The 57,671-nt window shown below is 62.3% G+C and carries 45 protein-coding genes and 2 pseudogenes (2 of these 47 cut by a window edge); 21 read left to right on the top strand and 26 right to left on the bottom strand.

Annotation, left to right across the window (positions count from 1 at the left end):
- From tssH to tssA, 8 genes are all read right to left on the bottom strand, one after another.
- On the bottom strand, nucleotides 1-109 hold the beginning of the coding sequence (gene tssH / locus LQ249_RS15385) for a type VI secretion system ATPase TssH (protein WP_232565579.1). Its footprint begins 2,624 nt before the window's first position; 109 of the gene's 2,733 nt are visible here — the first part of the coding sequence; the start codon lies at nucleotides 107-109; its stop codon lies beyond the left edge, outside the window.
- Entirely contained in the window at nucleotides 110-1,117 is a 1,008-nt protein-coding gene (gene tssG / locus LQ249_RS15380; protein WP_046383443.1) for a type VI secretion system baseplate subunit TssG, read from the bottom strand.
- Nucleotides 1,081-2,796 (bottom strand): type VI secretion system baseplate subunit TssF, encoded by a 1,716-nt coding sequence (gene tssF / locus LQ249_RS15375; protein ID WP_104903192.1) that lies wholly within the window; start codon nucleotides 2,794-2,796, stop codon nucleotides 1,081-1,083. Before tssF ends, tssG begins: the two co-directional genes overlap by 37 nt.
- Nucleotides 2,797-2,799: 3 nt before the next feature.
- Nucleotides 2,800-3,219: a type VI secretion system baseplate subunit TssE gene (gene tssE, locus LQ249_RS15370; protein ID WP_226926231.1), complete on the bottom strand. Its 420-nt coding sequence runs from the start codon at nucleotides 3,217-3,219 to the stop codon at nucleotides 2,800-2,802.
- A 70-nt stretch (nucleotides 3,220-3,289) separates the two neighbouring features.
- The gene (locus LQ249_RS15365; protein ID WP_017849099.1) at nucleotides 3,290-3,778 is read right to left on the bottom strand and encodes an Hcp family type VI secretion system effector; all 489 of its coding nucleotides are present in this window, start codon (nucleotides 3,776-3,778) and stop codon (nucleotides 3,290-3,292) included.
- 159 nt (nucleotides 3,779-3,937) lie between these two features.
- Complete coding sequence (gene tssC / locus LQ249_RS15360; RefSeq protein ID WP_017849098.1) at nucleotides 3,938-5,422, bottom strand: type VI secretion system contractile sheath large subunit; 1,485 nt, start codon at nucleotides 5,420-5,422, stop codon at nucleotides 3,938-3,940.
- Between the two features lie 3 nt (nucleotides 5,423-5,425).
- Nucleotides 5,426-5,923 (bottom strand): type VI secretion system contractile sheath small subunit, encoded by a 498-nt coding sequence (gene tssB / locus LQ249_RS15355; protein ID WP_017849097.1) that lies wholly within the window; start codon nucleotides 5,921-5,923, stop codon nucleotides 5,426-5,428.
- Nucleotides 5,924-6,021: 98 nt separating this feature from the next.
- Entirely contained in the window at nucleotides 6,022-7,572 is a 1,551-nt protein-coding gene (gene tssA, locus LQ249_RS15350; RefSeq protein WP_126585245.1) for a type VI secretion system protein TssA, read from the bottom strand.
- Nucleotides 7,573-8,211: 639 nt separating this feature from the next.
- Here tssA and LQ249_RS15345 point away from each other — a divergent pair.
- A complete protein-coding gene (locus LQ249_RS15345; protein ID WP_079443806.1) occupies nucleotides 8,212-9,267 on the top strand; it encodes a helix-turn-helix domain-containing protein in 1,056 nt (351 codons plus the stop codon).
- On the opposite strand, the gene LQ249_RS15340 is transcribed toward LQ249_RS15345, so the two are convergent.
- The 11 genes from LQ249_RS15340 to LQ249_RS15290 form a co-directional block, all read right to left on the bottom strand.
- Entirely contained in the window at nucleotides 9,261-10,538 is a 1,278-nt protein-coding gene (locus tag LQ249_RS15340) for an MFS transporter (protein WP_046383439.1), read from the bottom strand. The genes LQ249_RS15345 and LQ249_RS15340 overlap by 7 nt on opposite strands.
- Before the next feature lie 296 nt (nucleotides 10,539-10,834).
- Nucleotides 10,835-12,061: a RhtX/FptX family siderophore transporter gene (locus LQ249_RS15335; protein ID WP_046383438.1), complete on the bottom strand. Its 1,227-nt coding sequence runs from the start codon at nucleotides 12,059-12,061 to the stop codon at nucleotides 10,835-10,837.
- Between the two features lie 13 nt (nucleotides 12,062-12,074).
- Nucleotides 12,075-13,565 carry a PepSY-associated TM helix domain-containing protein gene (locus LQ249_RS15330; RefSeq protein WP_232565578.1) on the bottom strand — a complete coding sequence of 497 codons (1,491 nt, stop codon included), beginning with the start codon at nucleotides 13,563-13,565 and terminating at the stop codon, nucleotides 12,075-12,077.
- Entirely contained in the window at nucleotides 13,562-13,843 is a 282-nt protein-coding gene (locus tag LQ249_RS15325) for a hypothetical protein (RefSeq protein ID WP_126585247.1), read from the bottom strand. Before LQ249_RS15325 ends, LQ249_RS15330 begins: the two co-directional genes overlap by 4 nt.
- Nucleotides 13,843-15,915 carry a TonB-dependent siderophore receptor gene (locus tag LQ249_RS15320; RefSeq protein ID WP_017849090.1) on the bottom strand — a complete coding sequence of 691 codons (2,073 nt, stop codon included), beginning with the start codon at nucleotides 15,913-15,915 and terminating at the stop codon, nucleotides 13,843-13,845. The genes LQ249_RS15325 and LQ249_RS15320 overlap by 1 nt, the downstream gene beginning before the upstream one ends.
- Nucleotides 15,916-16,057: 142 nt before the next feature.
- Nucleotides 16,058-17,752 (bottom strand): ABC transporter ATP-binding protein, encoded by a 1,695-nt coding sequence (locus tag LQ249_RS15315; RefSeq protein WP_232565577.1) that lies wholly within the window; start codon nucleotides 17,750-17,752, stop codon nucleotides 16,058-16,060.
- The gene (locus LQ249_RS15310) at nucleotides 17,749-19,476 is read right to left on the bottom strand and encodes an ABC transporter ATP-binding protein (protein WP_169881076.1); all 1,728 of its coding nucleotides are present in this window, start codon (nucleotides 19,474-19,476) and stop codon (nucleotides 17,749-17,751) included. The genes LQ249_RS15315 and LQ249_RS15310 overlap by 4 nt, the downstream gene beginning before the upstream one ends.
- Nucleotides 19,473-20,522 carry a Gfo/Idh/MocA family oxidoreductase gene (locus LQ249_RS15305; RefSeq protein WP_046383436.1) on the bottom strand — a complete coding sequence of 350 codons (1,050 nt, stop codon included), beginning with the start codon at nucleotides 20,520-20,522 and terminating at the stop codon, nucleotides 19,473-19,475. The genes LQ249_RS15310 and LQ249_RS15305 overlap by 4 nt, the downstream gene beginning before the upstream one ends.
- Nucleotides 20,519-25,840 (bottom strand): non-ribosomal peptide synthetase, encoded by a 5,322-nt coding sequence (locus tag LQ249_RS15300; protein WP_232565576.1) that lies wholly within the window; start codon nucleotides 25,838-25,840, stop codon nucleotides 20,519-20,521. The genes LQ249_RS15305 and LQ249_RS15300 overlap by 4 nt, the downstream gene beginning before the upstream one ends.
- Nucleotides 25,837-30,108 (bottom strand): non-ribosomal peptide synthetase, encoded by a 4,272-nt coding sequence (locus tag LQ249_RS15295; RefSeq protein WP_232565575.1) that lies wholly within the window; start codon nucleotides 30,106-30,108, stop codon nucleotides 25,837-25,839. Before LQ249_RS15295 ends, LQ249_RS15300 begins: the two co-directional genes overlap by 4 nt.
- A gap of 155 nt (nucleotides 30,109-30,263) precedes the next feature.
- Nucleotides 30,264-31,157: a helix-turn-helix domain-containing protein gene (locus LQ249_RS15290; protein WP_017849084.1), complete on the bottom strand. Its 894-nt coding sequence runs from the start codon at nucleotides 31,155-31,157 to the stop codon at nucleotides 30,264-30,266.
- Between the two features lie 222 nt (nucleotides 31,158-31,379).
- Here LQ249_RS15290 and LQ249_RS15285 point away from each other — a divergent pair, with 222 nt between their 5' ends.
- The 16 genes from LQ249_RS15285 (at nucleotide 31,380) to LQ249_RS15210 (ending at nucleotide 48,811) form a co-directional block, all read left to right on the top strand.
- Nucleotides 31,380-33,035, top strand: a complete 1,656-nt coding sequence (locus LQ249_RS15285; RefSeq protein WP_169881079.1) for a (2,3-dihydroxybenzoyl)adenylate synthase — start codon at nucleotides 31,380-31,382, stop codon at nucleotides 33,033-33,035.
- Nucleotides 33,032-33,802 (top strand): thioesterase II family protein, encoded by a 771-nt coding sequence (locus LQ249_RS15280; RefSeq protein ID WP_269783918.1) that lies wholly within the window; start codon nucleotides 33,032-33,034, stop codon nucleotides 33,800-33,802. The genes LQ249_RS15285 and LQ249_RS15280 overlap by 4 nt, the downstream gene beginning before the upstream one ends.
- Nucleotides 33,799-34,104: an isochorismate lyase gene (locus LQ249_RS15275; RefSeq protein WP_017849081.1), complete on the top strand. Its 306-nt coding sequence runs from the start codon at nucleotides 33,799-33,801 to the stop codon at nucleotides 34,102-34,104. Before LQ249_RS15280 ends, LQ249_RS15275 begins: the two co-directional genes overlap by 4 nt.
- Nucleotides 34,101-35,498 (top strand): isochorismate synthase, encoded by a 1,398-nt coding sequence (locus LQ249_RS15270; RefSeq protein ID WP_128191437.1) that lies wholly within the window; start codon nucleotides 34,101-34,103, stop codon nucleotides 35,496-35,498. Before LQ249_RS15275 ends, LQ249_RS15270 begins: the two co-directional genes overlap by 4 nt.
- Before the next feature lie 84 nt (nucleotides 35,499-35,582).
- The gene (locus LQ249_RS15265; RefSeq protein WP_017849079.1) at nucleotides 35,583-36,311 is read left to right on the top strand and encodes a helix-turn-helix domain-containing protein; all 729 of its coding nucleotides are present in this window, start codon (nucleotides 35,583-35,585) and stop codon (nucleotides 36,309-36,311) included.
- Between the two features lie 183 nt (nucleotides 36,312-36,494).
- Nucleotides 36,495-37,559, top strand: a complete 1,065-nt coding sequence (locus tag LQ249_RS15260) for an SDR family oxidoreductase (protein WP_017849078.1) — start codon at nucleotides 36,495-36,497, stop codon at nucleotides 37,557-37,559.
- Complete coding sequence (locus LQ249_RS15255; RefSeq protein ID WP_017849077.1) at nucleotides 37,556-38,815, top strand: aspartate aminotransferase family protein; 1,260 nt, start codon at nucleotides 37,556-37,558, stop codon at nucleotides 38,813-38,815. Before LQ249_RS15260 ends, LQ249_RS15255 begins: the two co-directional genes overlap by 4 nt.
- A gap of 14 nt (nucleotides 38,816-38,829) precedes the next feature.
- A complete protein-coding gene (locus tag LQ249_RS15250; RefSeq protein WP_046383430.1) occupies nucleotides 38,830-39,273 on the top strand; it encodes a type II toxin-antitoxin system RatA family toxin in 444 nt (147 codons plus the stop codon).
- Between the two features lie 3 nt (nucleotides 39,274-39,276).
- A complete protein-coding gene (locus tag LQ249_RS15245; RefSeq protein WP_108524092.1) occupies nucleotides 39,277-40,419 on the top strand; it encodes an acyl-CoA dehydrogenase family protein in 1,143 nt (380 codons plus the stop codon).
- Nucleotides 40,416-41,243, top strand: coding sequence for an SDR family NAD(P)-dependent oxidoreductase (locus tag LQ249_RS15240; RefSeq protein ID WP_017849074.1), 828 nt, complete (start codon nucleotides 40,416-40,418; stop codon nucleotides 41,241-41,243). The genes LQ249_RS15245 and LQ249_RS15240 overlap by 4 nt, the downstream gene beginning before the upstream one ends.
- 10 nt (nucleotides 41,244-41,253) lie before the next feature.
- A complete protein-coding gene (locus LQ249_RS15235; protein WP_232565574.1) occupies nucleotides 41,254-42,210 on the top strand; it encodes a fatty acid desaturase family protein in 957 nt (318 codons plus the stop codon).
- A gap of 59 nt (nucleotides 42,211-42,269) precedes the next feature.
- Nucleotides 42,270-43,070 (top strand): DUF3050 domain-containing protein, encoded by an 801-nt coding sequence (locus LQ249_RS15230; protein ID WP_017849072.1) that lies wholly within the window; start codon nucleotides 42,270-42,272, stop codon nucleotides 43,068-43,070.
- A 16-nt stretch (nucleotides 43,071-43,086) separates the two neighbouring features.
- Nucleotides 43,087-44,154, top strand: a complete 1,068-nt coding sequence (locus LQ249_RS15225; protein ID WP_017849071.1) for an HlyD family secretion protein — start codon at nucleotides 43,087-43,089, stop codon at nucleotides 44,152-44,154.
- The gene (locus LQ249_RS15220) at nucleotides 44,151-45,668 is read left to right on the top strand and encodes a DHA2 family efflux MFS transporter permease subunit (RefSeq protein ID WP_169864588.1); all 1,518 of its coding nucleotides are present in this window, start codon (nucleotides 44,151-44,153) and stop codon (nucleotides 45,666-45,668) included. Before LQ249_RS15225 ends, LQ249_RS15220 begins: the two co-directional genes overlap by 4 nt.
- 23 nt (nucleotides 45,669-45,691) lie before the next feature.
- Nucleotides 45,692-47,035: a TolC family outer membrane protein gene (locus tag LQ249_RS15215; protein WP_232565573.1), complete on the top strand. Its 1,344-nt coding sequence runs from the start codon at nucleotides 45,692-45,694 to the stop codon at nucleotides 47,033-47,035.
- A gap of 150 nt (nucleotides 47,036-47,185) precedes the next feature.
- On the top strand, nucleotides 47,186-48,811 hold the full coding sequence (locus LQ249_RS15210) for a methyl-accepting chemotaxis protein (protein WP_057004114.1): 1,626 nt from the start codon (nucleotides 47,186-47,188) through the stop codon (nucleotides 48,809-48,811).
- Between the two features lie 14 nt (nucleotides 48,812-48,825).
- Here the strand turns inward: LQ249_RS15210 and LQ249_RS15205 are convergent, their stop codons facing one another.
- Nucleotides 48,826-49,950, bottom strand: a complete 1,125-nt coding sequence (locus LQ249_RS15205) for a LysR family transcriptional regulator (RefSeq protein ID WP_231589922.1) — start codon at nucleotides 49,948-49,950, stop codon at nucleotides 48,826-48,828.
- On the opposite strand from LQ249_RS15205, the gene LQ249_RS15200 reads away from it, so the two are divergent.
- Complete coding sequence (locus LQ249_RS15200) at nucleotides 49,843-51,099, top strand: FAD-dependent monooxygenase (protein ID WP_227778897.1); 1,257 nt, start codon at nucleotides 49,843-49,845, stop codon at nucleotides 51,097-51,099. The two genes, LQ249_RS15205 and LQ249_RS15200, sit on opposite strands and share 108 nt — an antisense overlap.
- 916 nt (nucleotides 51,100-52,015) lie before the next feature.
- On the opposite strand, the gene LQ249_RS15195 is transcribed toward LQ249_RS15200, so the two are convergent.
- Both LQ249_RS15195 and LQ249_RS15190 read right to left on the bottom strand, forming a co-directional pair.
- Nucleotides 52,016-52,552 carry an AAA family ATPase gene (locus LQ249_RS15195; protein ID WP_082643811.1) on the bottom strand — a complete coding sequence of 179 codons (537 nt, stop codon included), beginning with the start codon at nucleotides 52,550-52,552 and terminating at the stop codon, nucleotides 52,016-52,018.
- Nucleotides 52,553-52,615: 63 nt separating this feature from the next.
- Nucleotides 52,616-53,020, bottom strand: coding sequence for a hypothetical protein (locus LQ249_RS15190; protein WP_057004112.1), 405 nt, complete (start codon nucleotides 53,018-53,020; stop codon nucleotides 52,616-52,618).
- Nucleotides 53,021-53,205: 185 nt separating this feature from the next.
- Between LQ249_RS15190 and LQ249_RS15185 the strand changes: the two genes are divergently transcribed.
- The gene (locus LQ249_RS15185) at nucleotides 53,206-53,637 is read left to right on the top strand and encodes a hypothetical protein (RefSeq protein WP_046383424.1); all 432 of its coding nucleotides are present in this window, start codon (nucleotides 53,206-53,208) and stop codon (nucleotides 53,635-53,637) included.
- Between the two features lie 19 nt (nucleotides 53,638-53,656).
- Here LQ249_RS15185 and LQ249_RS15180 read toward each other — a convergent pair.
- Nucleotides 53,657-53,776, bottom strand: a pseudogene (locus tag LQ249_RS15180) (transposase domain-containing protein); the annotation flags it as partial.
- A 229-nt stretch (nucleotides 53,777-54,005) separates the two neighbouring features.
- Between LQ249_RS15180 and LQ249_RS15175 the strand changes: the two are divergent.
- Complete coding sequence (locus LQ249_RS15175) at nucleotides 54,006-54,839, top strand: oxidoreductase (RefSeq protein WP_017849065.1); 834 nt, start codon at nucleotides 54,006-54,008, stop codon at nucleotides 54,837-54,839.
- Nucleotides 54,840-54,861: 22 nt separating this feature from the next.
- Nucleotides 54,862-55,800 carry an AraC family transcriptional regulator gene (locus LQ249_RS15170; protein ID WP_046383423.1) on the top strand — a complete coding sequence of 313 codons (939 nt, stop codon included), beginning with the start codon at nucleotides 54,862-54,864 and terminating at the stop codon, nucleotides 55,798-55,800.
- Nucleotides 55,801-55,875: 75 nt separating this feature from the next.
- Here the strand turns inward: LQ249_RS15170 and LQ249_RS15165 are convergent.
- From LQ249_RS15165 to LQ249_RS15155, 3 genes and pseudogenes are all read right to left on the bottom strand, one after another.
- A pseudogene (locus LQ249_RS15165) lies at nucleotides 55,876-56,088 on the bottom strand (transposase domain-containing protein); the annotation flags it as partial.
- Between the two features lie 206 nt (nucleotides 56,089-56,294).
- On the bottom strand, nucleotides 56,295-56,747 hold the full coding sequence (locus LQ249_RS15160; protein ID WP_046383422.1) for a hypothetical protein: 453 nt from the start codon (nucleotides 56,745-56,747) through the stop codon (nucleotides 56,295-56,297).
- A gap of 57 nt (nucleotides 56,748-56,804) precedes the next feature.
- Nucleotides 56,805-57,671, bottom strand: the 3' portion of a protein-coding gene (locus LQ249_RS15155; RefSeq protein WP_057004111.1) for a HAMP domain-containing sensor histidine kinase. Its footprint extends 417 nt past the window's final position; the window shows 867 of its 1,284 coding nt (coding positions 418-1,284); the start codon falls outside the window, past its right edge; its stop codon occupies nucleotides 56,805-56,807.

The raw sequence follows: 57,671 nt of genomic DNA, 5'->3' as shown, positions 1-57,671 counted from the left end.
AAATCTCGTAGTGAGCGCGCGCCAGGGTCTGGCCCGCCGCGTTCTCCAGGGCCTTGGTGCTGTACACATTGAGCCGTGCGAACAGCGGTTTGAGTTCTACCTGAATCATCTAGCGAGCCCTCTCTTCGAGCATTGGTCCGTGTTCGGCCGTCAGCATGAATACAACGTCGTCCTGTGTGTCTCCGTCACCGAGCCAGGTATCCAGGCCCAGCCGCTGCCAGCCGCCGCCCAGCGAAGCGCACTGCTGCTTATCTGCCGCAAGACGCATGACCAGACGGCTGCGTAGCGGTGTCTGCAAATACAATCCCACCAAGCGTTCGAGCTTTTGATACAGCGCCTGCCCCGGCAATAACCCGTGAAAACGCTCGGTACTCAGTGACGTCAGACGGATATCCAGGGTGCCGCTGCGGTCCATGACTTCACGACCGAGCAGGCTGTTTTCGCCCAACACCCCGCACTGCATGCCCAGGTAAGTGCGTGCCGTGCGGTCGATCCGCAGGCGCGTCTCGACACACGGCACGACTTCCACCGTCACATCGCTGAGTACCGCCTTGACCAACTGCTGCAGCCCCAGGGCCGAGCGCGGGTACTGGTTGAACAACCCGGCATACCGCAGCAAATCGGTGGATTGATCGCGCTGCTCCGGACGCGCATCCGCAATGCCGATCAGCGCCTGCAACTGACGCAGGCTCTTGACGTCGCGCCGCTCGGTAATGTCGATCCAGATCCGGTGCTTTTCCCAGGCACGGAACAGCAACGGATAGAGCGAGGCATGCAGGATGTCGAGAAAGTCACGTCCCGCCGAATGGCCCAGCAGTTGCTCGTCGATCAGGTCTTCGGTGTAAAACGTCGGCAACGGCGAAGTGACGCCATACAGCCCGAAGAAGTTGGCCTCGATCCGATAACGACCGTCGTCGTCCTGCTCGATCCCTTCGATATCCCGCAGCGGAAACCCGAGCCCCAGCCGCGGCCGGACCCGCACGTTGTCGACGAAGTGTTTTTCGCTCGGGAAACGTAGGCGCAACAGGCGCAAGGCCTGGAAAAACCCGAACTCGCCGCCGTCATCGAGCAGCGGATCGATCACAACAGGCGTTGGTGCCCGATCTTCGCTGGCCATTTCAAGGTCTCGTGGTTGACGCTGTCGAACAGCGTGAAGGCGGTAAAGCTGTTGATGGCCGTACAGCCGGCGAAAAATTCATCGAGCACACAACCGAACAGGTAGAAATTGCCGGGGCTGAGGAAATAGTCGCCCCGGCACTCGACCCGGACCACACTGCCTTCGATCGGCAGCCCGCGAATAAAACGCCGCTCGTGGCTGACGGTGACTTTTTCGATGGCATCGATGCGCCGCTGGTTGGCATCCTGGGCCCCTTCGCCGACGCTCGGCAGATACAGCGCGAGCAGCCCGCGCAGGTAGTCGCGATCGGCCAGGCGGAAGTGGTTGGCATTGAGCTGCGAGAGCATGCGCCACAGCAACTTGTCGTCGAACTTGGGCGGCTGGCACGGTGTGATGCCACGGATGCTCTTGAACTCGACCCTGGGCGGCGTGTTGTCGGTGGGCTGGTTCAAATCCCCCAGGCGCAGGCTTTCCGGCAGCTTGCCATTGGTGCAGAGCAAGCCGATGGACAAGGTCATCTCGCCCGGCACTTTGCCTTCGCTGTAGGGCAGGCTCAGATAGTGGTCATAACCTTGGGCATCGATACTCGAGGCGCGGATGCGCAGGTTATACGTGTCGCGCTGCGAGAAGGTATTGAACGGTTCCAGCAGCCGCTCCCCGCCTCCGGCGGAATAAGCACTGACCTTGAGCACCGAATGAATCCGCATGCTCATGCGCTGGCCATGGTCGGCAGGCTGGATGCGATAGTCGACTTGCTTGTGGTCGATGCGCAGCGGGTGTGCATCCTGGGCGAACAGATTGATCGCCGGCGTCACCCCCAGCAAAAAGCTGTTGGCCGACAGGTTCGGTGTCCAGTCCGGCAGGTTCTCGAACATCAGGCGCACGCTGAAGCGCCCGTCTGCGCCTCTGGCTCGCCACTGTTTGAAGCCGCGAAGCTCGATAAACAGGAATTTCTCGGGCAGCGCGAAGTATTCCTGCAGGCACCGATAGGCCGGGTGCGCGGTATCGGGAAACGGCAGCAAGGCGTTGCTCGCATCGAATCCCAGGCCACGCAAATGGCTGGCCGGCAATACCGTCATGGGCTGCTCTTGCGCAGAGATGCGAATCTCGCGCAGGTTGAGCTGCAACAGACGCAATAACTTGGAGCCATCGACCAGGCCATCCCCCAGATAGAAACGCAGGCTGTCGGCCAGCCAGCTATTCGGGTCAGCGGTGGTAAAAGCGAAGTCCAGGACCAGGCTGCGCTCTTCACCGGCGCCGCCGTCCCAGCGGCTGCCGAGCAGTTGCAACGGTTCCAGGTCGACCGCCGCGGTGCTGCTGAAGCGCACGCGCTGGCCATCGACCGGCACCGAGGCAATTTCGCAGCCGGGCTCGATACGCGTAACCTCCTGCAATGCCGTGCGCGGCTGAAATTGCAGCAGCGTCAGGCAGGGCAACGGTTGCAGGTAATGGGGATAGAGCAGCTGCGCCAACTCTTGAATGAACTCGGGAAACTCGTCGTCCAACCGTTGGCGAACCATCCCGGTGAGAAACGCCACGCCTTCGAGCAAGCGTTCGACGTCCGGGTCATTGGCCGAGTCCACCCCCAGCAGCGGCGCCAGGGCCGGGTTGCGGCGGGCAAACTCATCGGCCAGACGCCGCAGTTGGTTGAGTTCACTTTGATAATGGCTGTTGAGCATGACTTAGTGCATCGCCAGGGACACGCGACCGTCCGAAGACACACGCGTTGCCAGGTGAATAGGAATGTCCCGATCGTCGATCGACACCACGCCCTCAAGACTGAAACTCAGCGACAACACTTCCTGGGCACCTTCGGCGACCAGGATGCGCGGCGATTTCAAGCGAGGCTCGTAGCGGGCGATCATGCGCGTCATGTTCTCGATTATTTGCGTGGTCTCGCCGGTCGCAAACGAACCGGCCAGATTGGTGAAGTCGGGTACGCCAAACTCGGCGTCAATCGGCACGCTGCCGCGCCGGGTATTCAAAATGCGTTGCAGATGCTGGACGATCGACTGCGTCAACACTTCAGCCTGGGTCAGGTGCGTGCGACCGGTTTCGGCCTGCAGGCTTGTGATGCGCTCCAGCAATCGCTTTTCTCTCAACGCGGTGTACCTTCTGCAATAACAAGAACACCGCCCTGGACCAGGGCGGCATTGAACCGTCGAGCCGGGCTTACGCTTTTGGCGCCAACCACGAGTCTTCGGCTTCGATACCGTCCGGCACCCAGGTCCAGACGATTTTTTCGTAGGTGATGCCGATGTCTTCCATATGGCCCATTTGCTTGAACTCAGGGCTCAACACGTTCGGCACCCAGGTGCGGGCCGAAACGAGCACGGCATTGCTCAGGGTGATGGTGTAGTACTTTTCTTCGGTGCCTTTAGGCGAGATCCGATAGAACTCCAGGACTACCGACTTGAGTTGCTCGCCGGAGGTCAGGGCTTGCAGCAGCTTTGGAGAAGACTTATCGATTTCCTTGGTCAGGGTCATGCCCTGGTGGACACGCTTGCCGGCCGGCAGGCCGGTCTGCGGGTTCTTGGGAATATCGATCAGGTGTTCGACGGCCTGAACAAGGATCTTTCCTTCATGACCGGTAACCGTGCTGGAACCTTCGATCTTGCCTTGGTTCTGGCCTTCGATACTCAAGTAGCATGGCATTGGCATAACGTGTACTCCGGGTTTAATCAGTGAGTTTTCAGGCATCGATCAGCGCCTCTGGCCCTGTCTCGCTGCGTTGAATCCATCTTATGGAAACGCCGAGGCAATGACCCTCGGGTGAACACCTGAATGGGCAACGGCGGCGTTGCCCATTCGCGCTACCGATCAGCTCTTGTCGAGCTTGCCCACCAGCGACAGCGTGAAAGACGCGCCCATGTACTTGAAGTGCGGACGGACTTTCAAACCGACGCGGTACCAGCCTGGATCGCCTTCGACGTCGCTGACGGTAATCTCCGCCTGACGCAGTGGGCGACGGCTGCGCACACCGGCGGCGGGGTTATCCATGTCGGCCACGTACTGGCGAATCCAGGTGTTGAGTTCCGACTCCAGGTCGCCACGCTCTTTCCAGGTGCCGATGTTTTCGCGCTGGATGACCTTGATGTAATGGGCCAGGCGGCTGACCACAAAGATGTACGGCAGTTGGGTGCCCAGCTTGTAGTTCAGCTCGGCTTCCTTGCCTTCTTTGTCATTGCCGAAGAACTTGGGCTTCTGGCACGAGTTGGCGGAAAAGAACGCCGCGTTATCGGTGTTCTTGCGCATGGTCAGCGCGATAAACCCCTGCTCGGCCAGCTCGAACTCGCGGCGCTCGGAAATCAGCACTTCGGTCGGGATCTTGGTCTGGGTTTCGCCCATGGCCTCGTAGTTGTAGATCGGCAAATCACCGACGGTGCCGCCGCCCTGTGGGCCAATGACGTTGGCGCACCAGCGGTACTGGGCAAAGCTGTCGGACAGGCGACTGGCAAAGGCAAACGCAGCGTTGCCCCACAGGAAGTCCTGGTTGCCGCCACCGACGTTCTCGTTGTAGCGGAACGTCTTGGCAGGGACCGTGTCTTCGCCATAGGGCGTGCGCAGCAGGAAGTGCGGCAATGTCAGGCCAACGAAACGCGCATCGTCGCTTTCACGAAAGGCATTCCATTTGGTGAACTGCGGCCCCTCGAAGACGGCTTGCAGATCCTTGAGATTGGGCAGGTCGGCAAAGCTGTCGATGCCGAAGAACTGCGGGCCGGCCGCGGCGATGAAGGGCGTGTGGGACATCGCCGAAATCGCGGCGACCGACTGCAGCAACTTCATGTCCTGCGGGCCGGGGTTGAACTCGTAGTTACCGATGATCGAGCCGAACGGCTGGCCGCCGAACTGGCCGAACTCGGCGGTGTACACCGCCTTGTACAGACCCGAACGGGTGATCTCCGGCGCATCCTCGAAATCTTCGAGCAGCTTCTCTTTGGACACGCTGAGGATTTCCAGCTTGTTGTTCTCGCGAAAATCCGTGCGGTCGACCAGAAACTTCAGCGAGCGCCAGGACGACTCCAGCTTCTGGAACTGCTGGTGGTGAATGATCGCGTCGACCTGCCGGCACAGCTTGGCATCCAGCGTGGCGATCATGTCGTCGATCAACCCGGCGCTGACCTTCTCGGCCTGCCGGGCCGGCTCGAGCAGTTCGGTGACAAACGCTTCGAGGCCCTGACGGGTGACGGCATACGCCTCGTCGCCCGGCTTGACGCGCGTCGCTTCCACCAACTGATCCAACAGGGAAACCGACTCGACCGCCTGGCCGGTCGTGCTCGCTGCCTGACTCTTTTCTTCGCTCATGGGTTATTCCTTGTCCTTTACGCCAAGTTCCGAGAGCAAACGCTCGCGGGCCCCGTCATCGTTCATCAGGGCCTGCAGCTGCTTGCGAAACTCCGGCAAGTTACCCATCGGCCCTTTCAAGGCCTTGAGCGAATCCCGCAGGGCGATCAGTTGCTGCAACTCGGGAACCTGGGCCACGATGGCATCCGGCTCAAAATCGCGAATGGACTGGAAGGTCAGCGAGACCGGGATCTGCTCGTCCTCCGGCGCGTTTTCCGCCAGATGATTGGGAACCGCCAACTGCAGGCTCAGGTTCTGGCCCTTGAGCACATCGGTGAAGTTGTCTTTGTCGACGCGGATCGGTTTGAGGTCTTCAACCGGCGTGTCGTCTTCACGCAAGGTGAAGTCGCCGATCACCAGTTGCTTGAGCGGCAGCTCGACCTGTTCCTGCGCGCCGCCGGTGTCAGAGCTGTAAACAATATTGACGCGCTCTTTAGGCGCGACCGAACCTTCACTAGCCATTAAATCTCACTCCTGTTTACCGGACTCGCTCAACGCAGCCGTTAGAAAACTCATGGCATGGATATGCACACGCCTGCCAGGTATTGCCTGTTGCCCATTCAACTTGCCGGCGGGCTGGCCAAACGCCAGAACGCCGGCAAATCCATTGCAGCCAACTGTTGCGCCCACAGCGCTCTCGAACCGCCGTCGTCATGCGTCAGTGCCAACTCCAACAACGGCCGGACCAGCTCCGGTTCCCAACGATCGAGGCCCTGCTCCGTCGCTTCCTGGAGCAACACATCCAAGGCAACACCCAACTGCGCGCGCGGGTCGAAACGCTGTAGCAGATGGCATTGGGCAGCGCGCAGGCGAAACCGCTCGCGGCCGCTGCCGGCTTCTCGCACGGCGCTCTGCAAACGCGCCAACGCTTCGTTCAAACGGCCTTCGGCGGCATCACGCGCGACTTCATCGATCAGCGTTTGCAGCCCATCCGTGGCGCCGCTGCCGGCCGCCGGTGCCAAACCTTCGAGCCAACTGCGGGTCGCGCCGTCGGCAAACGGCTGGCCGTCGGCGAATGTCAGCTCGACCAGCGCCGGCAGGCGCGCCAGAAAATGACGGGTTTCCAGGGCCAGGCTGGCAGCACCGGCCTGCGCCGCCGAACCGAGCCTCAAGAGCGCGGCATGACTGGCCCGATTGAGGTCCAGCCAGCACGGATAACTCGGCAACCGACCTTCGCAAAAACGCACGATGTCCAGCGGCTCGCCAACGCTCTGCAAGCGGCTGAAACTTTCGAGTTCCGCGTCCGAAGGCGGCGGCACGCGTGTCGTGTAGCCTTGCGCAGGAGGGACCTGCTCCAGGGTCGTCCACGCCAATTGGCGATTGAGGCGAAACAGCAACGGCAAGGTCGCCCGAGACTCCAGGCAAAACCCCAGCAGCGGTGCAAGCGAGGCAAACACGCTATTGACCGCGTTCTCGATGGCTTCATCGCTCTCAAGACGGCCCAATGGCGGAGCCGGCACAAGGGCCGGGAGCGGCGCCGAAGGGGCGTGCGCAACCGGCGTCGGGAGCGCTGTAGGCGCATCGACTGCCGCTGGAACCTCTTCCGCCGTCACCGCTATTGGCTCGACACCCGCTTGCACAGGCAACTGCGATAGGCGACGACGCAACGCAAAAAAACTCGGGCCGTCGGCGTCCCGGTCGCGCCAATGGCGATCGATGGCGTCCCAGTCTTCGAGCAACTGCGCCAATTGTTCTCCGGGCACCGCTTCGAAGTTGGCTTCAAGTTTTACGGCGAGCCACTCGAGCATCCACTCGGCCTGGTTGCGCCGGGCACGCAATCGAGCCGGCGGCGGGGTCAGGGTCTCCCAATACAACTCGAGCATTTCGCGCACTATATGCACGCCGGTCGCCAGGCCGGAAATGCCTTGCAGAGTGGTCCAGGCACATAACAACCAGACCGCGGCATTAAAGTCCTTGCCCTCTTCTCGCAGCACTTTTACACAGGCATCGGCGACTTTCTGCCAATCCACTCCGGACTCGGCGTGGATATTGTTCAATTTATCCACTTCGATTTGCGCGAGGGAAAAAGCCAGCCCTTCCCGAGGATTAACGCCAGCAGGATGAGTCAAACTGATCGCAAACGAACCGACTTCCCGGTCGAGGCAACTCATCCGTTACTCCTTACTTCAATAGGTTGTTTGATACATCGTTGCCGCGTAAAAAAAAATCGCCGCCGATGCCGGGTTGATTTATGCAGCGGTGACGATCTTCATTGATTGATCCAAGGCCCGATATTCCGCCCACCGCGGCTGTAATCCGCCAAGCCAAAGCCCCGCGCGTTGAAGCGTCGGACAAGCATGTGTCAGCCAAGGCGCCGGGGCCATCGGGTGAACACCTGAAGTACTCGCCGGTTTAACGTACCCGTTCAGATCATCGCGCCGAAAATAACAAGACCAATACCCAGCGCACTTTGCTTGAGAAACAAGCGCACGCGTTCACAGCGTGGAAACACATAAACGCTGTCAAATTCGAATTCGCGTCAATCTATCAAGCGCCTTGCAGATGGCTTGACCCTGCGTTGCAACTTTTCAATTATTTTCAGGCGCCCTGCCCCGCTCTTGCCGCCGCCAGAAAGTGCGCAACAAGTTGGATACAAGAGGGATTGTCATTACTTTCATGGAGAAACCGGTTATAAGGAGCACAACAACCCATTCTGACTGGCTGCCGCTAGGCAGCACGGACGTACAGTGGGAAGATGCAACGCCTGTTCACGGGGCGTGAACATAGGCTTTCCGGGTTGTAGTGAATCCATGAACAAACCAGCCTCACTCATATGCGCCCCTAAACACGTCGGCTCCAGGCACGCCCATGATCACTTCGAGGTCAGCGCCGAGCCGGTTGCCAACCAACTGCTGGCCTGGCGTGATCGGGTCGGACACGTCATCGACGTCCTGCCTACATCCCACGCAACCACCACGCCCTTCAACGCGAGCATTGACCGCTACAAATTGGGTGATCGCGTTTTCACCGACTGCTCAAGCGACGCCTTGTTGCTCGACCGTTCGATTGCGCGCATCTCTACCGACAAGGTCCGGGACTATGTTTTCCAGGTCTTCACCCAAGGCGCAATGGAGTCCATTCGAGGCGGCCCCCAGGAACATGGCGCGTCCGCCAGGGCGAGCATCGTTGCCATGGACATGAACCAGCCGATCAAAATGAGCCGGGGGCGTTGCCGCGTATTGACCTTCTTTGTCTCGCGCCCGGTGGTGGAAGCGGCGCTGCCGCATGCCGAGTCGATCCACGGGCGTGTCTTCGAGAATACGACGCCTATGACCCAATTGATGATCGAGCACGTCGAGGCGTTTTCCAGAAAACTGCCGGTTATCAGCAGCGCCGAGGCCGCGTCGACATTCGATACCGCCGTTCAACTCATGCTCGCGGCCTTCTCGAAACAGGCCAAGCTGGGTGGGCACGTGCGGGCGGCGGCACGCAGTGCGATGTTCGATAAAGCCAGGCGTTATGTGCAGAACAACCTGTATCAACCCTGGCTGACGCCGGAGTACGTGCTGATGGCCATGCAGCTGCCTCGCGCCACGCTCTACCGTCTGTTCCAGCATGAAGGAGGGTTGGGTCGCTACATCCTCAACTGCCGCCTGCGTGAAGCCGCGGACGAACTGGTGCGCTATCCGGACCGCCAGGTGATTGAGATCGCCTACAGCCTGGGCTTTAACAGCGCATCGGCGTTTACCCGCGCGTTTCGTCGTCGCTATGACCTGGCGCCGCAGGACCATCGCCTGATGGCGGCACAGCGAATGGGCAACGCTATGCCGGGGCACCGTAACGTCGCTGGCCGAATCGATCAGTGAGCCGGCTGGCGCGCTGGAAATTTCACCAGTGCGAACAGGCTGACCAATAGCGCGCCCAGCAGATACCAGGAAGGCGCCATTGCGTTCTGGGTAACACCGATCAACCACGTCACAAAAAACGGGCAGAACGCCCCGAAGATCGTCACGCCGAAACTGTAGACCATCGACATCCCCGTGGCCCGGTGATGCGCCGGAAAAGCCTCCATGATCATGACGGTAGCGACGCCGTTGTTGCCCATCGCGACAGCCGAATAGATGCCGATGATCAGCAAGGAAGCCAGCTCGCCGACCCCATGGGTCAAGGCCAGGAACACCGGATAGACCAACAGGATGCTGAGGATCATCGTCACGTATTGGGTCGGCTTGCGTCGCGGCAGCCGGTCGGCGAACCGCGCAAACAATGGCGCGGCAATGAACAGCATCGCGCTGGAAAAGCACGCCGAAAGCAAGCTCATGCTCGGCGACAGGCCTAACGTGCGGACCAGATAGGTCGGCATGTAGAGCACCATCAGGTAGATGCTTGCGGTGGGGGTTGCCATCATCAAGATCCCCAGCAATAGCTGGGGGCGGTGGTTTTTCAGCAAGACACGCAGCGACGGCGACTGGATACCACGCCGTGTTGTCTCCACCATATTGCGCCGAATGAACCACCCGAACGGGGCAATCAAAAGCCCAAGCACGAAAGGAATACGCCAGCCCCAGGCCAGCAACTGTTCGGGGGTCAGCAATGCGGTCGTGGTGGCACCGACAACTGCCCCCACCAAAACCGCGGCCGCCTGGCTGGCAGAACGCCAACTGACCAGATAGCAGCGTTGATTGCGCGCCGCCAGCTCCATCAGCACCACGGACGACACGCCGATCTCCCCTCCGGTCGCGAACCCTTGCAGCAACCGCGAGAGCACCAGCAACACCGTTGCGGTGACGCCGATCGATGCATGCGTCGGCATGAACGCGATCAAGGCGGTACCGGCTGCCATCAATAGATTGGTGACATTCAAGCCGGCTTTTCGCCCTTTGCGGTCGGCGAGGTTGCCGATCACGATTGCGCCCAGCGGGCGCATCGCGAAACCGATGCCAAACGTCAACAATGCCATCAGCAACGAGGCGAACGAACTGTCCGATGGGAAAAACAGCTTGCCGATGATCACGGCAGAAAAGCTGTATACCGTGAAGTCGTAGATCACCAGGCCATTGCCAACGACTGTCGCCAGTATCACCTTCTTCGATTGCCTGAAGGTCACCGGACAATCGCCAGATTCAAGATAAGACATTTAGGCCGAGGTCCCGTCGAGTCAATCAAAGCGCGCTGGGTAGCGAACACGTGGGCCCAAAAGGCCCCTCATGGGCACGTTGGGCGCTAACAGCTCGATCGACGGGCTATTGATTTGTAGTAGCGTCCTGGCGGGAGCATCCTACGGAACAATATCAGGCTTGTATGTACCCCTTTTATAACGCCAGCAGGCGCGCACTCACTGCGGCTCCGCGCCGCACGCTTGATGTCGGAAGATCACGAGCGCTCGCACTGATTGACCCGTTGAGCGCTTTTGACGATCGCCGAACCTATCAATCAGCCCGCCGCCCTTTCCCCCACACGTTGACGTGACACATTCAACGCCACCAACGACGCCAGGATCGCCATCACCATCCCCGCAAGAAACCCACCGCTGTACCCCGCCTGCGCAGTCAACCCCACCAGCAAGGTCGAAGACAGCATTTCCCCCAGATCACGCGTGCTTTGCACGGCGGTCATGTCCGTACCGGCCTGGTCGCTTTGCGCGGCGAAGGCCATGGAGGCAGTCATGATCACCACCGAGGTGGCGCCGGTCGCAAACGAGCCCAGGCCCACGGCCAACCAGATCAGTCCGGTTTGCGTGGCAAGCATGCCGTTGGCTTGCAGCAGCCAGGTCAACGCGGCAGCGCCGGCCATGCCCACCGCCAGGATGAACGTCGGCCACAGCCCCAACACCCGGATCAACCACGCACCACCGCCGCAGCCGAGGACGATGGTGACCACGCCGCCGCTCATGCCCAGTTGGCCGATAGCCTGCAAGGACCAACCGGCGTCATTCAGGAACAGCTTTGACAAGCCAAAACCCGACACTGACGTCATGGCCGACAACAAGGCGAGTACCACCAGCGCCAGCGCCTTCGGCCGCTTGATAAACCGCCATAATGAGGCATGCGCCACATCTGGCTGTTTTTCCTTGGCCGGTGCCACGTGCAGCCAGCCGACGCACACCAGACTCAACAACGGCACCAAAGCCAGCAGACTGAACGCGCTGGTTTGCCCCAGGTAGCCGCTAAGCAGCAAGGTACCGGCGCCGCCAACGAAGAAGCCGACCATGGTGCCGCCCACTTGGATGGCGTTAATCCGCGCGAGCATGTTGCCGCTAAAGTACTCGGCCGCCATGCCGTCGGTGGCGATGTCCTGGGTGGCGCTGGCCAGCGAGGCAACAATCAGCAGGCCCACGGCGATGCCTGCCGTCTCGACGCGCAGGCCGATGCTTGCCAGGCAGGCAATGCACAGCAGCACCAGTATCTGCATGGGAATGATCCAACTGCGGCGCCGTCCCAGGCGTGGGCTCCAATGGTTATCCACCTGGGGCGCCCAGAGGAACTTGACCACCCACGGTATCCCCACCAACGGCAGGAAGGCCAAGGCGTGGAGCGCCGCGCCGTCATGACGCAGCAGGGTCGGCAAGGCGTCCATGGCGATGCCGAAGCAAATGCCTTGGGACAGGTACAACAGTGCAAAGGTCAGCACCATGCGCCAATGTTTCAACAGATCCAGCATTACAAGTCTCCCCTCAGGCAACATTGGCGGCGGCAGCCCGTGCCGCACGCGTAAAAGAAATCAGGCGCCGCAATGCCCACAGGGCACTGGCCGCGCACAGCAGCAACACAAGATCGATGGGCCACAGCGGCACGCTGCCTTGTTTCAGGCTGCCGGCCAGGTGCAGCAGCGCCGCCGCCAGGAAGCCCAGGCCCATCACGGCCAGCAGCAGGTGCAGCGGTTGACGCCTGGGGGGCATCAGGCAGGCCAGCAGCAGGCTGGCAAGCCAACCGCCCCAGAACCACCACGCCAGGTTGGCACTGCCCAGCGCCCCCGCGCAGAGCAATACCGCCGTGGCCGCCAGCAACCCGCCACCGCCGCCGATCACCAGGCGCAGTAGCACCTGCCAACCGCCGCCGGCCTTGAGGCGCCGACGCTCCAGCCACAGGTACAAGCCGCTGAGCACCAACCCCGCCGCCGCCAACGCCATGCCGAAATGCACGGCACGCAGCAGTGACCCGCCAACAGGCACCCAGCGGTAGTCGGCAAAGTGCAGCGGCTGCACCGCAATAAACGCCTGCAACCACAGACCGCGCCCGCTGGCGCTGCTGGAGCCGACGGCGAGGCCGTCAGCGGCGCGATAGGCATGCCGTTCAAAGACGGCCGTACTGGGCAGGCCTTGTTGGATACCACTCACTTCCACCCAGGCATCCGGCTCACCCCAGTGGTGCAAGGCGACGTTTTGAGCAGAGAACCCCGGATGGGCGACGGCGTCCTCGCGCAGCAACTGATCCAGATCGACCGCCGGCGCCGAAGCCGTTGTTCGGTCGACCTGCGGCGGCGCCCCCAGCAACTGCATGAACGCTTGCTGCGGCGCGCCCGGGAACGCCTGCGCGGCAAGCCCCAAGGTGCCGAGCGCCCCCAGGCCGGACAACGCGCCAGTGATACCAAACAGCAGCAACCAGGGCCCGCACCAACGGCCGATCAGGCTGTGCAAGTCATGGGCGAACACCCGTGCCCCACGGTCGCGCCGCAGGCGCTTGAGGTCTTGCAGGCGCCCACTGTGTAATGCACTGCCTGCCCAGATCATCAGCAACAACACCACGCCCAACAAGCTGATCAAAATCCGGCCGGGAAAACCGATGAACAGACTTTTGTGCAGGTTGAACAGGATATCCGCCGCGTTGCCTGACGCCAGCTCACGGCCGCTGACGGGGTCCAAGGCGACCGTGCAGTCCTTGGGCGATGCACACAACTCGACCACCGAGTGGCTACTGTCCGGCAAACGAATGCGCAATTCACCGAGCGCCAGGCCGCGCTCGCGAGCGATAGCCGGCCATTGCGCGACCGGTAGCGCTGGCCCGTGAGCCAACGCCGCCGGGCCGCGAAACCAGGCGCGCAAGTCTTCATGGGCCATGCTCCACGCCCCCGTCAGCAGGATCACGAACAGCAGTACCCCAAACACCCCGCCTGCCCCGGCGTGTACACGCTGAACCAATGCCCTCGGTGCGCCCATCAGGTTCATCGCCAGGCTCCATCCCAAAGCAGCCAGGGCGTAAACAGCAGCAGCCAGACGCTGGAGCGATACACCACGCGCTTGCGATCCGGCGCCAGCAACGACCACAGCAGCACCGTCACCAGAAACCCCAAGCCCAGGAACACGCCGGCATACAGCCGCTCCAGCCCACCGCCCCACGGATAATGCCGCGCCAGCAGGACGGCCAGTTGCAGGCTGCTGAGCACACTGCCCGCCAGCGCCAGACAAATGCGCAGCGGCCAGGAACCGAGGGCCGGCGCGGCCATCAGAACGTACCTCGCAGGGTCAGATTGAGGCTGCGCGGTTCGCCATAGCGGTTGTTCCAATTGACGTTGGACAGGCTCTGGTAGTACTTGCGGTCCGCCAGGTTGTTGCCGTTGACCGCGGCAGTCCAATGCTCGTCGATGCGGTAGGCGACCCGCGCATTGAGTAAGGCATAGCCGCCCTGCTCCAGGGTCACAGCGCCGGATTGGGTGGAGTAATCACTTTGCGCCTGCACGCCGGCACCGACGCTCCAGCGGCGGTCCTGCCACGGCAACTCGTACTGGGTCCACACCCGCGCCATGTGGCGCGGCGTGAAGCTGGCATAGCGCTCACCCGAAGCGTTGGTGTCCTTGAGGTACTCGGTGCTGGTGTAGGTATAACCGGCGGAGACGTTCCATTCGGGGGTGATATAACCGCTGCTCTCCAGCTCGAAGCCCTGGCTGCGCACCTTGCCGCCGCTGATGTAATAGGTGGTCGGCCCCACACCCGGGTGGTCCGGATCGACCTGCGGATTGTTCTCCAGGTCGATACGGAACACCGCCAGCGACACATTCAAACGCCCGTCCGCCAACTCGCCCTTGATCCCGGTTTCATAGGTCTTGCCCTCCACCGGTTTGAGCAGGTCGCCGCTCCAGGTTTGCCCGGTCTGCGGCTGGTAGACCTCGGCGTAGCTGGCGTACCACGACCAGTTCTGCGCAAAGTCCCAGATCAAGCCGCCATACGGGGTTATTTCCCGGCCGGGGGTGAAGTGGCTGGTCGGCGCGTTCTGGTCCCACCAACTGGCCCGGCCGCCGATGACCAGGGTCAGCGGATCGAGCAGTTTGTAGCGGGTCAGCGCGTAGACGCCCTTGGAGGTGGTCGTCGTGGAACCGGGCGATGTGTAGGCGCCGATCCCGGGTTTGGGCACACTGCTCGGGTCCCAGCGATAGACATTCACCGGCACGTTGAGCGGCGTGGTGAACTGGGCGGTGCGCTGCTCGGTTTCGCCGTGGCTGTAGTTGGTGCCCAACAGCAACTCATGGCTGCGGCCAAACAACGAATACGGCCCATTGACCGAGGCATCCACGCTCTTTTGAGTGCTGCTGAATTTATACGCAGCGCCCATCAAGCGACCGCCATCGCCGGTGAGCGGGTCAATGGCGCCAAAAGCACCGGCATAGCGCAGGCTTGAGTCGGCATCCTGGTATTCGGCGGCGACCTTGGCTTTCCAGTCGTGATCCAGTTGCTGCTCAAGAGAGCCGAACACCCGGCGCGTGGTCCACTTGAAGCGGTCCCAGTCCACGTCCAGATAGGTGGAGCGCGACAGGTTCAGGCTCGACCCGTCCTTGGCCATGGGCACGCCGGCCATGTTGGTCACCGAATCGATGGTCTGGTATTGCGCGCCCAGGGTCAGCAGGGTGTCGGGGCTCAGGTCGAATTCGGTGATGCCGTAGAGCAACTGGGTGTCTTGCTTGCCGACATCGTAGAAGTAGTCGCGATCCTCGTAGGCCGCCACCACACGCCCACGCACGTTGCCAGTCTGGGTCAGCGGCCCGCCGACATCCACTTCGCCACGGTAACGGTCCCAGGTGCCGCCGCTGAGGGTGGTGCTGGCGGCGAATGCCTTTTGTGGGCGCTTGCGCACCAGGTTGACCGTGGCCGCCGGGTTACCGCTGCCGTGCAGCAAACCATTGGAGCCACGCAGGATTTCGACGCGCTCATACACCGCCATGTCCTGAGGCGAACCGGCGGTTTCACCGAGCATCGCCGGCACGCCGTCCAATTCGAAAGAGTTGATCTTGAAGCCACGCACGTAGTACGCGGTGGTCAGCAACTGGAACGGCTGCACCGTCACGCCAGTGGCCTGCTGCATCACCTCATCGAGGCTGAACAGGTTTTGCTGCTCAATGCGCTCGTGGTCGATGACGCTCACCGACTGCGGCGTTTCCCGCAGTTTGAGCGGTAGCTTGCCGATGGTGGTCACGCCGGGCGGGGTCACCTCGCCCGAGGTGTCGTCACCCGCGACCTTGATGTCAGGCAATTGCACGGTCGCAATCGCCTGTGCCAACGGGCTCAGGCCCAGCACCAGCACCATCCCAAGTTGCGCCCCATTACGTTGGAAACCCCGCCCCGCCTTTGTTGCTCCCCGGTGTGACATTGCCCAGCCTCTTTATCGATAATAATTCGCATTAGTATCGTTTAAACGAACGCTGCGACTTTTCGATTAAGGGACTTTTTCAATGGCTGCCCGGCAGGTTTTGCTCGACGAACTGCGCATACCAGCGGTGCGTGGCCAGCAACTGCTCATGACTGCCGCAGCCACTGACGCTGCCGCCTTCCAGCACCAGGATCTGATCGGCACCGCGCACCAACGTCGGGTTGTGCGACACCAACACCACGGTGCGCCTGCCATGCAGCGCCTGCAGGCTGCGATTGACCCGTGCTTCGCAGCGCGCATCGAGGCTGGCGGTGGGTTCGTCAAGCAACAGGATCGGCGCCGGGGACAGCAGCGCGCGCGCCAGGCCGACCCGTTGCCGCTGGCCGCCCGAGAGTAATGCGCCGCCCGGCCCCACCTCGCTGTGCCAACCTTGCGGCAGGCTGCTGAGCACCTCATCCAATGCAGCATCCTTGGCGGCGTGTTGCAGTTGCGCAGGCGTGGCTTGCGGCCGGGCCATGCTGACATTCCACAGCAGGCTGCCGGCAAACAGCCCGCTGTTCTGGAACACTTGCGTGAGGTGGTTGGCCAAGGTGTGTTCGCTTAGCTGGCGAATGTCCACCTGGCCGAGTCGTACTGCGCCGGTCTGCGGGTCCATGCCACGCCCCAGCAAGGCCAGCAGAGTACTTTTACCCGCGCCCGACGGACCGACAATCGCCGTGAACGTTCCCGGCGCGCAATGGATGTCCACATCCTTGAGCAACTGCTCGCCGCCTTCGCCGCAGATATTCAAGCCTTGCCCTTGCAAACTCGCATCCTGAGGCTGCTCTCCGGGGTGCGGGCTGTGCAGCGTCGGCATGGCCAACACCGTGAGCACTTGAGACAACGCCTGCCACGCCATACGTAAAGCCTGGTCCAGGTAAGCCAGTTGCGACAGCGGTTCGATGAAGCGCACCAGCAACACCAACACCGCCACCAACAGCGCGCCGGATAACTGCCCCGCCGCCACCGCCAGCACGCCACCTGCCAACACCAGCGAAAACATCACCTGCACCGCCGCCGCAAAGCCAAGCCCGCTGGGCAACGCGCGGCGGTTGAGACGGTGCGTGGCCTGGTGTTGCTCGTGCAAGGCCTGACGCAACGCCAACTGGCCCTGGCTGGCATCACCGGCGCTGCGGATCAAGGCCTGTTGCTGCGCGAATGTCTGCAACAGCTGCCCGGCGCGACGGTCGACTTGCTGGCGCAGTTGCTCCAGCGCCAGGCTACGTCGCCCGGCCCAACGCAGCAGGGCGAACAACGGCAGATAAGCCAGGGCCAACGCCAGCGCCAAACGCGGTTCAATAAAGATCAGCCCCAGCACCACCATCGTCGGCGTCACCAGCGCCGTTACCAGCGGCGCCAGCAAGTGCGCCGGGATGCCCATGCTGTTGAACACCGGCCCGCGCACCAAGTCTTCCAACTGGCCCTGACGCGCCAATGGCAAGCGCGGCAGCTGTTGCACCAGTTGCGAGACCAGGCCGGCCGCCAACCCGGCTCCCGCCAGATAACCACGGCGCTGGGCAACGTAGCTGACCAAGGCCTGCAACAACGTCAGCCCCAGCAACAGCAGCACACTTGGCTGCACACTCTGTTGATCGAACCAGGCCAGTATCAGCGGCACCAGCGCCAACCCCGCCAAGCCATCCAGCACGGCGGCCAGTAGCATCCACCCCAGGGCGCCGCGCAGTACGCGCCGGGCCTGGTCGGGCAAATGACGCAACGGCGAAAGTACACTCATGACACGAACTCCAGTTGATCGGCCGTCGACATTTGCTCGTCCCACAGCTGGCGGTACAGACCGTCCACGGCCAACAACTGTGCATGACATCCGCGCTGCACAATGCGCCCTTCGCAGAGCACCAGGATCTGCTCGGCATGGGCGATGGTTTCCAGGCGATGGGCGATGATCAGCCGCGTGCGCCCGGCCGCGTCGTCACGCAGTGCAGTACGCAAGGCGCGCTCGGTCTGCGGGTCGGTGGCGGAGGTGGGTTCGTCGAGCAACATGATCGGCGCCCGCGACAGCAGCGCCCGCGCAATCGCCAGGCGCTGCAATTCGCCGCCGGACAGCCGCACATCATCGTCCACCACGCTGGCGTAGCCCTTGGGCAACCCCATGATCCAGTCATCCAGGCAGGCCGCCTTGGCCGCGGCGCGAATCTGTTTTTCACTGGCGTGCGGCTGATACAGGGCGATGTTTTGCGCCAGTGACAGGCGCAATGCCCCCGCCTGCTGAAACACCAGCGCCAGATGCTGCTGCAATTGGCGGCTGGCGATCTGCCGAACATCCACCCCGCCCACGCGCACATGCCCGCTGTCGACGTCCATAAAGCGGGCGATCAAACCGGCCAAGGTGCTTTTTCCCGCGCCGGACGGCCCCACCAGCGCGGTGGTAGTGCCCGGCTCCAGGCGCAGGTTGATCGCCTTCAGTACCGTGACATCACCCTGGGAGAAGCTCACATCGAGCATCTCCACGCTGGCGTCCCGAGGCGATTGCGGCGCGTCGGGCTCGATCAACGGCGGTGTACTCAACACCTCCTGTAGGCGTCGGGCACTTGCGCGCGCGTTGTTCAGCGCATCAAAGCCGTGCCCCAGCGCCAATACCGGCGCCGCCATGGCGCGCACCAGCAGCAAAAAGCCGCATACCTGCACGGCGCCCACTTCGCTCACGCCGATAAATAGTGTGCCAAGTACCACCCAGGCCAACAGCCACGGTGCGCTGAGCAGGACCTGGATCAGCGCAGCAAGATGACCGGCGCGGCTCACCCAATGGCTGAAGCGCTGATCAAACTGCTGCACCGCCTCTTGCACACGGCGATGAATGCCCGCGCTGGGAAATTGCCGGACCAGGCCCAGGTTGCCGGCGAACTGGCTGTAGTCGCTGAACAACCGCTGGATTGCGCCATTGCGCTGGGCTACGTCCTCGCGGTAATGCGCCGAGCCCAGGCGCCAATAGCCCAACACGCCCAATGCCAACGGCAGCAGGCACCAGAGCGCCAGGACACTGTTGCTCCACAGCAGGTAGGCCAGGGTGGCCATGGGAATCAACAGCAGGTTGACCAGGTCGGTCGGCGCATGGCCCACCAGTTGGTGCAAGGCCCGCACATCCTGCTCGGCGTAACGGGTGACGCCCTCGGGCCCCAGCCGTGCAAACCAGCCCAAGGGCAAGCGTTGCAGATGCTCGGCCAGGCGCACGCGCAGACGGTCACACAGGTCGGCGTCCACCTGATGGGTCAGGTGCAAGGCCAGGGTCTGGCCGCACAACCACAGCGCTGACGCCACCACCGCCACCACCACCCAGTTCAGTGCCGAAGACGCCAGCGGCGGCGCCTGGCGCAAGCTGTCCGCCAGTTGCGCCAAGGCTATCAGCGGCAGCAGCGAGCAGATCCCGGCGACGGCCTGCAACGCGATCGCCGCCCCTAAGCGCGCACGGAAAGGACGCAGCATTTCGCTCAAGTGGCTCATCGGACGTGCTCCAATGCCTGGGCCAGGCCGGCCGCCGGTAACGTCAGCGACGGCTGCAGCGGGAACCCGAGCGCCGCCGTCACCTGTTGCCATAGCCTCACCACTTCCAGGCTGCGCTGTTGCAGGCGCGCCAGCCCCACCCCCGTGATCAGCGGTTGCAATGCACTGGCCGCAGCTGTCGGCCAGACGCGGCGGTAAACCTGCGCCCAATCCGCCGCCGCGGCCTCCAACACTTCGGCGCACGGCAGCGGCTCATCGGCCTGCGGCCCAAACAGGTCGAACACCCCGTCGGCATCTTGCACCGGCGCACGCACGGCCGGCAGCCACAGCAACGGTCCGTGGGGCGAGGCCAACAGCAACGTGCCGCTGTCAGTGGCGATGCTGATGCGCTGCAGCCTCTGCATGCGCCCGTCATCATTGGCGGCCAACTCATTGAGCACGCGCAACGACACCGGCACTTGCGCCATGACCAGGCTGATATCCCGCCAGGCCGACAGCGCCGGTGCCACGCAGTCCACCGACCATGGGCCTACCGATTCCAACAGCGCCGCCAGCACATCGAGGGTCGCGTAACTCACCTGCACCGCGCAGTCGGCGTCGATATGGCGAATGCCCTGTTGACGATGCAGCTGCCGCGCCAGCTCGATGAACCGCGCCACGCACGGCAACTGCGGGTAGAAACTGTTGAGCAGGCAGCGCCGATGCAGGCGCGCCGCCGTGCTCAGCAAGTCTTGCAGTTCCTGGGGCAGCAACGGGTGCTCGATCAGCACATCAATGCCCCGCTCCATCAGCGCTTGCGCCAAGGCGGGGCCCTGTTCGCCCCTTGCTGCGCCGCCCACCGCCACGCAGGCCAGTTGTGTGTCGGCGGGTACGTGGGCCAAGGCCTCGAAACACGGCACTTCGAGATAGCGAGCCAGTGCGCGGGAGCGACGACTGCCCTGCCCCAGCACCCCGACCAGTTCCAGGTGCTTGGCCGCAGCCACACCAACGGCGTAGAACTGGCCAAAGCGCGAGCCCACCACCAGGGTTTTCACAGGCATAGTCATGGGCGTTCCTCCAGCAAGTAACGACTCAGCCCGGCGTTCAAGCACTCGAAGTGATTGCCGCGCAGGGTCTGCACAGTCAGCGGCGCCAACGACGCCGCCTGCCACCAGGCCTGCAGAGCGGCCTGGTGATCGGGGATCAACGGGTTGGCGACACTCGGCACAAACAGGCGGATGGCGCCCACATACGGCGCGCCGTCGCTGTAGTGGCTGGCGCGCACGGAATGAGCGAACACCCGATACAACTGCTCATCGGCAATGCCCTTGGCCGCCGCCAGTACGCGGGATTTGAGCGCAGTGGCGTCCAGACCCAGGTGTTTGTCGAGCAACTGTTCAGCCGCCGGCAACCCCAGTGCAGCGGTGTCCAGCCCCAGGGTGCCGGCGAAGCTGTAGAGCATCTGCACTTCATCCTCCACCAGGTACGGAATGCGGTAGCTCGATACGATGTCCACCCGCCGCACCTCGGCGCCCAATTGCAGCAGGGCCTTGGCCAGCTCCAGCGTTACCAGCCCGCCGGAGCAGTAGCCCAGCAAGTCGAAGCGGCGCCGGCCGCTGTCCCACAGCGCCTGGGCATAGCGTTTGCCGAGGGTGGCGTTGATATGCTCCGGCGGCAGGCTCAGGTAATCGCCGCTGTCGTGCACCGCCAATCCCAGCAACGGGCCGCTGCCGGCCAGTTCGGCGATCAACCCGCGATACGGCAGCAGCGTGCCGAGTCCTTCATGCACCAGCACCCGCGCTGTGCCTTCACCCGCGGCCAGTTCCGTCAGCGCATCCACCCGCCCGCGCCCACCCAACGGCGCACGGCGGGTGTCCGTGGAGGGCACCACTGCGGGGGCTTCACTGCTCGACTCACTGCGCAAGCGCTGGGCCAGGCCTTCCGGGGTCGGCTGGCTGAGAGCCCAGCGCAACAGGCGGTCGAAGGGTTGCGCACGGGCCAATGGCTCTTGCTCGCGCAAGCCGGCGATCAATTGCGCGATCAGCAGCGAGTCACCACCGGCGCCGAAGAAATCCTGATCCGCCGACACCCCACTGCAATCGAGTACTCGCTCCCAATGCGCGATCAAGCGCTGCACCAGCTCATCCGCCACTTCCGTGCGCGCACGGCGTGCCGGTTCGAGCTGGCGCTGCTCGGCTTGGGTGGTCAGCGCGCGGCGGTCAATCTTGCCATTGGCGGTGACCGGCAAGCGGTCGAGTATCCGCACCTGCGCCGGCACCATATAACGCGGCACGCGCTCGGCGATGAAGGCCAGCAACGTCTCCTGGCTCAGTAATGGCCGGTCGGTTTTCACGCGTGCGACCAACAGGTCGTAGCCCAGCAGGTGCAGCACACTGTCGGCCGACGCCAGCGATTCGGCCTGGTCGCCCGCCTCGCTGTTCAGCCACGCCAGCCACTGGTCCGTATGCACAAACAGCTGCCCGGAGGTGGCGCGCACGTCCTGCGGCGTCTCCATCATCAGGCTTTGGCTGATGCTGATTTCGCGGTGTTCGCGGGTCAGTTCCTGGATCACCAGCCAGGCATCGGCTTGCAGCAATTGGCGTAACCCGGCGAGCAGGCGCGGTGTATCCAGGGCGTTGTTCAATGCGCCGGAGCTGAGCAGCAGGTCCAGGGACCCCGCGGCAAGCCCTTGTTCGCAGGCGGGTTTGTTCATGTCGAACGGCATGAAGCGCACCCACGGATACGCGGCAAAGCGTTCGCGCGCAGCGTTAAGGAAATAGCTCGACACGTCGGAAAACACATAGTCGATCTGCACCCCGTCCGCCACCAACGGCGCCAGCGCGGGGATGATCAGCGCACTGGCGGCACCGGTGCCGGCGCCCACTTCCAGGATGCGCCAGCGGCGCTGGCTCTGGCGCGCAACGATCGCGCAAACCGCCTCGGCCATGGCCCGATGCAGCACTTGGGCATGCTGGCCACGGCTGTACATCGCCTCGGCAATATGTGCCGAGCCCTGCGGGAACATCAGGCTTGCCGGGCTCAGGCGCCCGTCCAATTGCTCGGCCAGGCGGGTCGCGCTGGTGCGCAGGTAATCGACCAATTCCAGCGGCCAAAGACCGCTCGGCGCCAGACGGGCGAACTGTGCCCAGGCATCGTCCTGACTCAGGTCAGCCGTGCTGACCTGGCAGCGCCAACTGTCATTGTCCGCACACAGGTAGCCGCTGTCGGTCAACAACGTCAGCCAATGCCGCAACAGGCGATGCTGACCGGCGTCGAGTTGCAAGGCCTGGCACAGCGAGTCGAATGCCACGGACTGCCCCGGGATCAGCAAGCCACTGCCGCCCAACCAGTGCAGCAACGACACATCCGCCGCCCGATCCAGCGCCGCCAGTGCCGCTTCGATGGCGGCGCGCGGGCCGAAATCCGCGTGTTCAAGGGTGTGGCGTGCCTGGCGCAGGACTTCGTCCAGCTGCGTGCTCAGGTGAGGCGCAGGCGCATTGGTGTGCAGGGTGACGAAGCTGCACAGCGAACGTTCGTGACGCTCGCCGAGCAACACCGTGGTACTCGCGGCGATCTGCGGATGGGCCAGCCAGCCAGCGTCGATTTCCGCCAGTTCGATGCGGTGACCGCGAATCTTCACCTGGTCATCCTGGCGCCCAAGAAACTCGATCAAGCCTTCCGCGTCCAGGTAACGCCCCTGGTCACCCGTGCGGTACAGGCGACGCCCGCTGGCATGGGTGATAAACCGCTCGGCGCTGCGTTGCGGGTCTTCGGCATAACCCAGGGCCAGGCCGAGTCCGCCGATATGAATCTCACCACGCACACCCACCGGGCACTGGCGGCCCAGCGCGTCGAGCACTTCCAGGGTCTGGTGCTTGAGGGCCCGGCCGTAGGGGATGCTCGGCAAGGCCGTATCTTCGGCACGAATGGGATGCTCCACCGACCAGATCGCCGCTTCGGTGGCGCCGCCCAGGCTGAACAACTGGCTTTCGGGCCAGCGTTGCCACCAGCGCGTCGGCAGCGTGGTGGGAATCCAGTCGCCGGACCACAGCACACAGCGCGGCCCGGGGATTGCGCCGGGCTCGGTCTCCAGGTAATCCACCAGCATCTGCCCTTGTGCGGGCACCGAGTTCCACAAGGTGATGCCGTGTTCCTGCATCAATTGCGCCCAGTGCGAAGGATCGGCGCCGCGCTCGGGGTCGGGCAGCACCACCTGCGCACCGACCGCCGTGGCGCCGAAGAAGTCATACACCGACAAGTCGAAACTCAACTCTGCCAGGCCCAGCACGCGGTCATCGACGTTCACCGCGTAGCGCTGGTTGATGTCATCGAGGGTGTTGACCACCGCGCCATGGCTGAGCATTACGCCTTTGGGCGTGCCGGTGGAGCCTGAGGTGTAGATGATGTAGGCCAGGTCCGCGGCCTCTACCGCCAGCGGCTCACGGGGTGGCCAATGCGGGTCGGCGGCAAGCGTATCGATGGCGATGCGCGGAAGTTCAAGGCTGTCCGGCCATGCCTGGGCTTGCAGGACAATCACCGCGGCAATCCCCGCGTCGCGCAGGATCGCCTCGCGGCGCAAGGCCGGTTGGCGGATGTCCACCGGCACATAGGCCGCGCCCATCTGGGTAATGCCCAGCACCGCCATCAGTTGCCAGGCGCTCTTGGGCAGCATCACCGCCACCCGCGCGCCCGGCTGCACGCCGAGCGCTTCAAGCGCCTTGCGCACCGCGGCGGCATGCTGGGCGACCTGGCGATAGCGGTAACGGCCGTCGCGGTCACTGATCACAAGGGCATCCGGAGTCCGCCGCGCCTGTTGGGCGAAGCCGTCGGCGATATTGCGCGCTGGGACGCTGGCGTGGATCGGCGGGTTTGCCTGCTGCGCGGGCAGCACGATATCGCCACGCGCTTGCCACAATTGCGGGTCGCAGGCCAAACGTTGCAGCAAGTCGACGTAGGCTGCGAACATCTGCGCGGCCATGCCCTCGGGCAACACGCCAATGCGGACATCCCAGCCGATCTGCAAACCGCCGTATTGGTCGCTGACCTGGCAGTCGATCCACACTTGCGGGGTTTGGCTGATCATGTAGCTGGGCGGCTGCAACACACGCCCGGCATCGCCGAGCATGCGTTCGACGCTGCCGATGCCACTGGTGAACACCACCGGCATCAGGTCGGCGCCACGCCCTCGCACACGGGCCAGTTCGCGCAGTACCTCAACGCCGGTGAAGCGGCTGTGATCGAGGTCATCGAACAGCTGCGCGCCGATACGCCGCGCACGCTGGACAAAACTGGCGCCCTCGGTGCCGTCCACCGCGAGCAGGCTCAGCGCGGTGAAGTCCCCCACGACCCGGTCCAATTGCGGGTGCAGGTTCGGCCGGTTGAGCACGGTGAGGTTCAGGCAAAAGTCCGGGCTTTGGCTCCAGCGCCCGATCACCTCGACAAACGCGGCCAGCGTCACGCCCGCCGCGCTGAGGCCTTGAGCGCTGGCAAGGGCGCACAGGGCGTTCCATTGTCCGCTGCTCAACACGCCATGGTGGTGGGCGAAACGCGTGGAGCCCAAGCCCGCGTGCTCGCTCAGCGGCAGGTCCGGACGCCCGGGCAGGCTGTCCAGGCGCGCCAGCCACCACGCCTTGTCGGCGTGCCAGGCGGTGCTGCCGCGCGCTTGCTGTTCGTGCTCGAGGTAGTCGCGAAAGGTTGCTTCCAGCAATGGCCAGTGGCGCGTCGGTTCCAAGTAGCGCTGGGTGAGTTCTGCCAGCAGCAGTTGCAGGCTGGCGTAGTCGAACAAGGTGAAATCCACCGAGCAATGCAGGATTGCCTGCTCGCGTCCCACGCTCAGTTCGGGCAGCAGGATCGGCCATTGATCGAGCGCATGGCAGGCATGGTCCAGGCGCTTGCGCACGCTGTTCAGGTGCGCCTCGAACGCCTCGGGGGTGGCGTCGCGGCGGTCATGCACCGGCAGCTGTTGCCATGGCACCTGGGCTTGCACACGTTGCTGATGGTTATCGACCACCGCGCGCAGCATCGGGTGACGTTGCACCACGGCGTTCCAGGCCTGTTCAAGGTGTCCGGTGTCGACGTTCGCCGGCCACGGGTATTCGACATACAAGTGGCAAGCGTTGCCGCCATAGTCAAAGGCCGGGTTGCGTCCCAGTACATAGGCGCCCTGTACCGCGCTCAAGGCGAAGGGTTGCAGCGCCTGCTCCGGCTGTGCGCGCCATTGTTGGGGCGCAAGATGCACCAGCAGCGCTGGCCGCTGGGCGCGAATACGCTCCGCCAGGGCTGAGTCCAATGCGCCTTGCGGCGCGCGAAAATGCAGCTTGCCGTCAGTCGCCCAGAGTTCGATCTGGCGTTCACGGCAGATGTGCAGCACATCATCCAGGCTCATAACACGCCCTCCTCGATAGCCACTTCGCCGCTGCGCACCAACAGCGCGGCCATGCCTGCCAATGTCGGCTGCAGGTAGAAATCGCTCATGCGCAGGCTGGCGCCCAGTTGTTCACGCACGCTGGCCAGCAGCCGGGTCGCCAGCAGGCTGTCGCCGCCCAGGCTGAAAAAACTCGCCTGGGCGCTGCGCACCGGCCGTCCCAGGATGGCCTCCCAGCACGCTGCCAGGGGCTGTAGCTCGGCACTGAGTTCGCCGTCTTCGTTGTTTGCCGGTTGCCTGCGTTGCAACGCGGCGCTGAGGCTGGCGTGCAGGCGCGCGCGGTCGATCTTGCCGTTGGCATTCAGTGTCAGGCGCGGTACGGACCACAGATGCTCGGGCCGCATCGCCTGGGGCAAGCGTTGTTGCAGCCATTGGTCGAGGCTTTCAGCGGTCAGGGTTTCATCCGCCGCACGCGCACTCAACAGCAGCATCGCGGGGTTTTGCCACAGGCATTCCAGGTGGCGAAAACCGCTCTGGCCGAGCAGGTGCGCCAGTTCGGCAGCGTCAGGCAATACCGGTGCGCGCTCATCCAGCAGCGCCGCGCTGACCAGCCGCAACGGCGAGTCGCGCAGCAGGTCGGCCAGCAACAGGCGGCCTTGCGGCTTGAGCAGTGCCTGCGCCAGATTCAGCCCATCGCCGGGCTGAGCATAACTGTGCAAGGCCGCGAAGCTGATCACCACGTCGTACTGTGACCAGTGTTCAGCGGGCAGCACGCCCTCCACCAGCAGTTGGCTTGCCACGCGCCGGCGCTTGCCCACGCTGGCCGCCAGCAGGCCGGGGCTGCTCTCGAACAAGGTCAGTTGCACGTCGCGCGAACTCGCATGGTTCAGCCATTGCTCCAGCAACTGCCCGCCGCGCACATCCAGCACCGCGACTTTCAGCGGTGTGCCGCGGTGTTGTTGGAGCGCCTGGCTCAGGGTGTCCAACACCTGGCGGCCCGCCGGCAGGTTCAACGCCATGGCCTGCGGTGCCAGCAACGGATCGAACAACACTTGCGAGGCGCCGTCTTCGGTGCGCAACAGCACCTGCAAGGCACCGACCATGCGGTGCAGATCCGCCTCGCGCCACCCTAAGTGCGCCAACGCGTCGTGCAGGCTGAGCGACTCGACATGCTCGGCCAGCCACTCGCGCCACGTGTCGAGCAGGGCGCTGGGCGGCGGGTCTTGCAGCAGGTGGCGCAACAGCTGCGCGGTGACCTGGTGTTCTGCGGCCAAGGTGTCGTCGAGCATCGAGACGGCCGGCAACGCCTGCGCCGATGCAGATTCAGGGCTGATCACCACGGCCGCGCCGAGGCTGCCTTTCAAGACGGCGGCACAGGCGCTTTCAACCCGTGGGTGGGCGGTGAGCGCCGCTTCGATTTCCCCCAGTTCGATACGCTGCCCGCGCAGCTTGACCTGCTGGTCCATGCGCCCGAGAAACTCAAGGGTGCCATCGGCCCAGAAGCGCCCGCGGTCGCCGGTGTGGTACCAACGCCCGTGCTCATCACTGCGAAAGCGCTGTGCGGTCAGCAGCGGGTCATTGCGATACCCCCGCGCCAGGCTTGCGCCACCGATCAACAGTTGCCCGATCACCTGGTCCGGCACATCGCGCCCGGTGGCGTCCACCACCCGATACGCCTGGCCGGCCAAAGGCTTGCCATAGGGAATCGACGGCCAGTGGTCGGGGACCTCATCAATGCTTTGCAGGTTCGACCAGATACCCGCCTCGGTGGCGCCGCCCAGGCCGTACACGCGGCACTGCGCGGTGGCGTGGCGCCGCAGGCGTGCGGCGAGGTCGAGGGCAATCCAGTCGCCCGACAGCAACACCGCCCGCAGGCTTCGGTAATCACAGGCATCGGCGCCGACGCCCAGGGCCATTTCCAGCAATGCCGGGGCCGAATTCCACAGGCTCACGCGGTGTTCGGCGATCAGTTGCGCCCAACGCGCCGCATCGCGGGTTTCTTCAGGTTGCAGCAGCACCAGGCGAGCGCCCTGCCCCAGCACGCCAAACAGGTCGTACACCGACAAGTCGAAATCCAGCGCCGACACGGCCAGCAGGCAATCATTCGGTGTGACCTGCAGTTCGGCCTGCACCGCGTCGATCGTGTTGATTGCGGCGCCATGGCAGACTTCAACCCCTTTGGGAATGCCGGTAGAGCCCGAGGTGTAGATCACATACGCGCTGGCGCGCGGCGATAGCGTTTTCGGCGCGGCCAATGGCGCGGACTGCTCAAGCACCGCCGGGTCAAGCCATTGCAGCGCGTTGCCCGGCGGCTGATCGGCAATCACTCGGGTGATGCCCGCAGCCGATTCGATCAGGCTGCGCCGCGCAACCGGCTGTGCGGTGTCCACCGGCACATAGCAACCACCGGCCGCCAGCACGCCGAATACCGCGGCGATCTGGCGAGGCCCACGCGGCAGGCAGACCTCCACTGCCTCGCCCTGACGCATGCCCGCCTCAAGCAAACCCGCCGCTATACGCAGGGCTTGGGTGGCCAGATCGTTATATGTCCAGCGTTGCGCGCCGCAGATCAGGGCGAGTGCGTCGGGTTGTCGGGCACTTTGGCGAAAAAAGTCTTCGAGCAGGCCACGCCCCGGCGCCAACGCCGGCAGGCTGTTCTGCTGGTCGCGGCGCGCCTGTTGCGCCAGCGGCAACAACACCGGTTGCGGCTGGTTCCAGTCGCTGTCGGCGAGACGCTGCACCAGCTCGACATAGGCGCTGAACATCGCCTGCGGCACGCCTTGCGGGAACAGTTCGGCAACGCTGTCCCAGGCCAGCAGCACACCGTCCTCAAGCCGATACAGTTGGTGGTCGAGCCACACTTGCGGGGTTTGCGAGAGCATGTCGTGCAGGTCGCCAAACACCTCGCGAAAGCTGGCGGGGACAAAACTCGAATCGCTCAGGTTGCAGGAAAACACCACCGGCGCGGAACGCGGATGACCTTGGCGACGAGCCTCACGCAGCACTTCCAGCGCGGGAAACGCCGCGTGGTCGATGGTGGCGTGCAAATCGCGCTGGTAGCGTCGGGCGCCTTCGGCAAACGGCAACTGCGGCGCGTCTTCACACGCCACCAGCAGCAAGGTGCTGAAGTCGGCAATCACCTGGTCGATGGATTGCTGATCATCGTGACGATCGAACAACGGCACATTGAGCAGGAAGCTCGACTGTTCACTCCAGCGTGCCAACACCGCGTTGAACGCTGTGGCGAACACGCTGGGCAACGTCAGGCCATGGGCCGTCGCCTGGCGTTGCAGGCGTTCGGCTTCTGCGTGACTGAGTACGTAAGCCTGGCGGGTAAACCGTGGCGCACGGATCGATTCCGGGGCACAGGCCAGCGGCAGTGCGGGGCCGTCCGGCAACTGCGCAAGGCGTTCGCACCAATACTCACGATCTCGCGCATACGCCTCTGCGCGACGTTGGCGGCGCCGGCCCAGGTAGTCGGCAAACTGCACGTCCGGCGCGGGCGCAAGCGCGGCCGGCGCCTGATAGGCCTGGCCCAGTTGCGCCATCAACAGGCGCAGGCTTTCCACGTCAACCGCCAGCAGGTCGACACTCAACCACACACGATCACGGCCTTCGGGCAACTGCACCAGGCCGACCAGCAACACCTGCCCCGCGTCCACGGCCAGGCATTCATGCGATCGCCATTCACGCAGCGCGTGCCAGGCGTCTTGCGCAACCGCTTGAGTGTGGTGGCGCCAATCCTGATGGTCGAAAACCGGCAATTGCGTTGCGCCAAGAATGCGTTGGCGGCCGTCGTTGAAACTGGCACGCAACATCGGGTGACGCGCCTGCACGCACTTGACCGCCGCTTCCAGGCGTTGCGCATCGATGCCCTGGCAATCGAATTCCAGCCATGCGTGGCAACTGATATTGCCCAGCACTTCGGCGGGCCCGCGCCCCAGCCAGTACGCCTGTTGCACCGCGCTGAGTTCAAAACTGTCGTCGGCTGCGCTCAACGGGGCGACATCAGCCACCTCCACACGTCGCACCGCCTGGCCATGCAGCAGGCCAAGCCAGGCCGCGAGGCTGGGTTCGGCGCTGAGTTGGGCGAAGTCGACCCGCAACCCATGGCTGCGCAGGCGCTCCTGCAAGTACATCAGGCGGATGGAATCCAACCCGCAGCCCAAGAGGTTTTCCTCATCGCCCAGGCTGTCGATTTCTTCCACGGTAGCGCCCAGCAACTGGGCAAGGTGTTCGATCAGCCATCTGCGCAGTGCGGTGGTGTCTGCTGTTGTCAGCTCGCTCATGAAAAGCTTCCTGTGACCCGTCTAGATAAAGTCCCTGGCTCACCAAGATGGAAGCCATTCTCAATTGGAACTCTATCGCAAGCGGTTTTTCAGAAAGCGCTCAGGGCTTTAGATAAACAGGCCTTTTCATTCGATTCAGAGACACCGTGCCGTGATCAACGGATTTCGCTGGGCGATACACCATAGCGTTTGCGAAAGGCGATGGAAAAATGCGCCGGGCTGAATCCCACGCCATAGGCGACGGTAGACACATTGCTTTCCTCGTCGCTGAGCATGCGGTGGGCTTCGTTGAGACGATGTTCGTGCAGGTAGCCGAACACGCTGGTACCGAACACTTTGCGAAACCCCGCCGTCAGTTTGCGCGGGCTCATGCCCACGTGGCTGGCCAGGGCGTTCAGGCTGGGCGGTTCGAGCAGCGAGCGCACCAGACGGTCCCGGGCGGCGTGTACACGCTCCACATCCGACGAGGTGATGCGCAGCTTATGTTCCGGCTGCCCGCGCTCACCGAGCAGGAACTGCGCGCTCAACGCGGTCAATTCCAGCGCCTTGCCACCCAGGTACAACGAGCGGCTCGGGCCCTGCATCGGGCACGTCGCAATTTGCGTGGCCAGTGCCTGCATCGCGCGCGGAGCCGGGCGCACCATCATGTACGGGTCGCCGCCGCCACTGCTGAGGAGCTTGCGCGGGGCCAGGCCGAGATGGCGGTCGAGGGATTCGAGGTCCAGCTGGACGATGGTGTAGCGCAGTGGCGTGGTGGTGCCGTAGATCTGCGACGAGGTGAACTCGCCGTCGTTGACGATGGTGCACAGGCTCGGCCCCTTGATCGACTGCTCGCTGTGCCCGGGGATGCGGCACGACAGCTCGCCACTTTGCACCAGAATCAACTTGAGGCCGCGCTCCAGCGGGTCCTCGACCCAGTTTTCGCTGTCTGACCACAACGTGCCGGTGACCAGGGTCATGTGCGGGTCCAGGTAGACCGTTCCGGGTTGGTTGCCCTTGGGTTCGGCCTGCGTCTCTTGTCGACTGGGGGCGATGATCGTAATAGTCATTGGGTTTTCCCTTGATCCTGAGGCCATTACGCGGGGCCTGACCTGAATGAGGAGGAGGCTTTTAAACCGTAAACCTCCCTGTTTATAGCCGCTGTGTATTTCATCTAATGAAAAAGTCACAGGTCCGAAAGCCTTGGCGTTGAGAAGCGCTCGGCGAAGGACAATGATAATAGATCTCATTTAGACGTTTGTAGCCAATTATTTCTACAAATAGGGGATTCCATGTCATTGCACACCTGCGCACCCGATTCAGACAGCGTTGGCGACGCGCCCGACTGGCCTGCCGCGTTCGCCGAACGCTACCGCCAGGCCGGTTACTGGCAAGACCAGACCTTCGCTCAGGCCCTCGATACGGTCGCCGCGCGCACCCCATCGGCCATCGCGATAACCGACGGCCCCTTGCACCTCAATTACCGCAGCCTGGCAGACCGCTGCCGGCGCCTGGCTGGCGGTTTGCACGCGCTGGGGATCGCAGAGGGCGACAATGTGGTGGTGCACTTGCCCAACGGCACTGCGTTTATCGAAGTGTGCTTTGCGTTGTTCCGCCTGGGCGCCCGGCCGATCCTCGCCCTGCCCGCCCACCGTCAACATGAGATCGGCGGCTTTTGTGGGTTTGCCCAGGCCTCGGCCTACATCGGCTGCGCTCAATTGGAGGGCTTTGATTGCCGCTCGATGGCGCGCCGACTGGCCGCTGCCAACCCGCTGTTGCGCCACGTGGTGATCGACGGCGATGCGCAGGAGTTCACCGCGTTGAGTGAGCTTTACAACAGCGCGCCGCTGGAACGGGACGCCGGTCGCGCCGACGCCGTGGCGTGTTTCCAGCTGTCGGGAGGCACCACCGGCACGCCAAAGTTGATCCCGAGGCGGCACGCCGAATACCTCTATAACGTGCGCGCCAGCAGCGAAGTCTGCGAGCTGGATGCGCGCACCGTTTACCTCACCGCGTTGCCCATGGCGCATAACTTCACCCTGTGTTGCCCGGGTGTGATCGGCACCCTGCTGGCCGGTGGGCGCGTGGTGTGTACGCGCCGCTCGGACCCGGAGTCCTGCTTTGCGCTGATCAGCGAGCAGCGTGTCACCGTCACCGCCTTGGTGCCGCCGCTGGCGATGCTCTGGCTGGACGCCCAGGACCAGCGCCAGGCCGACCTGTCCAGCCTGCGCGTGCTGCAAGTGGGCGGTGCGAAATTGCTCAGCAGCGCGGCAGAACGGGTCACGCCGACGCTGGGCTGCACCTTGCAACAAGTGCTGGGCATGGCCGAGGGGTTGTTGTGTTTTACCCGCCTGGATGACCGCCCGGATCTGCTGCTGCATACCCAGGGCCGTCCGCTGAGCGCCGATGACGAAGTACGCATTGTCGATGAACAGGGCCAACCGGTGCCCGAGGGTGAAGTGGGTGAACTGCAAGTGCGCGGCCCCTACACCATTCGCGGCTACTATCGCCTGCCCGAACACAATGCCCGGGCGTTCACCGCCGATGGATTCTATTGCAGCGGTGATCGGGTCAGGCGCACCGCCGACGGTTACCTGGTGGTCGAAGGTCGTGACAAGGACCAGATCAACCGCGGCGGTGAAAAAGTCGCTGCCGAAGAAGTGGAAAACCTGCTGATCGGCCATCCCCAGGTACACGACGCCGCACTGGTGGCGATGCCGGATGCGGTGCTCGGCGAATCCACCTGTGCCTTTATCGTCGCCCGTGACCCGGCGCCCTCGGCCTTCGCACTCAAGCATTACCTGCGCGGCCACGGCCTGGCGGCGTTCAAGGTGCCGGACCGTATCGAGTTCGTCGCACACTTCCCGCACACCGGCGTGGGCAAAGTCAGCCGCAAAGACCTGCGCGAGCGCCTGCGCCAGGCCTGGCTGCAGAGTGTCGCTTCGTGAACCTGCACGACGAACGCTGGGTACGCGCTTATCGACTCACGCCCATGCCACGCTGGCGATGGGTGTGTTTCGCGCATGCCGGGGGCAGTGCGAGTTTCTTCCGCGACTGGGTCCATGCCCTGCCCGCCGACATCGACCTGTTGGCCATCCAATACCCGGGCCGCGAAGACCGTTTCAGCGAGCCGTGCCTGACCGACATGCAGCGCCTCGCCGACGGTGCCGCGCACGCGTTGTCGTGTTACGCCGACCGGCCGCTGGTGTTGTTCGGCCATAGCCTGGGGGCGGTGGTGGCATATGAAGTGGCGACGCGCCTGGAACAACGGGCAATCGCCGTCGACCACCTGTTCGTGTCCGCCCACCCCGCGCCGCAGCGCCAACGCGGCGGGCAGTTGCACCTGGGCCCCGACGCGGCCTTGCTGGACGATGTGCGGCGCCTGGCCGAGCGCCCCAATGCGTTGCTGGAGAACCCGGCCCTGTGCGAACTGTTCCTGCCCGGCTTGCGCAACGATTACCGCATCGTTGAAACCTACACTTGTGCGCAACCGCGGCCACTCAAGAGCCGCATCGGGGTGTTCTACCCCGAGCAAGACCCGGAAATCGAGCTTGATGAAGCCGTGGCCTGGCAAGCCGCCAGCCTCCAGCCACTGCACCTGCAGCGCTGGCAAGGCGGACATTTTTACCTGGTCGAACAACGCCAGGCACTCATCGACGCCATCGTCGCGACGCTGTCGACCCCATCGCCCTCCTTGAAGGAAACCTGTCAATGAAAACCCCCGACGCCTGTGATGGCCTGCAGGACATCCGTCACGCCATCGATTCACTGGACCACCAGATCATCGACCTCATGCGCCAACGCATGGCTTACGTCAAAGCCGCCGCGCGCTTCAAGCCGACCGAAAGCAGCATCGCCGCGCCCGAACGCGTTGCCCAGATGCTCCCGCAACGCCGCGAGTGGGCCGAGCAGGCCGGGCTGGACCCGCACTTCGTCGAAACCCTGTTTGCCCAGATCATCCATTGGTACATCGGCCAGCAAGTGTTGCACTGGCGCGCGATGAGAACGCTGGCATGAGGGCCTTTGCACCGTTGCACGCTCATGCCGAGGGGATGACCGAGGTGTTCGAGCACGCCCAGCGGCGTGCCGTCGAACAAGGTGAGCCGGTGTTGGCCAGTTACTCGATGAGGATCGCCCCGCTGGACTTGCTGGCACTGTTTGGCAGCGTCGACCAACCTGGCGCCGAGTGCCTGTTCTGGCGGGCGCCGGAAGACGACAAAAGCCTGTTCGGCTGGGGGGTGGCGGCGGAACTGAGCAGCGCGGGCCCTCAGCGTTTTGCCTCGGTCGATGCGCAATGGCGACACTGGCTGCAAAGCGCAGTGATACACGGCCCGCTGGCGCCTTCGGTGTGCGGCGGCTTTCGATTCGATCATCAGGTCAAGGCCAGCCCCGCCTGGCAGGGTTTTGGCGATGCGTCCCTGTGGCTGATGACGCTATTGCTGGTGCGCGACGGTGCAGACTGTTGGCTGGTGTGCCAACAGCGCGTCGCGCCCAGCGATGCAGCGCGTTGCTGTTGCGAGCACGTACTGAATGAGTGGAACACGCTGATGGATCGCTACGTCAGCGGCGCGCCCTCGACGGCTGCACGGCAGCACACCCGCGACCAGAGCCTGCCGCGGGCCTGCTGGGAAAGCAAAGTCGCGCATGCCCTGGACGTGTTGCGCGACACCGCGTTGAACAAGGTGGTGCTGGCGCGGGAAGTGGTCAGCGAATTTTCCCGGCCCATCAGTGCCGGGCGCACCTTGGCTGCCCTGGCGATCAACGACCCCACGGCGTACTTGTTTGCGTTTCGACGCCACCACGCGTGTTTTATCGGCGCCTCCCCGGAGCGCCTGGTCAAACTGCACAACGGTCACCTGCAAACCCTGGCGCTGGCGGGCACAGCCCGGCGCGATCCCTGCCCGGAGCAGGATGCGCAACTGGCGCAAACGCTGCTCGGCTGCCAGAAGAACCAGCATGAGCATGCCGTGGTGGTGCAGATCATTCAGCGTGACCTGGCGCCCTGGGTACGCCCGTTGCACGTTCCCCCGGCGCCGCACATCAAGCGGCTCAGCCGCGTGCAGCACTTGGCGACGCTGATCGAAGGCGCACTGCGCCCGCAGAGCAGTTTGCTGGACATGGTCGCAGTCCTGCACCCGACGCCCGCCGTCGGCGGCCATGAACGCGGCCAGGCGCTGGAGCATATTCGCCAATTCGAGGGCTTTGACCGTGGCTGGTACGCGGCGCCGTTAGGCTGGCTGGATGCCCACGGCAACGGCGAATTCATCGTCGGTTTGCGCAGCGCCTTGCTCAACGGCAACCAAGCCCGTCTATTTGCCGGCTGTGGCATCGTCGAACACTCCGACCCTGCCAGCGAATACGACGAAACCTGCATCAAGTTGGCGGGTATGCGCGCCGCGTTGCAGGTATAACCCGCTGCCCGATGCTTGAATCAAGTCCGGCGCAGGCCTACCCTGCACACGGAAAATTCACCCTCTGAGTCAGGAAGACCTTACATGTGGGATGGCAACGTTACCTTTGGTGATTCATGGGCCGGCTACATTGGCCGCGCGGATCAGAACACTGCCCACTCCCATGTTGCCATTCAGCTGTGCATCGGCGTACACCAGCCCGTCACCCTGGAGCTGCCCGGCCAGTCGATCCGCGCGGCCGGCGTGATCATCGGGCCCAATGTCGAGCACCGTGCCGTGCCCGACATTCATCCGGTGGCCTTTGTCTACGTCAACCCGGATACCCCGTTGGGGCGTGCGCTCAACGCGTTGCTGCAAGACAATGGCATCGCCCTGGCCAGTGACGAACTGCTCGAGTGCTTTCGCCACTCCAGCTCCCTGTCTCAGTTTGTGGAAGCGCTGGGGCGCTTGCTGGCGATTACGTCGCCCATCGACCAACGCCTCTACAAGGCCTTGAACATTCTGCGCCTGGACCGCGACGGTCCGGGCTCCGTCAGCCGCGCCGCGAGTGCGGTCGGCCTGTCCAGCCCGCGCTTGCGCTATGTCGCCACGCACCAGATGGGCGTGTCGCTGTCCCAATGGATCATCTGGAACAAACTCGAGCGCGCGTCCAAATCCCTCGCTGACGGTTCCACCTTGTCGGATGCCGCTGCCGACGGCGGCTTTTCCGACCAGGCGCACTTGGCCCGCATCATGCGCCGCATGATTGGCATGACGCCCCGCACCGCTGCCAGGGTTTTGCGAAAGACAAGCGTTTCGTTCAAGACGCATTGATATCAAAAAGCCAATATCGATCGCATCTTATTCGCGAAAACGATAAGCGCTGATTGCCGGCCTCACACAGCACCTCAGCGCTACCGAAAGTGAATGCAAGAGTGTTCGCCAGGGGTATCCGTGCCCGGGATTTGGCGGAACGCACCGTTAATTCTTTCGATGAGTCCGCAGGAAGCGTCCTACATGTCAGAACAGCAAAAATTAACCGTCCTTCTCACGGGGGGCTCAGGCGTACTCGGTGAATCACTGATCGACTGCCTGGCAGAGGACTTTGACCTGGTATGCCTGGCGCGTAAAAGCCGCATTCGCCACCCGCGCGTGGAGGTGCTCAAGGGCGATATATGCAGCCCGCGACTGGGGCTGGACGTCGGCGCTTATGAAGCGCTGCTCAAGCGTGTCGATTGGGTGATCCACGCCGCAGCGGTGACCCGCATGGATGGCGATATCGACCAGATCTTTTCGGTGAACTACCTCGGCACCGAAAACGTCGTGAACTTTGTCCAGCAAGCCAACGTGCCGCTTTACCACATCAGCACCGCCTTCACCCATCCGTGCGACTACTACGAAGGCGTGCAAGCAGAAACGCCTTACGAAGTCGCCAAGCGCCAGGCTGAAACGCTGGTGCGCTCGGCAGGTATCGATGTTTCGATCTTTCGTCCCTCCATCATCATCGGCGACTCGGACAGCGGGCACATGCCCAACTTCCAGGGGTTTCATATGACCATGGGGCTGATGATGTCCGGCGTGCTGCCTATCGTGCCCTGCCCGCCTGCCGGGTATATCGACTTGATCGCCCGTGACGTGGCGGCGCGGGCGATTGCCAACGCGTTGCGCCAGCGCTTGATCGGCGCAGACTACTTTCTCACCAGTGGCCCGCAGGCGCTTGATCTCAACGGCCTGTTGGACCTGATGTGCCAATCCATGGAAGCCCAGGCCCAAGCCTTCACCCGGCCGCGCTGCATGGCGCCGGATATTTATGAGCGGCTGATCCGCCCAGTGTTCCTCCCGGCACTGACCGGCAATATCCAGGCCGCGCTGGGCCGCGCCAACCAGCTGTGTCGCTATGCCTGCCTGCGTACACCGCTGCCCACGTCACTCCCTGAGTTGCTCGGCGAACCGGCGTTCAGCGCACGGGATGTCAGCCGTGAGTTACTGCTCTCGCTCAACCACTTGGCGCCCAAGCTGGGCGCGTTGACGCGCATGCTCAAGCAGCCGATGCCAACCGTCGCACAGGCGTCAGTCGCATGAACCCGCTTCTTACCGAACCCGCAGCCGACGCCGCACAGGTCGACCAGTACTTCCGCCAGCACGTGAATTCAGGGTACGCGCGCCTTGCGTCGTTGATGAATTTGCCGATCGAACAGTCCAGCCATGGCGTTTATATCTACGACAGCCAAGGCCGCAAGTACCTGGACGCCGGCGGCTATGGCGTATTTTTCCTCGGCCACGGCCACCCGGTGGTGGTGGCGGCCGTCACCCGGCAGCTGCAGCAAAACGCCCTGGCCAGCAAGCTGTTGCTCAACCCGCAACAGGCTTTCGCCGCGCAAGCCCTGGCTGCGCATTGCCCTGGCAACCTGGACTATGTGTTCTTTTGCAACTCAGGTGCCGAGGCCACCGAAGCCGGCCTGAAACTAGCCCGGCTCAACGGCTGCCGCCGCACGCTGTCGACCCTCGGCGGCTTCCACGGCAAGACCCTCGGCGCACTCGCCGTCACCGGCCGCGAAAGCTACCGCGAGCCGTTCAGCGGCTTGCTCAGTGAAAGCACGTTCGTCCCCTTCGGCGACAGCGCCGCGCTGGAACAGCAATTGCGCGCTTCGCCGGACAAGGCCTGTGTGATTCTCGAACCGATCCAGGCCGAAGCGGGTGTGATCCTCGCGCCGCCAGGCTACCTGACACGTGTCCGCGCACTGTGCGACCAGTACGGCGCCGTGCTGATCATCGACGAAATCCAGTCCGGCATGGGCCGTACCGGCCATTGGTGGGCATGCGACCAGGAACAGGTGGTGCCCGACATCATGCTGGTGGGCAAAAGCCTGTCCGGTGGCTGCGTGCCGGTCAGTGCCATGGTCGCCAGCGCGGCGATTTACGCGCCGTTCAACCGCAACCCCACGGTGCATACCTCGACCTTCGGCGCCAACCCGCTGGCCATGGCGGCCGTACAGGCCACATTGCAAGTGATGGTGCAGGAAGACCTCGTGGAACGTGCCCGGCTGATGGGCCAGGACCTGCACGCCCGCTTCAGCGCGCTGTTGCAGCAGAGGGGCCTGGCCGAGCGCGTCAAGTTGCGCAGTGCCGGCTTGTTGCTGGGCTTTGAATTCAGCGACGCCTCGGTCGCCGCGAACATGGTCATGGCCCTGATCGAACAGCAAATCATTGTGTGCCACTCGCTCAATGACCACCGGGTCGTCAGGCTCACGCCTTCCCCGCTGCTGACAGCCCAGGATTGCAATCGGTTGATCGAGGGGTTCGCCCACGCGCTGACCACCTCAATACCATCCCTTTGATTGGAGTTTCCCCCATGCAAGAAGTCAACGTACTGGCCCATATCCCCAGTGCCTGCGCTGATGAAGTCTTTGCCGTGATCAGCGACTTCAGCAACTACGTCGAGCTGTGCGAGTCGGTGCGCAATATCACGATCAATAAGGTCAGCGACCAGGTGTCGTTCACCTCCTGGGAAGTCAATTTCCACAGCGGCATTCTCAAGTGGCAGGAGCGTGACACGTTCAATACCCAGACCCGGGAAATCCACTTCGAGCAAATGAGCGGCGATGTCGATCACTTCTCCGGCACCTGGCAAGTGTTGCCGGACGGCAAAGACGCGGTCATCACCTTCGCCTCGCGCTTTGACCTGGGCCTGCCGATGCTCGCCGACATGCTCGACCCCGTGGCCCACAAAGCCATCCGCGACAACATTCACTCGATCATCACCGGTCTGTTCCCGGCGAGTTACTTGAAGGCCTGAACCATGTCCCTTTCACTGTTAAATCGCTCGCGTGCCTTGCTGCACAGCTACGCCCCAGGTTTTGACGAACGCCTGGCGAGCATCGCATTCGCCGAACGCGAAGCGCCGCCTAGCGAAGTCATCGCCCTGTTCAAGCAACAAGGGCCGGTCGGCCTGTTGGTCAACCGTGCCGCGGGCGGGTTGGGCGCGGGCATCCTTGATGCCGTGCATGTGCAGATCGCCCTGGGCGCACGTTCACCCTCGCTGGCGGTGGCCAGCACCATGCATCAGTTTTCCGTGGCGAGCCTGTTGGCCCTCACCCAGAACGGCGGCGGCGCCGAAGGTTTGCTGTTGGCGGCGGTCGCACAAAAGCGCTTGCTGCTGTCCTCGGGGTTTGCCGAAGGCAACTCGGGCGCCGGCATTCTCGATTCGAACATGCAGGCGCTGCAAACCCCTGAAGGTGTATTGCTCAGCGGCAGCAAAAAGCCCTGCTGCCTCGGGCAGTCGATGGACTTGCTCACCGCCAGCTACACCCGCCAGACCGCCGAGGGCGAAGAGCTGATGGTCGCACTGATTCCGGCGAATGCACCGGGCATCACGCGGTCGCCGTTCTGGCAAAACAGCGCACTGGCCGCCGCCGAAAGCATCGAGGTGCGCCTCAACGAAGTCTTCGTGCCCGAACGCATGTTGTTTTCCGCCGGCTACAAACACCTGTTGGGCGACGTGCAAACCGTCGGTTTCATCTGGTTCGAGCTGTTGATTTGCGCGTCCTACGTGGGGGCCTGCGCCGGATTGATCGAGTCTGTGATCGAGGCCGGGCGCTGGACACCCCATCACCGCGTGGAGCTGGCGGCTCAGCTGCAACTGGCGATCAGTGCGCTGGAAGGCGCGGCGCTGGATATCGAACGCAACCCGCAGGACCTGCCGAACGTGCTGGCCCGCCTGCTGCTGGTGCGCTACGGCATCGAACAACTGCTCACCGAGCTTTCGGACCAGGCCCACGCCATGCTCGGTGGGATGGCGTTTATCACCAGCAACCAGAGTTCGAACTGGTTGATGGCCTGCCGTGGCCTGCAGTTTCACCCGCCGGCGAAGATCTCGATGGCGAGCAACCTCGACACCTACTTGTCCCACTCAACCTTCAGCATCGCCGGAGCGCACCCATGAACCTGCTCGGAAAAATCGTCGTGATCACCGGAACCGCGCGCGGCCTCGGTTACGCGGCGGCCTGCACATTGAAAAAACAGGGCGCCACCGTGATCGGCCTGGACATTCTTGCGCCACAAGAGCCCGGGTTGCTGGATGGGTTTTATCAAGTCGACCTGTGTGACCGAACGGCGCTGGCGCAGGTGATTGGCGCCATCAGCACCGACTTCGGCGACATCGATATCCTGGTGAATAACGCCGGCACCCTGACCCTGGAACGCGGTGAAACCGGCGTCACCGACGCAGTCACCCGCGCGGTGGATGTGAACCTGTTCGCGCCATGGCAACTGGTGGCCGGGTTCCTGCCGGGGTTGCTGCGCAAGCGCGGCAAAGTGGTCAACGTGTCGTCGCTGTTTGCGCTGGTGAACGCGCCTTATGTGGCCGCATACGCTGCCAGCAAACGCGCGCTGAGTGCTTATTCGGACGTGCTGCGCATGCAATATCGCGGGCAGCTCGACGTGGTCACCGTGTACCCGGGCTTTATCGACACCGCCATTCACTTGCCCGCCCAGCGCGTGGGTTTGTCGGTCAAGCGCCTGGTGACGTTCATGTGGGGTGACAGGACCCTGCTGTCTCTCGAAGAGAAACTCGATGCCGCCGCCGATGGCCTGGTTCGCGCCTGCCAAAAAGACGGCCTGCGCAACCGCGGGCTGACCTTTATGGGCACGCTGGCCATGTACACCGCGCGTATCGCACCAAGTGTGGTCGACGCCTTTATCGCCCTGCGCCTGCGCACGCTGACCCGCGGCGGGCACCTCGCGCTCAAACCTGAACTGATCGAGTAACGCGTTGCCAATGGCCAGACAACTCCACAGCAAGCCTCAGGTCCGCCTCGATCGCGCCTTGTTCAAGGCCCGGGCGGGTGAGTCCCTGTTGATCATCGGTTACGCCTTGTGCCTCTTCCTGCTGCCCCTCGCGCTGTTTGTGTGGGTGGCGAACACGGCCGCCACCCTGTGGGTGTTGCTGTGCTCGCCCCTTTGGGTACTGGCCGGGTACGGGTGGTTTCTGCAAGCAATCCTCGGGCATGAAGGTTTCCACTTCAACCTGAGCAGCACGCCTATGCACAGTTGCTACCTGGGCATTCTCACCAGTTCGTTGCTGCCTGGATTCTGCGTGACCGGTTACTTCGTCGACCATTGGCAACACCATCGCTACAGCAACAGCGAACAGGACCCGGACTATCGGCACTTCTCGCGTTATCGGAGCCTGTTTAGCCGCCTTGCGCTGTCACGGTTGATGGCCACCTCGAATTATCTGCAGGCGACGTTGCGCCTGGCTTTCGGCCCGCCGGTCAGCCCATCGCCCTTGCCTTCACCTTTGAGCGCAGCCCAGGTGCGACGACTGGCGCGCTGCAATATCGCGTGCCAGGTCGGCTGGTTGAGCGTCTACGCGGTCGCCCTGTGGCAGATCGACGGGCTGCTGCTTGGGTTTGCCTTGAGCCTGGCGGTTGCGTTCCTGCTCTCGGCAGTCAATGCCTATCAGGAACATGCCTTCAGCGAGGACCATGACCAGCCCCCTGCCCGCTCGCGTACCTCGCGCCTGAGCACCTGGCTGCACGCCGGCGCGAACTTTCACCTGGAGCATCACTTTTATCCAGCGGTGCCGTGCTGGCGCCTGCCCCGCGTCCACCGCCAACTGCTGGACGCGGGGTGGTACGCAGACCGGCAATACCTGCTGGAAACACGCTTCATACCGTCCTTCAAGTACGCCTCCGGTCGCCATCCTTACCGGGGCGACACGCTGAACGACTGAACGGTCCCCTTACTTTCCCCATGGATTTTGGCCTGAACCGTCAGGCCGCAGGAGCTGCTATGCCTTTTGATATCGACCGCCACATTGAAACCGAGCGCGCCCAGTTATTCGGCCACCCGCTTTTCGCCAATATCCGCACCGTTGAAGATGTACGCACACTGATGGAATTTCATGTGTTTGCCGTATGGGACTTCATGACCCTGCTCAAGCGCATCCAGCGCGACCTCACCTGTGTGGAGTTGCCGTGGGTACCGCCAACGCATATCACGGCTGCGCGCTTGATCAATGAAATCGTGGTCGGCGAAGAAACCGACGAACACCCCGATGGCGGCTTTATCAGCCACCTGGACCTGTACCTGACCGCCATGGATGAAATCGGCGCCGACAGCTCGGTATTCCGCCGTTTCCTCGCGGCCATCCAGGCCAAGGAACCGCTGGCCAAGGCCCTCAGCGACCGCGATATCCCATTGGCGGCCAAAGTGTTCATGTGCCAGACGCTCGATGTGGCGCAACACGGCACCACCGAAGCGGTGTTGGCGTACTTCTTCTTTGGCCGTGAAGACATCATCCCCGACATGTTCGGACGCCTGCTGTCGCAATGGTCGGTCAGCGAAACCGAGGTGCCGATGCTCACCTATTACTTGAAGCGCCACATCGAAATGGATGGCGACGATCACGGCCCGGCCGCTAAACGCATCATCGCTGAAATCGTCACCACCCCTGTGCAACACCAGCACATGGTCGAAAGCGCCAAGACCGCGATCAAATCGCGCATCGATTTGTGGGATGGCGTGCATCACTTCCTGCAGCACAAAGCGCAACACGCCACGGACCGCCCTGAGTGCCTAAGCCTCGCATGACCACAGGGAGCAGGACATGACCAAAGGTAAATTGATAAAACTGACACTGTGCGGCGTTGTGGTCGGTGGGTTACTGCTGCTCGGCTGGCAGCGTTGGCAGTATTCCAACGCTTACGTGAGTACCGATAACGCCGAGCTCGATGGCGTGATCATTCCGGTGCGCGCCAAGCTCTCGGGCGTGGTGATGAGCGTGCCGGTGACAGACAACGTCACGGTGCAAAGCGGTGATCTGCTGTTTCAGATCCGCGACAGCGAATATCAATACCAGGTCGAGCAGCGTGAGGCGCAATGGCAGGCGTTGCTTGCTGCCGCAGGGCGCGGCGGCGGTCCGGGTGCGTTGGACAGCCAGGTCCTCGGCGCGGTCGCAATGCGCCAGGCGGCGCAAGCGGCGCTGGCACAATCCAGCGCCAATCTGGAGCAGGCGCGCAACGACTACGGGCGCGCCCGCCGCCTGGGCGCCCAAGGTGTGTTGAGCACCCAGGATCTCGAGGTGGCCAAGGCGCGTTTCGACGCCCTGAGCCACGCCCAGGAAGTGGCACGCGGCAATGCCCAGGCTGCCGCGCAAAGCACCTTGGCCAACAAAGCCGAACTGAAAGTGCAGGACTACCGGATCGCGGCGGCGCAAGCCGAACTGGAACAGGCCCGGATCAAGCTGCACGACACTCGTCAGACCGCGCCGGTGCGCAGCATCGTCTCGAAAAAAGAAGTCGAGCCGGGCCAATTCGTGGTCGCCGGGCAGAAGCTGTTGAGCCTGATTGCCACCGACCCGCTGTGGATTACCGCCAACTTCAAGGAAACCCAGGTCGGGCGCGTGCGGGTCGGCCAGCTGGCCAAGGTCACTGTGGATGCGTTTCCCGGGCAGGCTTTCGACGGGGTGGTCGAGAGCCTCGCACCGGCTACCGGCGCAAAGTTTTCACTGCTGCCCCAAGAGAACGCCACCGGCAATTTCACCAAGGTGGTGCAACGCGTGCAGGTCAGGATTGCCCTCAAAGACGTGCCGGATGACTACAAAGCCTTGTTGAGCCCCGGCATGAGCGCCTTCGTCGAAGTCGCCACGCAACAGCACGGCAGCCACACGTTATGAAGTCGCCGTATCTGATTGCGCTGACCGTGACGCTGGTGTCGATGATGGAACTGCTCGACGTGACCATCGTCAACGTGGCGATTCCCAGCCTGATGGGCACCTACGGGGCGTCGGTCGATGAAATCTCCTGGGTGTCCACCGGCTACGTGGTGGCCAACGTAGTGATCCTGCCGGTCAGCGGCTGGCTGTCGGCCTGGTTCGGGCGGCGCACTTATTACCTGGTCTCCACGGCGGTGTTCGTGCTGGCATCCGTGGGCTGCGCCTTTTCCGCCGAACTCTGGCAACTGGTGGCGTTCCGCGTACTGCAAGGCTTGGCGGGCGGCGGGTTGCTGGGGATTTCCCAGGCAATCATTTACGACGTATTCCCCAAGGAGAAGGTCAGCAGCGGCATGGCGTTGTACGGCGTTGGCGTGATGATGGGGCCGACGTTGGGCCCCACCGTCGGCGGCTATCTGATCGACACCTTGTCCTGGCACTGGATATTCCTGATCAATCTGCCCATCGGTGCCGTGGCCCTGCTGCTGTGCTGGCTGTGCATCAGCGATTCCGCCAATGAAAGCAAACCCAGCAGCGTCGACTACAGCGGCTTCTGCCTGCTGGCCCTGGGCGTCGGCAGCCTGCAGATCCTGCTGGAGCGCGGCGAGCATTGGGACTGGATGGAATCGAACTGGACGATTGCCTGCCTGTTGCTCAGCAGCTTCAGCCTGGTGGGGTTCTTCTGGTGGGAACGGCGCGCGACCAACCCGATCGTCAATGTGGCGTTGTTTCAGAACCGCGAGTTTTTGATGGGCTGCATCTGCGCGTTTTGCGTGGGCTTCGGGCTGTACAGCACGTTATTCATGGTGCCGCTGTTTTTGCAGACGTTGCTGGCACAGAGCGCGTACCAGAGCGGGCTGGTGATTTTTCCCGGAGCGGTGGCCAGTGCCATCAGCACCTTGGTGATCGGCAAGCTGTCCCAGGAAAACAAGATCGACGAGCGCGTGTTCGTGACCTTGGGCATCGTCATGTACTGCTATGCGATGTTCCTGCACACCCAGTTCACCCTCGACAGCAACCCGGACACGCTCTATTGGCCCCTGGTGATTCGCGGCCTGGGCCTGGGCATGATCTTCGTACCGCTGACCAACCTGGCCATGCGCCGTCTGCCGCTGACGTTGATCTCGGGCGCCTCGGGCGTGCTCAACCTGATGCGCCAGTTGGGCGGCAGCGTCGGCATCGCCATTGCCGCGACCCTGCTCACGCGGTTCTCGTGGGAGCGCTATCGCCTGCTGTCCGAGCATGTGACCGAGTCCAGCCTGGTTGCCAGTGGCTGGGGCGGCGTGGAATCCAACCCGCTGTTTCTGTCCCTGAACCTTGCAAGCCATCAACAAGCCTTGGCCCTGATGCCTTACCTGCAAGCGCGTGAACAAGCGCAAATGCTGGCCTTCAGCATGCTGTTCGGCACATTGGGCGCGGTCATGGCCATCGGCATTCCCATGGTGCTGATGATGCGCAGAAGCACCCTCAGCCGATAACTTCTCCAGTGGAGCACATCCCCTTGCGTATTCCAGGGCTGCATCTCGACCCGATCACACTGCTCACTTTCCTGTGCGGCCTCAGCCTCGCCTGCTGCCCGGCCAATGCGGCGGCGGAAGACTTGTACCAGCTGTACCAGAAGGCGCTGACCCACGACATGAAGTTCGCCGCCGCACAGGCGCAACAATTGGCCACCGCGGAAAAAGAACCGCAAAGCCGTGCCGACCTGTTACCGGACCTGTCGGTCACCGGCGGCGCGGCGTGGGTCGATGCCGAGGATTCGTCCGACTACCATCGCAACCGCAATAACACCAACGCCTATGCCGTGGTTCTCACCCAACCGCTGTTGCGCTGGCAGAGTGTGGTTGCCCACGACCAAAGCAAACTGATGATCAGCGCCAGCGAGGTGCAGACCGAACAGGCGCGCCAGGACCTGATGCTGCGTGTCGCCCGCGCCTACTTCGACGTACTGCTTAACCAGGAACTGCTGAACACCCGCACGCAACAGTTGCAAACCCTGCAGGAGAGCCAGGACCGCACCCGGCGTTTGTTGGCCGACGGCGCCAGCACCCACAACGCGCTCGAACAGGTTCAGGCCAAATACGACCAGGCCTTCGCCGAGCAAATCGCCGCACGCGGCGCGCTGGATATCGCCACCGAAGCCCTCACCCAATTGACCGCCGCCCAGGCGCGCCCATGGTCGGGCAAGGAGCCACCATTCAGCGCTCCGGTGCCCGCCGCGATCGGCGCCTGGGCCACCACCGCGCAACAAGGCAATCTCGCCGTGCAGCGGGCGCAGATTGCCCAGCGCCTGGCCGAAATGGACATCGACAAGGAACAAGCCGGCCACTTGCCGACCCTTGACCTGATCGCCGCCCATGGTCGTTTTGCCTCGGTCGGCGGCGATGTGTACGACGTCACCCTGCCGGAGAATCGTTATAACCAGACGGTGGTCGGGGTCAAACTGAGCGTGCCACTGTATGGCGGCGGCCGTACCAGCAGCCGCGTGCGCGAAGCCCATGCGTTGCAGAGCAAAGCCCTGGATGAACTCGAAGATGCGCGCCGCAGCGCCGGGCTGATGGCCCGCCAGGCCTACCTGCAAGTGACCAGCGGCATGAGCCAATACCAGGCGCTCAAGCAGGCGCTGAAATCCAGCCAGGTCAACCTCACGTCGGTGACCCACGGCTTCGAGGCCGGTGCGCGCATCAACACGGAGGTGCTGGACGCACAGCAGAAAGTCACGGACACCCAGCAACGTTTGGCCCAGCAACGCTACGCGATTCTGCTCGCGCAGCTCAACCTGCTGGCGTCGACGGGGAACCTGAACGATGCGCGTCTGCGTGAGGTCAGTCGCCTGCTCGATTGAACCCGGTGCGCGCCCCATTCAGCCCATGTACCTGAGCCATTGAATTCAGGGTTCGATAATCGAACGGGTTCCCACTTCTGCCGTTCAAGTTCACTGCGTGAATGCGGATAGCACGATCACTATTACTTAAGTGGTCTGCGGAGTATGCCCATGTTTGCCCATCTGAAAATTCGCACCGGGATGATCGGGGTGCTGCTGCTGTTCGTTATTGCACTGTTGTTCTCGACCCTGAACGGCTGGCGGTCGGCGGTACGCAGTCACGAGCACATTGACGAGTTGGGGCGTACCTCGCGACAAATCGACGGGATCAACAACGCGTTGCTGCTGGCAATCCGTACCAGCGCCAACGTGTCCTCGGCGTTCATCGAGACCGTCGGCGGGCGTTTCGACGACGCGGAAGCCCGGCTGGTGCGCAGTGAGGCGATCTGGAGTGACGCCATCGCCAAGGTCAATGCCTCGACCACAGACTTGCGTGACCCGCAGTTGAAGGCCCTCGCCGAAGATCTCAAGCGTGCGTTCGCCGTATACGGCACGGCCATCGTCGGACAACGCGCCGCCACGCGCGCGCGATCCGCCGAAGAGTATTTTCAAGTCAACATCGATGCCGGCAACAGCATGACCAAGCTTCAGGAGATTCGCGTGAAGCTGGTCGGCGCGTTGGATGCCCGTGCCCAGGAGATCAACACGGAGGCGGCTGCGCGGCTGCAGACTTCGCAAACCCTGGCCATTGCCTTGATCCTGCTGACCCTGGCACTCGCTGTCGTCTGCTGGGTATTCATCTCGGGCACCGTCCTGCGCCCATTGCGCGCGGCCGGCGAGCACTTCAAGCGTATTGCCGGGGGCGATCTGACCCGCGAAGTCGTCTCGCCTGGCCGCAACGAAATTGGCGAATTGTTCCTTGAGCTGCAACGCATGCAGGCCAGCCAGCGTGAAACACTGATCCAGATCGCTGACTCAGCCACGCAGTTGGCCTCAGCCGCTGAAGAACTCAACGCCGTCACCGAAGAAAGCAACCGTGGCCTCCAGCAGCAGGACATGCAGCTGGAACAGGCCGCGACCGCGGTGAACCAGATGACCAGTGCGGTCGAAGAAGTGGCGCGCAACGCGGTGTCGACTTCGCAAGCGGCCACCGCCTCCAATACGCTGTCGGAAAAGAGCCGTCAGCAGGTACGCGAAAACATCAGCGGTACGCAATCGATGACCGCCGAAATTCACGGCAGCGCCGAGCGTATCCAGCACCTCGCCAATGAAGTGCGCAACATCGGCAAGGTGCTCGACGTGATCCGGGCCGTCTCGGAGCAGACCAACCTGCTGGCCCTCAACGCGGCGATCGAAGCGGCCCGGGCCGGTGAAGCCGGTCGGGGGTTTGCTGTCGTGGCCGACGAGGTCCGCACCCTCGCCTACCGCACCCAGGAATCGACCCGCGAGATCGAACAGATGATTGCCAGCGTGCAGAGCACTGCTGAACACGCGGTGGATTCGATGCGCAGCAGCACGGCGCGGGCGCAAGGCACGCTGGAAATCACCCAGGCGTCGGGGGTGGTGCTGGAGGATATCTTCGCGGCCATCGGCCAGATCAACGAGCGCAACCTGGTGATTGCCAGCGCCGCCGAAGAACAGGCCCAGGTTGCCCGTGAGGTCGACAGCAACCTGTTGGCGATCCGCGACCTGTCGGCGCAATCCGCGGCGGGCGCCTTGCAGACCAACGCAGCGAGCCATGCGCTGTCACGCTTGGCTGCGGAGCTGAGCGGGCTGGTGGGACGCTTTCGGACTTGATCCTTGGCGGCCCCTTATCTTGAGCCGCTCCCAACTCGTTCCAACCGCAGCTGTATAAATTCCAGCAACGCCCGAACCCGCGCAGTCACGGAATGCCGGTGGCTGTACGCGCCAAGCAATTGCAGCGGCGCAGGGCGCAGGTCCAGCGACACTTCCCGCAATCGGCCCGCGGCAAGATCTTCCTGGCATGGATAGGCTGCCACTATCGCGAAACCGATGCCTTGCCGCGCGCCCGCCAACGCAAGTTCTCCACTGTTGACACGATAGCGACTACGCACAGATACCTTCACGATTTCGCCTGTGCCGTCGAGAAACAGCCAGGGCTGGCCCTTCAATGCGCTCAGTGTAGTAATGCACGGCAAGGACTCTAGTTCGCGCACTTGGCGCGGAGTTCCCGTTTTGGCTAACAGAGCGGGTGCCGCGACCACAATGCTGGGTAGCGTAGCGAGTTCGCGGGTGATGATGGTGCTGTCATCCTGGCGCCCACGATGGAAGACGATAGAGAGGTCCACGTCTTCCCGGAGCGCTTCTAAACCGGTCAGGCGCGTGTCGCACTCCAATTCGACGCCGGGATGGAGGCTACAGAATTCGGCCAGGATAGGGGCCAGTAGCCTTGGCGCTTCGCCTGGCATGCACATCCTTAAGGGCCCCCGCAGTTCACGCTGCACCGCGCCAAGTTCTTCCTCAGTGGAGAGCAAGGAATCGAGCAAAGGTTTTGCACGTTCGTAGAGAAGTCTGCCGGCTTCAGTCATGCGCAGGTGGCGAGTACTGCGCTCCAGCAAGCGGACGCCCAATCTGCGTTCCAGCGAGGCGACGTGGCGGCTGACGTTAGAGGATGGCAGGGACAGTAGGCGCGCCGCGCCGGAAAAGCTTTGTGCATCGACGACCGCCACGTATACACGGACGGTGTTCAGGTCGAGGGCATTGCGCATGATTATCCCGATTAAGGTATTAAAGTCGCCCATTTTTACATAATAGTTCTCCCCATTGACGGAATCTAAGATGCCGTCTCGTCCGATGGGTTGTCGCCGATGGCGTGTCGGGACGGATTGAATAGGAGATCCAGCGTGGAAATCGGAATACTTGGCGGCGGAATTGCGGGGTTGAGCGTGGCGCTTGCCTTGCGCAAGCGGGGACACAGTCCCCGGGTATATGAGCGCCGGACGGGGCCAGCGACCATGGGGGCTGGCGTGACGCTCTGGCCCAACGCTGGCTTTGTGCTGGAGGAACTGGACCTCCTCCAAGACATCGCGGCAGCGGGTGGCCGGCCAGTGGTAGTGCGCCGCCAGGACGCTGCGGGCAATTCGTTGGGGGGCATCGATATCGCGCTGCTGGACCAGACAATGGGATATCCGACTCATACCATTTTGCGGAGGGACTTGCAGGCAGTGCTGCTCAAGCATGCGGCACAGAGCGGAATCCCGGTGGAGTTCGGGCATCGGGCGGTGGGGATCGATCTGGAGGCTAATGGCAAAGCGGTAGCGCGCTTCGAGAACGGGGTGAGTATCCGTCCAGATCTGCTTATCGGCGCAGATGGCCGTATGGGGTCGGTGGCACGCGGGTTCGTTGCGGGGGACAACATGCCGGTTTATCAGGGATTTGTGAACTGGATAGGTGTGGCGCAGGGGGAAAGTGCGTTGGTGAGCGATATAGCGATTCAGGATTATTGGGGGTCGGGCAATCGCTTCGGATGCGTGCCGGTCCGGCCGGAGTTGGTCTACTGGGCAGCGGCGCAGGCGCGGCCATTGTCAGGGGCGACGCCCGCAGCCGATATGCGCAAGGAGATCGAGGATCTGTTCGCGGGATGGCCGGAGCCTATCGCCCGTATCATCCAGGCGACGCCGGCGCACGCCATCCGGATGATTGCCGTGCACGACTTGGAGCCGCTGCACACGTGGAGCCGGGCTAATGTGCTGCTTGTGGGAGATGCGGCGCACGCGCCGTTGCCGACATCGGGCCAGGGCGCTTGTCAGGCGTTGGAAGACGCTTGGCACCTTGCTAGATGCCTGGAAGGAACGAACGGCCTTGATGAAGCCTTGCAGCGTTTCGCGGAGATCCGCGGGCCGAAGACCGCCAAGCTGGCCGAGCAGGGTCGAGTCTTCGCTCGCGGTCTGTTTGCCACTGATCCTGAAACCTGCCGCATTCGCAATGAACGCGCCAAGGCGTCCGATCCCTTGCGTGATGTGCAGGCCTTGGCGGCAGGATGGTCACAGGGTTTGCCGATGACAGGCTGCACGGACAGCACGCCGATGGATGGCGCTGACTTCGGCAGTCTGTACCGCCTCTGAAAGACGGTGGCAATCTGGACACCGCATGGCGTCTCCGGCCCCGAGACGCCTCACTGTAAACCGAGCCCCATGACTTTACCCACCGCGCTGGAGCGCCAGGTCTAGCAGCTCACACTGATGCTCTTCAGATGTCGGCTTCTGGCCGATTCTGTTGAAAATGTAGCGCCCCTATCTGGCCTGCGGCAAAGTATCTGCATTGACCAGCAGGGAAGGATTTGGAATAGGAACGGCGTGTTGGCTGCATGAAATATCCGCTTAAAAGGTTAGAACTGGTGCCCACTTAAATGTAAGTGCACACCATGTCCTGGCTCTTCGGGGCTGGGCAGATGACTTGGCTTGGCCGGACGGATACACGTTAGCTGCAAATTTGATGCTGAATTAACATAGAGACCTCGCCCAATACATTGCCACGTCCATGCAGACTCTCGAAAACACCTTGTTTTTATATGCCAGACAGCACCTGCCAACACTTCCGAAGATCTACATGTGGACGCTTGATACCACCCTTGTTCACCATTCATTCAAATGGGTCATTGGCCACGCATGAAGGCTCAGGCGATCTAACAAAGCTGGATTCGAATTGCAACGACCAGTGTCTACTCAACCTACATCGAGTTACTCATGAGCGTCTCCCGAAAACTTGACGTCGAGATAGGTGATCTGGAAATGCTGCTCTTTGCGAAAGCAGAAGACCTTGCACAAACGTTCAACACGACCTCCCCCTCTGCTTGAACGAGAAAAAGCTCACAGAGCTTGATCTACACCCGTATGTTTTTTTGAAAGATGGCCGACGCAGAGAGCGAGTGAGATTGACCAGTTGCTTGCGCACCAGTGGGTACTCGCTTGAGTAATACACCGTGACTTTGGCGCTCAGCGCTCTTCAATCACGCAGCGGCTTTGTCGGAACCTGGACTTTTCACGACGACTGTCCGCAACGCACGTCCCGAATACTTGACAGAAACTGTCTGGTTTGACGGTTGGATCGCAGACAGACGACGCGACATGTTGAGGGCGCCGTTGCCGCAAGCTGCCTCATCTTGGCACGCGCCGATTTACGGGTAGTCCACATGAAGTTGAAAAGATCTAGAAGGTTCTTTAGCTGCTCTGGGCAATCCTCTGGAAGGTCGGGGCGAGTGCTACCACGCTGGGTCAAAGTTCTAAGAAACACACGCCAAAACCGAAGTACCGGCGACCGATCAATCCATATTAAGAGGTCGGCTCTGGCAATACGGTTATCCCAGGTGGCCGAATGGCCACCTTCAAAAATCCACTGATCGCGAGCCTCGGCCTCGTGACAAAGGCGAGTCTTCTCATCAGCGTTTCGCTCAACCCATCCCGGTTGCCAATGGATCGTGTCGATATGGATGACCGGAAGACCTGTGTGCTTGCCCATCGCCCGAGCCAACGTACTTTTTCCTGACCCCGGTTGGCCAATAATCATGACACGCTGCATAGGAGCCCCTGCGCATTGAACATCCTGATAATACTGAGCGACGCTGCTCCTCATTGGAACACTTCACAATCGAATCGTGTTGATTAGTGCTACGCGACGACGGGTGAAGTTCCAGGCAATAGGCGAAAGTAGAAGAACCGCGACAAGAAACGCCACCTGGGACAGGTAGAACGGCTCCAGCCACTGCTGGTTCAATGCAACGTAATAGGTGTTATGGGCGACGTCAGCCAGAATGATTGCTGCTGTAAGGATGATGCCCACCCTTGGTTTTATGAAAAGGAGCAGTGCCGCCAGCGGGTCAAAAAACGTAAGCGCCCCCCAGAAAATACGGCTAGCCCAATAAGCGCTGGCCCCGTATCCGTAGTCCCAGAGCAACCCATGCTGAAAATCTGCTCGAATGTGATTGGTGGTTGCGACCAAAAGGCAACAGGCAAACAAAACTCGGATGGCGAATGACGACCTTGGCATAGCTGGATCTGCTCTCGTGAAGTAATCCTATGATAACGGGATCAACCAACGTCGCAGCAATGTAAGCGTATGGCAAACCCGTCTTGACCAGACGACTTTGGGCCGTGCGACAATTGGTTGCATATCGTTGGGCAAGAAATGTAGGTTGTACCGTCAACATAAATACATCGTTTAACTGGAGCTACATGGACGAGCTAAGAGTTTTCAGCAACACCCACTGGATAGTAACTCATCGGCGAGATTCACGTTACGACGGGTATTTGATAATTTCATCTGAAGAGACGGCTTCAGATCTCAGCGATTTGAGCGACGAAGCCATGTCATCTCTCGGTTTAGTGATGAAAACCTCGGAGCGTCTGCTGGCAAAGGTGTATTCCCCTTACAAAGTAATGTTCTACAAATTGGGATTTTCTCCTGACTTCAGCGCACATTTTCATGTCGTTCCAGTCTCGGAAGACTTGCTCGCAGAGATATCAAAACACCCCGGTTATTCCGACAATCCTGACGGTAATGACGCAATTGTTTTTCTAAGTCGAGAGTACTGTGAAAGACCTCTTACCGCTGGCGAAGCAGAAAAACAGCTCTCGGCGGTTCATTTGCTCAGGGCCTTTCTGTGACTAAGATACTTTCGCGCGGTTAAGCGGATACCCACTTGTGCGGTGGCAGTTCTTCAATCTCACTCGCCCGCTGCGTCGGCAGGCGCGTTAGAATATCCCTCAAATACGCGTATGGACCATGCCCATTCAACCGCGCAGTAAGCGTTTGGCCAACGCTCCTGGAGTAGTTGGGGTATTGCGCAGACTCTCCCATCCAATTGCATGGAATTGACATAAGTGTCCATTCAACACACATGTTGCGTGGTTAAACGCGCGCCCACTTAACTGTTGACTCTGATAGGAATAGGCAATGCTCTAAGACAAACCGGCATAGGTGACCGAGTTTTCGATAGATATCATGGCCTCGTCCCTACTTATTGGAAGTCGCCATGAACAGCAGAAAAACCATATTCATCACGGGGGTGAGCAGTGGCTTCGGCAACGCGCTGGCGCAAGAAGCTCTTGCCGCGGGCCACCGTGTCATAGGTACCGTGCGTAGTGAAGCCGCCTTGCGCGCTTTTCAGGCGCTCTCGGTGGATCATGCTCATGGGGTGATTCTGGATATCACTGACTTCGCCCGGATCGACAGCGTAGTAGCTGCTATTGAAGCAACCCACGGCCCAGTCGACGTGTTGGTCAACAACGCCGGCTACGGTCATGAGGGCATCTTTGAAGAGTCGCCGCTGGAGGAAATGCGTCGCCAATTCGACGTCAACGTGTTCGGCGCGGTAGCGGTGACCAAGGCTTTCGTGCCTTATTTTCGCAAGCGTCGCACTGGTCATATTCTTAATATCACTTCTATGGGCGGCACCATCACGATGCCGGGCATCGCGTACTACTGCGGGAGCAAGTTTGCTCTCGAAGGTATCTCCGATACGCTGAGCAAAGAACTGCTACCTTTCAACATCTTCGTGACCGCCGTGGCACCTGGCTCGTTTCGCACTGACTGGGCCGGTCGTTCGATGCAGCGCACCCCACGAAGCATTGCTGACTATGACGCCAGTTTCGACCCGGTACGTAAGGCCCGCGAAGAAAAGAGCGGCAAACAGCTTGGCGACCCGCGAAAAGCGGCGCAAGCGATGTTGCAGGTTATTGCCAGCCCGACACCACCGGCACACTTATTATTGGGCAGTGACGCGTTGGGACTGGTACGTGACAAGCTGAATCGCACGGCCAGGGAGATTGATCAATGGGAAGCGCTGACTCTTACCACCGACGGTTGAGCGGCCAGCAGAGGGGACATCAATGAATCGGGCCGACTCACGCACCTCGCGCATGGTGCATTTGATGGAAACCCTCGCGCCGGTCGAGGGCTACAACCTCAGCACGCTAGAGGATATCCGCTTTTTGCGTTCGAATCGGCCACTGACTCGCACTCCGGTGCTGTATGACCCGGGTATCGTGATCCTGTGCCAAGGGCGCAAACGTGGCTATCTGGGCGATGACGTATACGTTTATGACGCCCAGCACTATCTAGTGGTGTCCGTCCCAGTTCCTTTCACCATGGAGACCGATGCCAGCGAGGCGCAGCCAATGCTGGCGGTCTACATGCGCCTCGACTTACAAATGGCCAGCGAGTTGATACTGCAAATGGATGAAGCTCTCGGGCCAAGTGATGCCCAGCCCAAGGGCATGTATGCCTCGCCAATGGACGATTTGCTGCGCGCCTCGACGCTACGCTTTCTTGAGGCGATGAGCAGTCCGGGCGAAGCGCAAATACTTGGGCCGTCGCTGGTGCGGGAGATCTACTACCGCATCCTAACCGGCGAGCAAGGTGGCTCGATGCGCGCCGCGCTCAATCGCCAGGGTCACTTTGGTAAGGTCACTCGTGCGATCCGCAAGATCCATAGTTGCTACCAGGAGCGCCTGGATGTGGTGTCCCTTGCCCAAGAAGCGAGCATGAGCGTGCCCAATTTTCATCTGCACTTTCGCAGCGTGACGGACTCGTCGCCGATGCAATACCTGAAGTCGACGCGCTTGCACCAGGCGCGATTACTGATGCTACGCAACGCTATGACCGCTTCGACGGCGGCGTTCAATGTAGGCTACGAAAGCGCCTCGCAATTCAGCCGCGAATTCAAACGTTTCTTTGGGCGCACGCCCCAGGCAGAGATCGAATGGATGAAGGCGACCTACGCACTGCCTGCGCCGTCCACGCCATCTATGTACGTCTCGTCACATTAGCGATGAGCCGACCCGCTGCTCCGGCAACCCCAGTATCAGCGCTGTCCGCACCTGCCCACATACTTTGGGCGGTTGAACGGGCGCCCATTTATGCGGCAGCAACTCGGTAATCTCACTTGCCCGCTGCGTCGGCAGCCGCGTCAGCACATCTTTGAGATAAGCATACGGGTCATGCCCGTTGAGCCGCGCCGACTGGATCAAGCTCATGATCGCCGCCGCCCGTTTGCCACGGCGTAAAGACCCTGCGAAGAGCCAGCTCTTGCGCCCAAGAGCCCATGGCCTGATTTTCTTCTTCAGGTGCTTGTTAACGTCAATGTTGTTGAAGTCCTCTGCCCCAGTACTGCCCACGCTTTTTGTAGCGCTTGATGGGGGACCGAAAGGTGATCGATAGCGCAAAAAAAGCAAGGTGTCTTGGGCAGACGCATATGTGGCAGAGGTAACACGCGTAACTGGATGAACAGGCGCGCCTCACGCCCGCCAGGCCCGTGAGATAATCACGCGCTACGAGCGGACGACTCCGCCGAATAGATGACGGTTTGCGCGCTGTTCGCCGCAACGGTTTGCCGGGTGAAGTAGGTGTCGCCTTCGTCGGTCAGAATCTCATAGTCGACTTTTTGCGTACTGCTGGCGTGTTTGATGATTTTCAGCACGCGCTGGAATTTCACGCTTTGCGTGCCGTTCTGGTTGGGCCCGGTCAGTACATTCACGCTTTGAAACCAGCCGGCGTGTTTCTTGTTGCTCACCAGCGCGTTGGTCATCGCCTCGAACCGCTCCAGGCGGGTGAAGCCCCACAGCGTCTGCTCCTCGACGGTTGCGTCGGGGGTGGCGGCGCCGGTAAACACGAAGATATTGATCGTCGGGCTGTCTTCACAAAAGAAGTCATACGGGACCAGGCCATCGACCATTTTCCTGCCGGGCACAAAGCCCTTTTTATGCACCTGAAACATCGCCACCTCCGTTCAAACAATGGCGACAAGTCTAATGAGCAGCGACGTACAGGGCGGTCAAGCCAATGTAATGTCGTGTAAAGATCGCGCGTTGTGCAGGTTGACCTCAACGGTCAGCCCGCCGCCTGACTCATTGCGAGCCACGATGCTGCCGCCGTGCATCTGCACTGCCCGCGCGGCGATGGCCAAGCCCAGGCCAAAGCCGACGCTGGCATCCCCCGCGCCACGCTCGAACGGTTGGAAGATGCTGTGCAATCGATCGTTGTCGACGCCCGGCCCGTGGTCGCTGATCGCCACAGTGAGGCGGCTCGCGTCGGGATTGATGCGCGCCGAAACCAGCACCGTGGTGTCCGGCCGCGTGTAGCGCACGGCGTTGCGGATCACGTTCTCAAAGCAGCGGTACAGCAACTCACCGTTGACACAGGCGATAAACGGCGGGCAAGCCTGTAGGTGTACGCGGCAGCCTTTGATGCCGGCTTCGAACTGCGCATCTTCGACAATCATCGCCAGCAACTCGATGATGTCCACGGGTTCGCGCTCGATGCTTTCGGGCCGGCCCTGCAGGCGAGCCAGGGTCAGCAGCGCTTCGATCAGGGTGTCCATGCGTTCGGATTCATGCTCGATGCGTTCGAGCATTTCCATGCGTGCAGGGTCTTGGCGCAACAGGCCGATGGCCGCTTGCATGCGCGTCAGCGGCGAGCGCAATTCATGGGAGATGTCGTGCAGCAGATGCTGTTGGGCTTGCACCAGCACCTTGAGCTGGTTGGCCATGCGGTCGCAGTCTTCGGCGAGGTCGACGATTTCATCGCGGCGCTTGCCCATGGCGGGTTTGACCCGGGTTTCGAAGCGTCCTTGGGCCACATCGCTCATCGCCCGACGCAAGTAGGCCAGCGGCCAGGCCAGGTAGTACGCCATGTAGCCGCT

The organism is Pseudomonas sp. 7-41 (genome assembly GCF_021233075.1).
Taxonomy (GTDB): Bacteria; Pseudomonadota; Gammaproteobacteria; order Pseudomonadales; family Pseudomonadaceae; genus Aquipseudomonas; species Aquipseudomonas veronii.
The sequence above is the reverse complement of the archived record's forward strand: the minus strand, read 5'-3'. Positions and strand labels throughout refer to the sequence as shown.

What these genes read in the sequence shown, in the direction of transcription:
- tssG (WP_046383443.1), bottom strand. Translation starts at nt 1,117, where the DNA reads ATGGCCAGCGAAGATCGGGCACCAACGCCTGTTGTGATCGATCCGCTG.
- tssF (WP_104903192.1), bottom strand. Translation starts at nt 2,796, where the DNA reads ATGCTCAACAGCCATTATCAAAGTGAACTCAACCAACTGCGGCGTCTG.
- LQ249_RS15365 (WP_017849099.1), bottom strand. Translation starts at nt 3,778, where the DNA reads ATGCCAATGCCATGCTACTTGAGTATCGAAGGCCAGAACCAAGGCAAG.
- tssC (WP_017849098.1), bottom strand. Translation starts at nt 5,422, where the DNA reads ATGAGCGAAGAAAAGAGTCAGGCAGCGAGCACGACCGGCCAGGCGGTC.
- tssB (WP_017849097.1), bottom strand. Translation starts at nt 5,923, where the DNA reads ATGGCTAGTGAAGGTTCGGTCGCGCCTAAAGAGCGCGTCAATATTGTT.
- tssA (WP_126585245.1), bottom strand. Translation starts at nt 7,572, where the DNA reads ATGAGTTGCCTCGACCGGGAAGTCGGTTCGTTTGCGATCAGTTTGACT.
- LQ249_RS15345 (WP_079443806.1), top strand. Translation starts at nt 8,212, where the DNA reads ATGAACAAACCAGCCTCACTCATATGCGCCCCTAAACACGTCGGCTCC.
- LQ249_RS15340 (WP_046383439.1), bottom strand. Translation starts at nt 10,538, where the DNA reads ATGTCTTATCTTGAATCTGGCGATTGTCCGGTGACCTTCAGGCAATCG.
- LQ249_RS15335 (WP_046383438.1), bottom strand. Translation starts at nt 12,061, where the DNA reads ATGCTGGATCTGTTGAAACATTGGCGCATGGTGCTGACCTTTGCACTG.
- LQ249_RS15330 (WP_232565578.1), bottom strand. Translation starts at nt 13,565, where the DNA reads ATGAACCTGATGGGCGCACCGAGGGCATTGGTTCAGCGTGTACACGCC.
- LQ249_RS15325 (WP_126585247.1), bottom strand. Translation starts at nt 13,843, where the DNA reads ATGGCCGCGCCGGCCCTCGGTTCCTGGCCGCTGCGCATTTGTCTGGCG.
- LQ249_RS15320 (WP_017849090.1), bottom strand. Translation starts at nt 15,915, where the DNA reads ATGGTGCTGGTGCTGGGCCTGAGCCCGTTGGCACAGGCGATTGCGACC.
- LQ249_RS15315 (WP_232565577.1), bottom strand. Translation starts at nt 17,752, where the DNA reads ATGAGTGTACTTTCGCCGTTGCGTCATTTGCCCGACCAGGCCCGGCGC.
- LQ249_RS15310 (WP_169881076.1), bottom strand. Translation starts at nt 19,476, where the DNA reads ATGAGCCACTTGAGCGAAATGCTGCGTCCTTTCCGTGCGCGCTTAGGG.
- LQ249_RS15305 (WP_046383436.1), bottom strand. Translation starts at nt 20,522, where the DNA reads ATGACTATGCCTGTGAAAACCCTGGTGGTGGGCTCGCGCTTTGGCCAG.
- LQ249_RS15300 (WP_232565576.1), bottom strand. Translation starts at nt 25,840, where the DNA reads ATGAGCCTGGATGATGTGCTGCACATCTGCCGTGAACGCCAGATCGAA.
- LQ249_RS15295 (WP_232565575.1), bottom strand. Translation starts at nt 30,108, where the DNA reads ATGAGCGAGCTGACAACAGCAGACACCACCGCACTGCGCAGATGGCTG.
- LQ249_RS15290 (WP_017849084.1), bottom strand. Translation starts at nt 31,157, where the DNA reads ATGACTATTACGATCATCGCCCCCAGTCGACAAGAGACGCAGGCCGAA.
- LQ249_RS15285 (WP_169881079.1), top strand. Translation starts at nt 31,380, where the DNA reads ATGTCATTGCACACCTGCGCACCCGATTCAGACAGCGTTGGCGACGCG.
- LQ249_RS15275 (WP_017849081.1), top strand. Translation starts at nt 33,799, where the DNA reads ATGAAAACCCCCGACGCCTGTGATGGCCTGCAGGACATCCGTCACGCC.
- LQ249_RS15270 (WP_128191437.1), top strand. Translation starts at nt 34,101, where the DNA reads ATGAGGGCCTTTGCACCGTTGCACGCTCATGCCGAGGGGATGACCGAG.
- LQ249_RS15265 (WP_017849079.1), top strand. Translation starts at nt 35,583, where the DNA reads ATGTGGGATGGCAACGTTACCTTTGGTGATTCATGGGCCGGCTACATT.
- LQ249_RS15260 (WP_017849078.1), top strand. Translation starts at nt 36,495, where the DNA reads ATGTCAGAACAGCAAAAATTAACCGTCCTTCTCACGGGGGGCTCAGGC.
- LQ249_RS15255 (WP_017849077.1), top strand. Translation starts at nt 37,556, where the DNA reads ATGAACCCGCTTCTTACCGAACCCGCAGCCGACGCCGCACAGGTCGAC.
- LQ249_RS15250 (WP_046383430.1), top strand. Translation starts at nt 38,830, where the DNA reads ATGCAAGAAGTCAACGTACTGGCCCATATCCCCAGTGCCTGCGCTGAT.
- LQ249_RS15245 (WP_108524092.1), top strand. Translation starts at nt 39,277, where the DNA reads ATGTCCCTTTCACTGTTAAATCGCTCGCGTGCCTTGCTGCACAGCTAC.
- LQ249_RS15240 (WP_017849074.1), top strand. Translation starts at nt 40,416, where the DNA reads ATGAACCTGCTCGGAAAAATCGTCGTGATCACCGGAACCGCGCGCGGC.
- LQ249_RS15235 (WP_232565574.1), top strand. Translation starts at nt 41,254, where the DNA reads ATGGCCAGACAACTCCACAGCAAGCCTCAGGTCCGCCTCGATCGCGCC.
- LQ249_RS15230 (WP_017849072.1), top strand. Translation starts at nt 42,270, where the DNA reads ATGCCTTTTGATATCGACCGCCACATTGAAACCGAGCGCGCCCAGTTA.
- LQ249_RS15225 (WP_017849071.1), top strand. Translation starts at nt 43,087, where the DNA reads ATGACCAAAGGTAAATTGATAAAACTGACACTGTGCGGCGTTGTGGTC.
- LQ249_RS15220 (WP_169864588.1), top strand. Translation starts at nt 44,151, where the DNA reads ATGAAGTCGCCGTATCTGATTGCGCTGACCGTGACGCTGGTGTCGATG.
- LQ249_RS15210 (WP_057004114.1), top strand. Translation starts at nt 47,186, where the DNA reads ATGTTTGCCCATCTGAAAATTCGCACCGGGATGATCGGGGTGCTGCTG.
- LQ249_RS15200 (WP_227778897.1), top strand. Translation starts at nt 49,843, where the DNA reads ATGGCGTGTCGGGACGGATTGAATAGGAGATCCAGCGTGGAAATCGGA.
- LQ249_RS15195 (WP_082643811.1), bottom strand. Translation starts at nt 52,552, where the DNA reads ATGCAGCGTGTCATGATTATTGGCCAACCGGGGTCAGGAAAAAGTACG.
- LQ249_RS15190 (WP_057004112.1), bottom strand. Translation starts at nt 53,020, where the DNA reads ATGCCAAGGTCGTCATTCGCCATCCGAGTTTTGTTTGCCTGTTGCCTT.
- LQ249_RS15185 (WP_046383424.1), top strand. Translation starts at nt 53,206, where the DNA reads ATGGACGAGCTAAGAGTTTTCAGCAACACCCACTGGATAGTAACTCAT.
- LQ249_RS15175 (WP_017849065.1), top strand. Translation starts at nt 54,006, where the DNA reads ATGAACAGCAGAAAAACCATATTCATCACGGGGGTGAGCAGTGGCTTC.
- LQ249_RS15170 (WP_046383423.1), top strand. Translation starts at nt 54,862, where the DNA reads ATGAATCGGGCCGACTCACGCACCTCGCGCATGGTGCATTTGATGGAA.
- LQ249_RS15160 (WP_046383422.1), bottom strand. Translation starts at nt 56,747, where the DNA reads ATGTTTCAGGTGCATAAAAAGGGCTTTGTGCCCGGCAGGAAAATGGTC.